Source organism: Myxococcota bacterium (assembly GCA_039030075.1).
GTDB lineage: Bacteria > Myxococcota_A > UBA9160 > UBA9160 > SMWR01 > JAHEJV01.
In genome coordinates, this window is sequence record JBCCEW010000015.1 from 1 (window position 1) to 56,775 (window position 56,775).

Annotated in this window: 49 protein-coding genes and 1 tRNA gene (1 of these 50 only partly in view); 22 read left to right on the forward strand and 28 right to left on the reverse strand. The window is 70.5% G+C overall.

What is annotated here, in order from left to right; translation table 11 throughout:
• The 5 genes from AAF430_16035 to AAF430_16055 all read left to right on the forward strand — a co-directional run.
• Window positions 1-1,352 (forward strand): hypothetical protein (locus tag AAF430_16035; protein MEM7411741.1); only part of this gene is annotated, 1,352 nt, incomplete at its 5' end.
• A gap of 86 nt (window positions 1,353-1,438) precedes the next feature.
• Window positions 1,439-2,341, forward strand: coding sequence for a segregation/condensation protein A (locus AAF430_16040; protein ID MEM7411742.1), 903 nt, complete (start codon window positions 1,439-1,441; stop codon window positions 2,339-2,341).
• 13 nt (window positions 2,342-2,354) lie between these two features.
• On the forward strand, window positions 2,355-3,209 hold the full coding sequence (gene scpB / locus AAF430_16045; GenBank protein ID MEM7411743.1) for an SMC-Scp complex subunit ScpB: 855 nt from the start codon (window positions 2,355-2,357) through the stop codon (window positions 3,207-3,209).
• A gap of 29 nt (window positions 3,210-3,238) precedes the next feature.
• The gene (locus AAF430_16050) at window positions 3,239-4,024 is read left to right on the forward strand and encodes a pseudouridine synthase (GenBank protein ID MEM7411744.1); all 786 of its coding nucleotides are present in this window, start codon (window positions 3,239-3,241) and stop codon (window positions 4,022-4,024) included.
• 62 nt (window positions 4,025-4,086) lie between these two features.
• Window positions 4,087-4,965 (forward strand): hypothetical protein, encoded by an 879-nt coding sequence (locus AAF430_16055; protein MEM7411745.1) that lies wholly within the window; start codon window positions 4,087-4,089, stop codon window positions 4,963-4,965.
• Here AAF430_16055 and AAF430_16060 read toward each other — a convergent pair.
• The 6 genes from AAF430_16060 to AAF430_16085 all read right to left on the reverse strand — a co-directional run bounded on the left by AAF430_16060 (window position 4,962) and on the right by AAF430_16085 (window position 12,458).
• Complete coding sequence (locus AAF430_16060; protein ID MEM7411746.1) at window positions 4,962-7,163, reverse strand: O-antigen ligase family protein; 2,202 nt, start codon at window positions 7,161-7,163, stop codon at window positions 4,962-4,964. The two genes, AAF430_16055 and AAF430_16060, sit on opposite strands and share 4 nt — an antisense overlap.
• A 55-nt stretch (window positions 7,164-7,218) precedes the next feature.
• Window positions 7,219-8,184, reverse strand: a complete 966-nt coding sequence (locus AAF430_16065; GenBank protein MEM7411747.1) for an alpha/beta hydrolase — start codon at window positions 8,182-8,184, stop codon at window positions 7,219-7,221.
• A 58-nt stretch (window positions 8,185-8,242) separates the two neighbouring features.
• Window positions 8,243-9,121, reverse strand: coding sequence for a 5'-3' exonuclease H3TH domain-containing protein (locus AAF430_16070; protein ID MEM7411748.1), 879 nt, complete (start codon window positions 9,119-9,121; stop codon window positions 8,243-8,245).
• A 55-nt stretch (window positions 9,122-9,176) separates the two neighbouring features.
• Window positions 9,177-9,668 carry a CAP domain-containing protein gene (locus tag AAF430_16075; protein ID MEM7411749.1) on the reverse strand — a complete coding sequence of 164 codons (492 nt, stop codon included), beginning with the start codon at window positions 9,666-9,668 and terminating at the stop codon, window positions 9,177-9,179.
• The gene (locus tag AAF430_16080) at window positions 9,668-11,146 is read right to left on the reverse strand and encodes a hypothetical protein (GenBank protein MEM7411750.1); all 1,479 of its coding nucleotides are present in this window, start codon (window positions 11,144-11,146) and stop codon (window positions 9,668-9,670) included. The genes AAF430_16075 and AAF430_16080 overlap by 1 nt, the downstream gene beginning before the upstream one ends.
• A 277-nt stretch (window positions 11,147-11,423) precedes the next feature.
• A complete protein-coding gene (locus AAF430_16085) occupies window positions 11,424-12,458 on the reverse strand; it encodes a DUF368 domain-containing protein (protein MEM7411751.1) in 1,035 nt (344 codons plus the stop codon).
• A gap of 72 nt (window positions 12,459-12,530) precedes the next feature.
• Here AAF430_16085 and AAF430_16090 point away from each other — a divergent pair, with 72 nt between their 5' ends.
• Genes AAF430_16090 through AAF430_16100 form a run of 3 tightly spaced genes read left to right on the forward strand, consistent with a single transcriptional unit; the run spans window position 12,531 to window position 14,956 of the window.
• Window positions 12,531-13,220 (forward strand): SOS response-associated peptidase, encoded by a 690-nt coding sequence (locus AAF430_16090; protein ID MEM7411752.1) that lies wholly within the window; start codon window positions 12,531-12,533, stop codon window positions 13,218-13,220.
• 27 nt (window positions 13,221-13,247) lie between these two features.
• Window positions 13,248-13,505, forward strand: a complete 258-nt coding sequence (locus tag AAF430_16095) for a hypothetical protein (GenBank protein ID MEM7411753.1) — start codon at window positions 13,248-13,250, stop codon at window positions 13,503-13,505.
• Window positions 13,502-14,956: a sodium:solute symporter family protein gene (locus AAF430_16100; protein MEM7411754.1), complete on the forward strand. Its 1,455-nt coding sequence runs from the start codon at window positions 13,502-13,504 to the stop codon at window positions 14,954-14,956. Before AAF430_16095 ends, AAF430_16100 begins: the two co-directional genes overlap by 4 nt.
• Window positions 14,957-14,958: 2 nt before the next feature.
• On the opposite strand, the gene AAF430_16105 is transcribed toward AAF430_16100, so the two are convergent.
• Genes AAF430_16105 through AAF430_16130 form a run of 6 tightly spaced genes read right to left on the reverse strand, consistent with a single transcriptional unit; the run spans window position 14,959 to window position 23,648 of the window.
• Complete coding sequence (locus AAF430_16105) at window positions 14,959-15,960, reverse strand: gluconeogenesis factor YvcK family protein (GenBank protein MEM7411755.1); 1,002 nt, start codon at window positions 15,958-15,960, stop codon at window positions 14,959-14,961.
• A 4-nt stretch (window positions 15,961-15,964) separates the two neighbouring features.
• Window positions 15,965-18,154 carry a hypothetical protein gene (locus AAF430_16110; protein MEM7411756.1) on the reverse strand — a complete coding sequence of 730 codons (2,190 nt, stop codon included), beginning with the start codon at window positions 18,152-18,154 and terminating at the stop codon, window positions 15,965-15,967.
• 24 nt (window positions 18,155-18,178) lie between these two features.
• Complete coding sequence (rfbB, locus tag AAF430_16115) at window positions 18,179-19,261, reverse strand: dTDP-glucose 4,6-dehydratase (protein ID MEM7411757.1); 1,083 nt, start codon at window positions 19,259-19,261, stop codon at window positions 18,179-18,181.
• Window positions 19,262-19,265: 4 nt separating this feature from the next.
• Complete coding sequence (locus AAF430_16120; protein MEM7411758.1) at window positions 19,266-20,192, reverse strand: ATP-binding protein; 927 nt, start codon at window positions 20,190-20,192, stop codon at window positions 19,266-19,268.
• Window positions 20,193-20,212: 20 nt separating this feature from the next.
• On the reverse strand, window positions 20,213-21,691 hold the full coding sequence (locus AAF430_16125) for an AAA family ATPase (protein ID MEM7411759.1): 1,479 nt from the start codon (window positions 21,689-21,691) through the stop codon (window positions 20,213-20,215).
• 52 nt (window positions 21,692-21,743) lie between these two features.
• Entirely contained in the window at window positions 21,744-23,648 is a 1,905-nt protein-coding gene (locus AAF430_16130; protein MEM7411760.1) for a GspE/PulE family protein, read from the reverse strand.
• A gap of 110 nt (window positions 23,649-23,758) precedes the next feature.
• Here AAF430_16130 and AAF430_16135 point away from each other — a divergent pair, with 110 nt between their 5' ends.
• Window positions 23,759-24,397 (forward strand): DNA-3-methyladenine glycosylase 2 family protein, encoded by a 639-nt coding sequence (locus AAF430_16135; protein MEM7411761.1) that lies wholly within the window; start codon window positions 23,759-23,761, stop codon window positions 24,395-24,397.
• An 83-nt stretch (window positions 24,398-24,480) separates the two neighbouring features.
• Window positions 24,481-25,125, forward strand: coding sequence for a PEP-CTERM sorting domain-containing protein (locus tag AAF430_16140; GenBank protein ID MEM7411762.1), 645 nt, complete (start codon window positions 24,481-24,483; stop codon window positions 25,123-25,125).
• A gap of 76 nt (window positions 25,126-25,201) precedes the next feature.
• On the opposite strand, the gene AAF430_16145 is transcribed toward AAF430_16140, so the two are convergent.
• Window positions 25,202-25,277 (reverse strand) — tRNA-Glu (locus tag AAF430_16145).
• A 107-nt stretch (window positions 25,278-25,384) separates the two neighbouring features.
• On the opposite strand from AAF430_16145, the gene AAF430_16150 reads away from it, so the two are divergent.
• Window positions 25,385-26,023 carry a hypothetical protein gene (locus AAF430_16150; GenBank protein MEM7411763.1) on the forward strand — a complete coding sequence of 213 codons (639 nt, stop codon included), beginning with the start codon at window positions 25,385-25,387 and terminating at the stop codon, window positions 26,021-26,023.
• On the opposite strand, the gene AAF430_16155 is transcribed toward AAF430_16150, so the two are convergent.
• Entirely contained in the window at window positions 26,020-26,586 is a 567-nt protein-coding gene (locus AAF430_16155; protein MEM7411764.1) for a hypothetical protein, read from the reverse strand. The genes AAF430_16150 and AAF430_16155 overlap by 4 nt on opposite strands.
• 432 nt (window positions 26,587-27,018) lie before the next feature.
• Here AAF430_16155 and AAF430_16160 point away from each other — a divergent pair, with 432 nt between their 5' ends.
• A complete protein-coding gene (locus AAF430_16160; protein MEM7411765.1) occupies window positions 27,019-34,014 on the forward strand; it encodes a SpvB/TcaC N-terminal domain-containing protein in 6,996 nt (2,331 codons plus the stop codon).
• A gap of 221 nt (window positions 34,015-34,235) precedes the next feature.
• Window positions 34,236-34,361: a hypothetical protein gene (locus AAF430_16165; GenBank protein ID MEM7411766.1), complete on the forward strand. Its 126-nt coding sequence runs from the start codon at window positions 34,236-34,238 to the stop codon at window positions 34,359-34,361.
• Window positions 34,362-34,364: 3 nt separating this feature from the next.
• On the opposite strand, the gene AAF430_16170 is transcribed toward AAF430_16165, so the two are convergent.
• Entirely contained in the window at window positions 34,365-35,066 is a 702-nt protein-coding gene (locus AAF430_16170; protein ID MEM7411767.1) for a GDSL-type esterase/lipase family protein, read from the reverse strand.
• Between the two features lie 148 nt (window positions 35,067-35,214).
• On the opposite strand from AAF430_16170, the gene AAF430_16175 reads away from it, so the two are divergent.
• Entirely contained in the window at window positions 35,215-35,712 is a 498-nt protein-coding gene (locus AAF430_16175) for a hypothetical protein (GenBank protein MEM7411768.1), read from the forward strand.
• Window positions 35,713-35,793: 81 nt separating this feature from the next.
• Entirely contained in the window at window positions 35,794-36,858 is a 1,065-nt protein-coding gene (locus tag AAF430_16180) for an HDOD domain-containing protein (protein ID MEM7411769.1), read from the forward strand.
• On the opposite strand, the gene AAF430_16185 is transcribed toward AAF430_16180, so the two are convergent.
• The 3 genes from AAF430_16185 to AAF430_16195 all read right to left on the reverse strand — a co-directional run bounded on the left by AAF430_16185 (window position 36,855) and on the right by AAF430_16195 (window position 40,631).
• Window positions 36,855-37,859 (reverse strand): GDSL-type esterase/lipase family protein, encoded by a 1,005-nt coding sequence (locus tag AAF430_16185; GenBank protein MEM7411770.1) that lies wholly within the window; start codon window positions 37,857-37,859, stop codon window positions 36,855-36,857. The genes AAF430_16180 and AAF430_16185 overlap by 4 nt on opposite strands.
• Window positions 37,860-37,894: 35 nt before the next feature.
• Entirely contained in the window at window positions 37,895-38,467 is a 573-nt protein-coding gene (locus AAF430_16190; GenBank protein MEM7411771.1) for a PEP-CTERM sorting domain-containing protein, read from the reverse strand.
• 118 nt (window positions 38,468-38,585) lie between these two features.
• Window positions 38,586-40,631, reverse strand: a complete 2,046-nt coding sequence (locus AAF430_16195; GenBank protein ID MEM7411772.1) for a S8 family serine peptidase — start codon at window positions 40,629-40,631, stop codon at window positions 38,586-38,588.
• Window positions 40,632-40,773: 142 nt separating this feature from the next.
• On the opposite strand from AAF430_16195, the gene AAF430_16200 reads away from it, so the two are divergent.
• On the forward strand, window positions 40,774-41,460 hold the full coding sequence (locus tag AAF430_16200; protein ID MEM7411773.1) for a hypothetical protein: 687 nt from the start codon (window positions 40,774-40,776) through the stop codon (window positions 41,458-41,460).
• Between the two features lie 2 nt (window positions 41,461-41,462).
• Here the strand turns inward: AAF430_16200 and AAF430_16205 are convergent, their stop codons facing one another.
• From AAF430_16205 to AAF430_16220, 4 genes are all read right to left on the reverse strand, one after another.
• Window positions 41,463-42,146, reverse strand: coding sequence for a hypothetical protein (locus AAF430_16205; protein ID MEM7411774.1), 684 nt, complete (start codon window positions 42,144-42,146; stop codon window positions 41,463-41,465).
• Between the two features lies 1 nt (window position 42,147).
• Entirely contained in the window at window positions 42,148-42,906 is a 759-nt protein-coding gene (locus tag AAF430_16210) for a cytochrome c (protein MEM7411775.1), read from the reverse strand.
• Window positions 42,907-43,012: 106 nt separating this feature from the next.
• Window positions 43,013-43,528, reverse strand: a complete 516-nt coding sequence (locus AAF430_16215; GenBank protein MEM7411776.1) for a GTP cyclohydrolase I — start codon at window positions 43,526-43,528, stop codon at window positions 43,013-43,015.
• Between the two features lie 51 nt (window positions 43,529-43,579).
• A complete protein-coding gene (locus tag AAF430_16220; protein ID MEM7411777.1) occupies window positions 43,580-44,383 on the reverse strand; it encodes a fatty acid desaturase CarF family protein in 804 nt (267 codons plus the stop codon).
• Window positions 44,384-44,609: 226 nt separating this feature from the next.
• Here AAF430_16220 and AAF430_16225 point away from each other — a divergent pair, with 226 nt between their 5' ends.
• Complete coding sequence (locus AAF430_16225) at window positions 44,610-45,152, forward strand: FHA domain-containing protein (protein MEM7411778.1); 543 nt, start codon at window positions 44,610-44,612, stop codon at window positions 45,150-45,152.
• A gap of 13 nt (window positions 45,153-45,165) precedes the next feature.
• Here the strand turns inward: AAF430_16225 and AAF430_16230 are convergent, their stop codons facing one another.
• The gene (locus AAF430_16230) at window positions 45,166-45,525 is read right to left on the reverse strand and encodes a hypothetical protein (GenBank protein ID MEM7411779.1); all 360 of its coding nucleotides are present in this window, start codon (window positions 45,523-45,525) and stop codon (window positions 45,166-45,168) included.
• Window positions 45,526-45,575: 50 nt separating this feature from the next.
• Window positions 45,576-46,106, reverse strand: coding sequence for a hypothetical protein (locus AAF430_16235; GenBank protein MEM7411780.1), 531 nt, complete (start codon window positions 46,104-46,106; stop codon window positions 45,576-45,578).
• A 186-nt stretch (window positions 46,107-46,292) separates the two neighbouring features.
• Between AAF430_16235 and AAF430_16240 the strand changes: the two genes are divergently transcribed.
• Window positions 46,293-47,087, forward strand: coding sequence for a prohibitin family protein (locus tag AAF430_16240; protein MEM7411781.1), 795 nt, complete (start codon window positions 46,293-46,295; stop codon window positions 47,085-47,087).
• An 88-nt stretch (window positions 47,088-47,175) separates the two neighbouring features.
• Complete coding sequence (lpdA, locus tag AAF430_16245) at window positions 47,176-48,576, forward strand: dihydrolipoyl dehydrogenase (protein MEM7411782.1); 1,401 nt, start codon at window positions 47,176-47,178, stop codon at window positions 48,574-48,576.
• 48 nt (window positions 48,577-48,624) lie between these two features.
• Here lpdA and AAF430_16250 read toward each other — a convergent pair whose 3' ends face one another.
• On the reverse strand, window positions 48,625-48,888 hold the full coding sequence (locus tag AAF430_16250; GenBank protein MEM7411783.1) for a hypothetical protein: 264 nt from the start codon (window positions 48,886-48,888) through the stop codon (window positions 48,625-48,627).
• Between the two features lie 315 nt (window positions 48,889-49,203).
• Window positions 49,204-50,325: a phospholipase gene (locus AAF430_16255; GenBank protein MEM7411784.1), complete on the reverse strand. Its 1,122-nt coding sequence runs from the start codon at window positions 50,323-50,325 to the stop codon at window positions 49,204-49,206.
• Between the two features lie 64 nt (window positions 50,326-50,389).
• Between AAF430_16255 and AAF430_16260 the strand changes: the two genes are divergently transcribed.
• Window positions 50,390-51,112, forward strand: coding sequence for an FKBP-type peptidyl-prolyl cis-trans isomerase (locus AAF430_16260; protein ID MEM7411785.1), 723 nt, complete (start codon window positions 50,390-50,392; stop codon window positions 51,110-51,112).
• A 24-nt stretch (window positions 51,113-51,136) separates the two neighbouring features.
• On the opposite strand, the gene AAF430_16265 is transcribed toward AAF430_16260, so the two are convergent.
• Window positions 51,137-52,594: an AlkA N-terminal domain-containing protein gene (locus AAF430_16265; GenBank protein ID MEM7411786.1), complete on the reverse strand. Its 1,458-nt coding sequence runs from the start codon at window positions 52,592-52,594 to the stop codon at window positions 51,137-51,139.
• A gap of 114 nt (window positions 52,595-52,708) precedes the next feature.
• Window positions 52,709-53,557 (reverse strand): AAA family ATPase, encoded by an 849-nt coding sequence (locus tag AAF430_16270; protein MEM7411787.1) that lies wholly within the window; start codon window positions 53,555-53,557, stop codon window positions 52,709-52,711.
• Between the two features lie 324 nt (window positions 53,558-53,881).
• Between AAF430_16270 and AAF430_16275 the strand changes: the two genes are divergently transcribed.
• The gene (locus AAF430_16275; GenBank protein ID MEM7411788.1) at window positions 53,882-55,282 is read left to right on the forward strand and encodes a sugar transferase; all 1,401 of its coding nucleotides are present in this window, start codon (window positions 53,882-53,884) and stop codon (window positions 55,280-55,282) included.
• A gap of 33 nt (window positions 55,283-55,315) precedes the next feature.
• Window positions 55,316-56,775, forward strand: partial view of an SEL1-like repeat protein gene (locus AAF430_16280; GenBank protein MEM7411789.1) — the 5' portion only. It continues 178 nt past the right edge of the window; 1,460 of the gene's 1,638 nt are visible here — the first part of the coding sequence; its start codon is at window positions 55,316-55,318; its stop codon lies beyond the right edge, outside the window.

A 56,775-nucleotide genomic window follows, 5' to 3' on the forward strand; every position in this document is an offset into this window, starting at 1 on the left:
ACGGTCGAGGCGAAGCATCCCCGGGGATCGGGGCGCTCGCGATGAGCCGGTCGAAACGTCCCGACCCGTTGGCCGCCATGAGCGCGCCGGCGGCCGCGCTGACGCGCGCCGTGCTGGCAGCGGCCGATGCGGAAGGGGTTTCGGTGCTTCTGGTCGGCGGACCCGTGCGCGACCTGCTGCTCGGACGCGAGATCGTCGACGTCGATCTCCTGGTCGACGACGAGGCCCCGGGCCGGGCGGCTGCGTTGGCGGAGCGTGTGGCGGGGGAGGGCTTGAAGAGCACCGTCCACCCGCGCTTCGGAACGGCCACCGTGCGTCAGGACGACGCGCACGTGGACCTCGCGACGGTGCGCAGCGAACGCTACGCGCACCCGGGCGCGCTGCCGACGGTCGAGGCCGGCACCCTCGATGAGGACCTCGCGCGGCGGGATTTCTCGGTGAATGCCTTGGCGATGCCCTTGTCGAAGAAGGCGCGCGCGGCCCACCCGGCCGTGGTCGATCGACTCGGAGGGCTCGCCGACCTGGAGGAGCGCCGGCTCCGGGTGCTGCACGATCGCAGCTTTCACGACGACCCGACCCGCGCGCTGCGCGCCGCCCGCCTGGCACCGCGCCTGGGCTTCAGCCTGGCGCGCGGTTCGCGTCGCGCGCTGCGCGATGCCTTGCGCGACGGCGCCTTCGCCCGGGTGAGCGGAGACCGCTTGCGCCGCGAATGCGTTCGCGTGTTCGAAGATGCATCGCGCGGGCTCGATCCGACCCGCGCCCTTCACGCCCTCGATGACTGGCATGTGCTCGGAGCCCTCGAGCCCGGGCTGCGGCTCGAAGGCGCTGCGCGACTGCCGCTGCGGCGGCTCGGGCGAGCGATTGCCGAGCCGCCCTGGAAGGCGCCGCGATGGCGGCCGTGGATGACGGGCTTCGGCGTCTGGCTCGGGCCGCTGCCGGCCGCACTGCGACGACGCGCCCTGCGGCGGTTCGGGTTGCGCGGCGCGCCGGCGAAGCGGGTGGGCGAGATTCCGCGCCAGGTCGAGCGCTCCCTGCGTGGCCTCGCGAAGGCACGCGGCCGCGGCGCGGTGGACGCGGTGCTCACCGGGCTGGGCGAAGAGGAGCTCTACGCGGTCTACGTAGCCGCCGAATCCGCTCTGCGTCGACGGATCGCGCGCTTCGCCGCCGAAGACCGGTCGCGTCGTTTGCCAGTCACGGGGGCCGACCTGCTCGCGGCGGGGCTCTCGGGCCCGGCGATCGGCCGGGCGCTGGAGCGGATTCGCGTGGCCTGGCTGGACGGCGCCGTGCGTACCCGCGAAGAGGCGCTCGCCCTGGCCCAGGAGGTCGCCAAACGCACGCGGGCAAAGCGTTAACCGCGCTTGCTCCGCCGAGGCCGATCTCCCATACTCGCGGCGCCCCTCCTCCTCTGCTCGTTTTCTCGCCTGCTTTCGGAGCACGCATGACGGCCGCGGGCCCTCCCGACGGGACACGCGACGCGCCGGCAGTCCATCCTGGCGCCGCCGCGACGAGCGAGAGCACTTCTGCATCCGCAGCTGCCGCGGCGACGTGGGGGGCCGACGAGCCCACCTACGCCGTCAAGCTGCCGGTCTTCGAGGGGCCCCTCGACCTCCTGCTCCATCTCATTCGCACCAATGAGGTGGACATCACCGACATTCCGATCGCGACGGTGGCCGAGCAGTATCTCGCGTACGTGGAGCTGATGCGCGAGCTGCAGCTCGACATCGCTGGCGAGTACCTGCTGATGGCGGCCACCCTCGCTTGGATCAAGTCGCGCATGCTGCTGCCGCCGGATCCCGCCGCGATCCAGGACGAGAGCGTCGACCCGCGCGCCGAGCTGGTCGCGCGCCTGCTCGAGTACCAGCGCTTCAAGGAAGTCGCCGGCGAAATGGGCGAGCGACAGCTCCTCGGACGCGACGTCTTCCCCGCCCAGGCGCCGGGGCCCGAGCCGGAGCCCGAGGCCGAGCGCGAGATCGAAGTCGGGATCTTCCAGCTCATGGAGGCGATGAAGCGGGTCCTCGACAAGGCCTCCCATACCGGGGCGGCCCACGAAGTCGAGGCCGAGACCGTCACCGTGCACGAGCGGATGCTCGCGGTGATGGACTCGCTGCGACACCGCGACGCCTGTGAGTTCGAGGAGCTGGTCATCGAGAACGGCGTCCTGGCGGGACGGCCGATCATCGTCACGACGTTCCTCGCGATTCTGGAGCTCACCCGGCTCGAGGCGATCGGTCTCTATCAGGGCATCGACGAGCGCGGGGTCCCGCGCGGCACCATCCACGTGAAACGCAAGCAGCATCCGGACGATCGCGAGTGGGTCGAGCGCGTCTCGGACCTCATGTAGACGAGGAGAGGGCATGGCCAAAAAGAAGGCGGTAGCCGCCGAGGCGCAGGACGCGACGAACCACGCCGCCGAGCAGTCGGAGAACGCCGAACAGCCCGAAACGGTGGAGGCGTCCGCCGAGAAGCAGGGCGGGAAGAGCGGGAAGTCGAGCGTCGACCGCGAGCAGCAGCGGCGCGTGGTCGAGGCGATCATCCTGGCTTCGCCCGAGCCGATCGCGCCGGCGCGGGTGGCCGGGGTCCTGCCTCGCTGCAATCCGTCCCAGGTGCGCGCACTCGTGAAGGAGCTGAACGCCGAGTACGTCGAGCAGCGTCGGGCGTTCGAGATCTGGGAGGTCGCGGGGGGCTACCAGCTGCGCTCGCTCCCCGAGTTCGCTCCCTATCTGAAGCAGATCCAGAAGACGCGCCCGCTGCGCCTGTCGGCGCCGGCGCTCGAGACGCTCGCGGTGGTCGCGTACCGCCAGCCGGTGACGCGCGCCGAGATCGAGCACATCCGTGGTGTCGACGTCGGGGCCGTGCTGCGCAGTCTGCTCGACCGCCAGCTGGTCCGGATCGCCGGGCACCGCGAGGTCCCGGGGCGGCCGATCGTGTACGCCACCTCGCGGCGCTTCCTCGAGGTGTTCGGTCTCGCGAAGCTCGGCGACCTCCCGACCTTGAAGGCGATCGAGTCGCTGGCGGACGCCGAGGAAGAGGACGCGGCCGAGGGCGCCGAGGGCGAGATCACCGTCGAGCTTGCTCCCGACGAAGAGACCGAAGCAGCTGCCGCCGACGCGGAGGCCGAGGCGGAAGCGCCGGCCGACGCGGCTGCGGAGTCGGCCGAGAACGAGGCGTCGGATCCCGAAGACACGGCGGGGCCGGCGACTTCCCACTGAGCGAGTCGCGCCCGCTCGGTGAGGCGCGCTTGCAGCGGATCCTCGCCGCGGCCGGGGTGGCGTCGCGTCGCGCGGCCGAGGAGTGGATTCGCGCGGGACGCGTCACGGTGAACGGACGGGTCGGGACGCTCGGCGAGCGGGCGGATCCCGCCCGCGACGTGGTCTGCGTGGACGGCGAGCGTCTCACGCCAGAGCCCCTCGCGTACTGGATCGTCCACAAGCCGCGCGGCGTCGTGACCACGGTGCGCGATCCCGAGGGTCGCCCGACGATTCTGTCGCTGCTCCCCGAAGCCGCTGGACGCCTGTATCCGGTCGGTCGCCTCGACCGCGACACCGAGGGCCTGGTGTTGCTCACCAACGACGGTCCGCTCACCCACGCTTTACTCCATCCCTCCCACGAGATCGAGCGCGAGTACGTGGTGCGCGCGCGAGGGGCGATGCGCGAAGGGGCACTGCGGCGCCTGGCCGAGGGCATCGTGCTCGACGACGGACCGACGGCACCGGCGGGCGTCGAACGCGTCGAGGTCGAAGAGCGCTTCACGACCTTCCATCTGACGGTCATCGAGGGGCGCAAGCGCCAGATCCGCCGGGCGCTCGAAGCGCTCGGTCATCCGGTGCTCGGGCTGTGCCGCATCCGGATGGGACCGCTGGTTCTGGGGCGGCTCGCCGCCGGGGAAGCCCGGGTGCTGGCCACCCACGACCGCCGCCGGTTGTTGCGCGCGACGGGACTTGCGTCTCCGCGCACGCGCAAATCGGGCTCGAAGAAGGCGCGTGGGAAGGGGAAACCCGGGGCATCGAGAAAGCCTCGCAAATAGCATCTATCTATTTGATTTCATTGGATTTTTACTGTTAGACTGCTTCGCGAGAGGTGGTCTCGATGCGGTTTCGAACCGGTGATGCGCGCACGTTGTCGGCGGCCCTGCGGCAGGGACGCGGTTGGTGTGTGGGGCTCGCGGCGGCGCTCTGCGCGGCGCCGGCGGGTGCTGCGATCACGGGCGTCTGCCCTGACGGGTCGATCTTCATCGTGCAGAGTGCCGACGCCATCCCGTGCTCCCAGGCGAAGCGCGTCGAGCCGAGTGACGTACCGCCGCTGCAGCCCGAGCGGCTCCCGCGCCCCTACGGTTGGGAGCGCTTCCAGCGCGAAGCGGACCCGAACAACCCGTACAACTTGATCGGGGCCGGCCGCGCTCCGAGTGCACCGCCGCCCGCCCCGACGAATGCGCCGGCGCCGGGAGTCCGACCGCCGGCCGTCGCGCCCGCGCCGGTACCGCAGGTCGCGGCGGTCCCGCCCGCGCCTCCCCAGGCGCGGGGCGTCGACCTCGGCTTGCATCCCGACGAGGTTCGCGATCTCGACGCGATCGTGCAGCTGATGCAGGACGTCGCTCCGGCGACGGTCGCGCGCTACGACGACCGCGGCGCCGCGGTGGCTTCGGTGGCGCTGGCGCATTCGCCCGCCTTCGAACAGCGCCTGCGCGCCGCCTTGCCGGGCGTGACCGGCCCCGTGGTGCTCTTCCGCGCGGTCGCCGACACGCCGGCGAGCTTCCACGGCAACCTCACCTTCGTGCAGGGGCACGTGGCCTTCCACCCGGATCCCGCGAACCCCGCCCAGCTCGGACTGCTCGACGGCCGCTTCGGGCCCCTCTCGGGTGGGGCCCGGGTGCTCGGCTACGCGGTCCTGCCGGCACACCTCGACCCGGCTCAGCCCTTCGACATCTACTGGAACGATCGTCGGGTGACGGCGACCCTGCGCCCCTAGGGCGCGCCGGGCGCGTTTTCTTCGCCGCGGATGCGCGCGGCCACTTCGGCACCGCGCCCCTCGAAGGCGACGCCGCGGGCCTCGGCCCTCGCGAGGATGTCGCGCGCTCGGGCGGTCTGGCCCAGGAAGTCGTAGGTGAAGGCCAGGCGCCAGTGCCCCTCCGAGAAGTCGGGCGCGAGCGCGATCGCACGTTCGAGCAGTGCGATCGCTTCCGCCGGGCGCTTGCGGTAGGTGCGCAAGGTGGCGAGGTCGAAGAGCAGCTCCTGACGGTTCGGCGAGCGCTCGAGGGCAGCTACGAGCTCCCGGTCGGCGGCCTCGAGCCAGAGCGTCTCACCGAAGAGTTCGAAGCGCTTCTGCGCCAGCTTCGATTTCACGAGTGCGGGGCGGATGTCGAGGGGATGGCGCTGCTGGTTGTCGATCATGTGGCCGAAGCTCGCGTCGAGGAGGCGGCGGGCCTGCTGGCGGAGGTTCTCGGCCTGGGGACGTCCCTGGGCGAGGCGCGCTTCGAGCTGCGCCGCGCGTTGCTGCAGTTCCTCGGCCTGCGCGTCGTCCGCCGCGCTCGCTGCCCGGCGCAGGCGCTCGGCGCGCTTCTCGTTTGCCTCGACGCGCTGCCAGTTCGTCGCGTAGCGGCCCGTGTTGCGCAGCACCGCCGCGGCGAACTCGGTGCGCGCCGCCGGATGGTGGGGAGAGGGAAGGGCGAGCCCGCGCTCGAAGCGCGCGAGGCCGGGCGCGTCGGCGCGGGTAGTGTCCGGCGCCTCGAGCAGGTGCAACGCATCGATGGTGCGCGCACTCGCGAGCCAGGGCAGGACGCCGGTCGCGACGACCCAGAGCGTCGTGATCGCCGCCAACCCGGCGAACCCCGCCCCGGGAATCGGGCGCGATGCTGTGGGCGCGGGGTCCGGCGGCATCGGGCGCAGATACGCGAGCAGCCCGAAGAGGGCCAGGTAGCTGCTCGGGTTCTCGAAGACGCCCTGGGTGTAGGCGAAGTGGGCGGCGAGATAGCCGAGGGCCAGCACCGCGACTCCCCGCGGACGCGAGCCGGCGCGCAGGTGCGCGATCGTCGTCCAAGCGGCCGTCGCGAACAGCCCGAGGTAGGCGAGGGCGCCGAACACGCCTTGGGTGGTCAGCGTGTTGAGGAGCGTGTTGTGGGCCTGATCGAACCAGGTCTCGGCGTAGGAGGACGAGGTGATCGCGGGGTCGAAGGCGCTGTTGAAGGCGTAGTAGAAGTTCGCCGTTCCCCAGCCGAACCAGGGCGCCTCGCGCCAGGTCTCCAGCGCAATCCGCCAGACGCGAAACCGGGAGGTGGTCGGGAAGTCGTCCAGGTCGGTCAGCAGGGCGAGGCGCCCGACGAAGGGCAGGTCCTCGAGCCACGGGGCGGCGACGCCCGACCAGAGCAGCGCAGACAGGGCTGCGCCGACCGCCAGTACGCCGACGCCGAGGGCGCCGGCGATCCAGGCGCCCCGCGGCCGTGCGGCGAGCGCCAACGTCGCGGCGCACAGACCGCTGGTCGCGAGAAACACCGCCAATCCGCCGAGCCCGCTGCGGCGCTCGGTCACCAGGATCGCGGCGACTCCCAGGGCCAGACAGGCGGCCCCGGCGCCACGGCCCGCGCGCGTCTTCGACAGGAGCCAGGCACAGCCGCCGAGGAAGACGACGAAGAGTCCGAGGCCCGAGACGTAGAGCGCGTTGCCGAGGGTGGCTTCGACGTGGCTGCCGGGGTCTTCGGTGCCCGGCGCCAGCAATAGGCGTTGGACGACGGCCCACGCCGCGACGCCGGCACCCAGCACGCCCCACGCCCCGCCCACGCGTTGCCAGCGTTCGGGTGTGCGCACGAGATGCGCGAGGGCGAAGTAGAGGGCGCCGAGATGGAGCAGCGTGAAGCTCCCGAGCATGCGCGTCGGGGTATCCCAGAACGAGCGCCAGGCGTCGACACCGGTGGCCGTCGAGACCAGGGCCGAGGTGACGAAGGCCAGCACGGCGGCATCGAGCCCGGTGAAGCGGATCCTCGTGCCGTTGCGCCACGCCTGGGCCGCCCACAGGGCGACGAGCACCGCGGCGAGCGCTCGTAGGAAGTGCACCTTCGGCGTGACGTACGGGTAGAGGACCTGCGCCGAGTACAGCCAGGGCACGAGGCCGAGCCCTGCGGCGACGGCCAGCGCAGCACGCGGCAGCCGCGCTTCGACAGCGTCGGTCGTCAATCCCGCAGGTCCCGCGTGCTCGGCACGGTTTCGCGCGTGGTCCCCTGGGTCGGTCTCACGCGACGCAGCGCGCGAGGAACGCATCGATCACCTGGGTGGCTTCGAGGCCCTCGGGGACGGGGAAACCGTCGAAGCCGTGGGGGGCACCGGGGAAGACCTGGAGTTCGGCCGGACGTCCGGCCGCGACCCAGCGCGGGTACAGGAACAGGGTGTGGTCGAGCAACGGGTCGAGGGTGCCCACGGTGAAGAGCACCGGCGGCGCCTCGGAGAGATCGGCGTAGAGCGGGGACACGTCGGGGTCGCGCAGGAGCGCCGGGTCGGGCACGAAGCAGCGCGTGAACCAATCGATGTTGGTTGAGTTGAGCAGCACCTTGCGGTCGTCGAAGGCCGCATGGCTCGGCACCCCAGAGAGGTCGTAGAGCCCGTACACCAGGTTGGCTCCGCAGAAATGGAAGCCGTGCTTGCGCGGCATGCGCAAGGCGGTGACGGCCGAGAGGTGTCCGCCGGCAGACTCGCCGCCCACCAGGATCTTTGCCGGGTCGGCGCCGAACTCGGCCTTCGCGTTCTCCGCAAGCCAGAGCGCCGCGGCTTCGCAGTCGTCGGGGGCCGCCGGGTACGGGTGTTCGGGGGCGAGGCGGTAGTCGACACTCACGATGGCCAGGCCGAGCTCGTCCGCGCGTCGCTCGTTGGCAACGTCCATCATCGCGGCCTCGCCGATCACCCAGCCCCCGCCGTGGATGTGGAGCATGGCGCCCCGCACTTCGCCCGCCGGGCGAAAGATGCGGACGGGCAGGGGCCCGGCCGGGCCGGGGAGGGTGCGTTCTTCGACGCGGTCCGAGGTCTGGGCCGCCGACATCATCGGGTTGTCGCTGAAGTCCTCGCGTGCCTTCTGCGCCGCTTCCACGGTCGGCTCCTGGGCGCCGGCGATCTCGATGTTCTTCTCCATGAAGTCGACGATCCCGAGCAGCGCCTCGCTGGTGCGCGACGTGTCGAAGTGCTTCGGGTCGAACGGGTGGCTCATCGGGGTCTCCCGGTTGGGTCCTGTAGCGACGGGGTCGTGCTCGGACTGCGAGCGTGGTTCAGGCGCGGCGTTGCTGGAGACGCTGGGCTCGGGCGATCCAAGCCTCGGCTTCCAGATACTCGGCGATCTCTTCGAAACTGTCGGTGGGCCCGCGCCACTCCCAGTCGTCGACGCTGCCGACGGCGGGGCCGTCGGTGACGAGGGTGGCGAGCTTGCGGAAGAGCAGGGCGTCGTCGCGCTGCTCGGCCAGGGTCGCGGCGAGCTTCGCCGCGCCGCGCACCTTGAAGGGCCAATCCGCCGGGTCGGCGGGAATCTTCTCGAGGTGCTGGAAGTGGGCGAGAACGGTCGCCGCCGACTTCGCCCCCCAGCCCGGCAGGCCCGGGAAGCCGTCGGCGGTATCTCCGACCAGGGCGAGGTAGTCGGGAATCGACGCCGGATCGACCCCGAACTTCGCGCGCACGCCGTCGGCGTCGCGCTCCTCCTGCTTGCGCCGGTCGAACTGCACCACGCGCGTCCCGCGCACGCTCTGGCCGAGGTCCTTGTCCGGGGTGCAGATCCAGACCCGCTCTACCCGCGCGTCGGCGTCGGCCACGGCCGCTGCGGCCGCGAGCCCGTCGTCGGCCTCGTACTCGACGAGGGGCCAGACCTGGAAACCCGCCGCGCGCAGGGCGTCCTCGAGCAGCGAGAACTGGCTGTGGAGCTCTTCTTCGAGGCCTTCGCCCGTCTTGTAGCCGTCGTAGAGGTCGTTGCGAAACGACTCCACGACGTGGTCGGTGGCGATGCCCACGTGGGTCGCACCCTCCTCGAGGAGCCCGAGCATCGAACCCAGCACGCCGCGGGCCGCACCGATCTCCTGGCCGTCGCGATTGGTACGGGAGGGGAGGGCGAAGTAGTGGCGGAAGAGCTCGTAGGTGCCGTCGACGGCGTGGACGTGCATGACGTCGGGGAGCCTCGCCGAAGCGGGCGTCCCGCGTCAAGCGGGTCCGTCGGCGTCAGCGCGGGTAGGTCACGTACACCTGGGTGTAGATGAGAGAGCCGTTGGGGGCGCGGGCGATCCCGATTCCGGTGGCGTTGAAGGCCGGGCTGTAGAGGTTGTTGCGGTGGATCTCGGAGGCGATCCAGGCGTGGAGGATCTCCCGGTTCGGTTCACCGCGATCGGTGACGCCGATGTTCTCGGCAGCCAGGGCGAAACCGCGCGCGGCGCCGCGTTCGATACGGTGGAGGGGGTTCTCGCCTTCCGGGTTCTCGTGGGCGAAGAAGCCCCGCTTCGCCATGTCGCGGCTGTGGGCTCTTGCCACGGCGTCGAGGTCGGCCCGGCGTTCCAGGGGAATCAGGTGGCGTCCCTGGCGCACCTGGTTCACGCCGTCGTGGAGTCCGGCTTCGAGCTGGGTGAATCCGTCGGCGCTGGCGCCGAAGGGGGAAAGCCACAGCGCGATCCACATGCCGATCAGGAAGCCGAGGCCCTGGGCGGGCGTGCGCGGCATCAGTTGGTCCTCTGGCGGCGCGGCGATTCGAGGTCGAGCACCGTCGCGTCGAGCACCTGGCGGCGCGTCAGGCGGCCGCCTTCGTAGTGGGACACGACATCCATGCGGCCATCGCCGTTCGCGTCTTCCTCGACGCGGGTGACCTGCTCGTCGGCGTCGTAGTGGGTGACGAGATCGGTGCGGCCGTCCCCATCGTCGTCGCGTTCTTCGCGGGCCAGCTTGCCGCCCTCGTAGAACGCGATGTGGTCGCGGAAACCGTCGCCGTCCTTGTCCCGTTCCAGCCGGGTGATGGTACCGCGTTGGTAGCTGCTCCAGCTGTCGACGTGACCGTCACCGCTCTCGTCCACGCGACGGCCGACCACCTGGCCGTTGCGGAAGGCCGTCCAGGCGTCTAGGCGACCGTCGTGGTCGGTGTCCTCTTCGATCCGGATCACCTCGTGCGAGCTCGGGTCGTACACGACGGTCTTGTCCGGGCGCGCGTCGAAGTTGTCGTCGAAGCGCTCGCGCACGATGGCGCCGTTCTCCCGCTCGATCCAGTGGTCGGTCCGACCGTCGCCGTCACGGTCGACGTGTCCACTGACGGTCTGGGGCTCGGCAGAGACCCGCGGAGTCGGGGGACCGGCCGCGCGCGGCGTGGTGGCGGGGATCGGTGCGCGGCTCGTGATCTGGGGCGCGGGTGCCTGGACCGCTCCTCGCGGAGGTGCTTGGACCGCTCCTCGGTTCCGCAGGCGCGCGAGCTCGTCGGCGATCGAACCGCCTCCCGTCGCAGGAGCCACTGCGCGCGGCGGAAGCGACTGGCTGGGGGCTGCGCCGGGCGCGGGTGCCCCGCGTTCGGCGAGCTGACGCTCCATCTCCTGGAGCTGGGCGGTTTCGTAGTCGACCGCCGGCGGGCCGTGGGTCGGTCGCGGCTGGTCGCCGTTGCGGGGCAGGGCGGGGCCAGGTTCGGGTTCGCCGCGGACCTTCTCGTACCCATACTTGAAAGGAGCGGCCATCACGGCGAAGGGCAGCCCGACGTACTTGAGCCAGAGCGGCTCTTCGTTGACCTGCACGTGGCGCGTCTCTTCGGTCTCGGCGCCGCCGATCATGGTGATGCCACCGCCCGGCGCCGCACCGCTACCGCTGCGGCGGGTCTGGCCGGGCGCCGTCGCGTACTCGGGCGGCGGGACGGCGACGCCGGGCGCCACCGCGCCCTGGGGCACGTGCGCGCCGGCCGCCGAGGGCGGCGTGGCCGGGAGGTGGGGGTTGTGGGGGTTCGCGCCAGCCTGGGGCTGGCCGTAGCCCGCTTCGCGCGGGTGGTAGTTCCCGGGATGGGGCGGGGCCGACTGGCCGGGATAGATGATGCTGGCTCCGGCACCGGTGTTCACGACCGGCGTGCGATCGACGTCGCCTTCGCGGTTCAGCGCCGCCCAGCAGCCGAGCTGGGTGCTCGCGAAGACCACCGCCGTTCCCACGATCCAAGTCCGAGATACGCGCCGCATACGGGTTCCTCCAGGAGACGAACTCCCGCCGTACAGCAGTGCAAGAACCGTGCGAACCCTTGGCAAAAAGCGCGGAGGGCGGATTCCCGCTGCGCGGCGGCGGACCTCGCCCGTCGCTTGCGCTCCGGCTGCCGGTCACCCGGGCCGCAACTGATCGGCAACCGACGCACCGGGTCTTCCACCTCGCGGAACCAGCGTTCCGCGCGACGGCCCGGCTCCAGGGAGCGGGCCTCTGGAGAGTTGCTTCTGGGCAAGGGCGGTGGGGCGGAACAGCAGGCTAGGACGCCGGTTCCGGGGCGTCGTCGTCGCTGCCGATCCGACCGATCGCCCAGGTGGCAGCCAGGCCGAGCCCGATCAGGGCGGCGCTTCCGCCGAGGTGGCTCGCGGTGGGCGTGAAGCGGGCCACGGGCCAGTCTTCGGGGTCGAGATCGGCGACGTTGGCCTCGGTGATCAGGCGTCCGTCGATCACGTCACCGACACCCGGCGGTGTCGAAGCTTGGAAGGGCCACAGGCCGACGATCGCGCCCAGCAGCAAGCCGAGCAGTGCGCCGAGGGTCGCCTTCTCGAAGCGTGCCAGCAGCCACTTCAGCAGGTTGCTCACGCCGACCACGCCGAGGACGACCCCCAGGCCCAGCGGAACGACCACGCCCATGGCCTCGAGGACCAGACCGAAATCGGCGCCGGCCCCGGTGGCGCTGTCGCCGAGGACTCCGCGTTTCAGCTGATCGATGGTGCCGAGGATGCTCTCGTACTGGCCGAGCAGAAGCAGCAGGTAGCCGCCGGAGACGCCCGGCAGGATCATCGCCGATGCGGCCGCGAGCCCGGACAAGAACACGAGCAGCGTGCTCTGGCTGCCACCGCCCGACGCTTCGCCTCCGAAGGCCATCACGCACATCAGCGCGAACGACACGGCCGCCGCGACGTAGACCGGCGGTGTCGCCGGGCGGGCCAGACGCCAGAGCAACGGCACGCCGCCGAGGGTCAGGCCGATGAACAGGCTGTACATGATCCAGCGGTGGTGCACGACGAGATCGCGGATCGTTCCGGCGAGCAGCAGGATGCCGAGCGCCGCCGAAACCACGATCGCGCCCAACAGCACCAGCGACCGCGGCCGGAAATGCAGGGTGGTGACTTCTGCGATGGCCTGGATGAAACCGGGGTAGACACCCGCGGCGAGCAGCATCGTGCCGCCGCTGATCCCGGGCACGAGATTGGCGAGGCCCATCAGGGTGCCGCCGATCACGCCGCGCGCAGCGGCGGTGGCAAGCGGGGCTTCCGCGCGGTCGGCTTCGGGCGCTGCATCCAGAGACAAGAGACGCTCCTTCGGGCGGCGCGATACTCTAGCAGTACGCCTGCGGTGCCGTGGTCGCCGGGAGGGCAACCCATGTGTGGCCGCTTTGCGCTGACGTCGACGCCCGAGGCCCTGGCCGAGCGCTTCGGTCTGTCCGTATTGCCCGTCTGGGCGCCTCGCTACAACGTCGCGCCCGAGCAGACGCTGTGCGCGATTCGTCAGGGCGACGCACGGCCCGAAGCCGTGTCCCTGCGCTGGGGATGGGTACCGGCCTGGGCCCGCGATGCGAACGCCACCCCGCGCCCGATCAACGCGCGTTTCGAGACCGTGGCCGAGAAGCCGTCGTTCCGCGACGCCTACGCCGCGCGCCGCTGTCTGGTTCCGATCGATGGCTGGTACGAGTGGGAGAAGATCGGTGGCGGGCGCCAACCCTACTGGCACGCGGTTCCCGGTGAGTCGCTGCTCGTGGTGGCTGCGCTCTGGGAGCACTGGGAAGGGGTCGACGGGGAGGAGCGCGAGAGCGGTGTCCTGTTGACGGTGCCCTCCGTCGGTGCGGCGGCGGAGCATCACCCGCGCATGCCGCTCGTGCTGGCCCCGGGTTCCGTCGCGCCCTGGCTCGAGGGCGACGAGGCGACACCGAGCCTGGCGGCCCTCTTCGATGCGAGCCTCGCCACCCGCCTCACCACCGAACCCGTCCACCCGCGGGTCGGATCGGTCGCGAACGACGATCCGTCTTGTCTCGAACGCGTGGCTCCGCCGCCCCGACAAGTCTCGCTGTTTTGAGCAGGCGGGACGGCTAGCATGCCGGCCATGGCGTCGGGTGAGCAGGGGGCATGGCGGCGACCGCTGCGGCGGTTGCTGCTGACCGGCGTCGTCCTGCTCTACATCCTCTCCATCCCCTGGTATCGGGAGAGCGGGGCCGAGCCGGCGATCTGGTTCGGCTTGCCGGACTGGGTGGCCGTCGCGATCGGCTGCTACGTGGGCGCCGCGATCTTGAACGCCAGCGCCTGGATGCTGTCCGACCTGCGCGACCCGGGGGAGGGCGAGACCGAGGAGTCGTCCGCTTGAGCTTCGGAGCGCTCGGCCTGGTCGCGCTCGGGGGCTACCTGGTGCTGCTGCTCGGGATTGCCGAGCTGGCGCGTCGCTCCCGTCGCGAGCACAGCGCTGCCGATCACTTCCTGGCGGGCCGCGAACTCGGCGTGCTGGTGCTCTTCCTGACCCTCTACGCGACGGGCTACAGCGGCAACTCGCTGCTCGGGTACCCGGGCGAAGCCTATCGACGCGGCTTCTCCTGGATCATGGCCACCGGCTTCATGATGTCGATCGCGGTCGTGTTCCAGGTGTTCGCGCCGAAGTTCCGCCCGATCGCGGCCCGCGAACACTTCGTCTCGCCCGGCGACTGGGTGCGCTACCGCTTCGGCGGCGAGCGCTGGGGACGCGAGCTACGGATCGCCGTCGCGGTGCTGATGACGATCGCCCTCGCCAACTTCCTCTTCGCCCAGTTGAAAGCGCTCGGGTTGATGGCGGAGCAGGTGACGGAAGGCCTCGTTTCCTACGAGGTGGGCGTCTGCGTGCTCGCCGGCGTGATCCTCGCCTACGAGACGGTCGGTGGCATGCGCGCCGTCGCGTGGACCGACGCCGGCCAGTCCATTCTCATGATGGTGGGCCTCACGGCACTCGTCGTATGGCTCGTCGGCGATGTCGGTGGGCTCGAAGCGCTGACCCGGAGCATCCTCGAGATCCGCCCGGCGGCCGCCGTGGTGCCCGACGCGGTCGAGTGCGCCAACTGGGCGAGCAGCATCGCGTTGCTCGGCCTGGCGAGCGCCGTCTATCCCCAGGTGATCCAGCGCGTCTACGCGGCGCGCAGCGGCGCGGCGCTCAAACGCTCGTTCGCACTGATGACCTTCATGCCGCTGACCACCACGACGGTGGTCACCCTGATCGGCGTCGCCGCGATCCCGCGCTTCGCCGAGCTCGGCGGGGTCGAAGCCGACCGGGTGATGCCGCTCCTGCTGGGCGGGTGGGCCGAGCTCGGGGCGCTGGCGTCGGTGGCGGCGATCCTGGTCTTTCTCGGCGCCCTGGCGGCGATCATGTCGACGGCCGACTCGGTGCTGCTGAGTCTCGGCTCGGTCGTCGCCGAGGACCTGCTCGGAGAGCAGCACGGCGCGCGCGACACGGCGGTGCTCGGCAAGCGCATCGCTGCGGTCACGATGGTGGCGATGGCTGCGCTCGCCCTGGTGGCCCGCGACGTCACTCTCTGGGGTCTGATCGAGCTGAAGATGGAGCTCTTGATCCAATGCGTGCCGGCCTTCCTGATCGGCGTGCAGTGGACCCGCTTGCGCGGCGGGCCCCTCTTGCTCGGCCTCCTCGTGGGCAGCGCGATCGCCGTGGGGATCGGGCTCGGTCTGGGCGTGAAGCGCATCGGCGGCGTCCACGTCGGCGTGATCGGCCTGGGCGTGAACGCGGTGATCGCTTGCGCGGGCTCCTGGTGGGCGCGCGACGAGCGGGCTGCGACCTAGGCTCACACGTCGTTGGAGCTGCGCGCGTCCCAGGCGTCGAGGGCGGCGACGATCGCTTCGGCGGTGGTCGTCGGATCGTGCCGAACGAGCGGCGGGGGAGAGACGAGCGGGGCGATCCGCACGTCGCGCACACCGAGGGCTTCGAGGCCCGCCACGTCGACGTCGACGGGCCGCGCGTCCTCCGCTTCGTAGCGGCGCATGCGCTCCTCGGAGATCTCGCCTCCATGGGCGAGGACGATGTCGGGGACGCGTCCCGCGTAGCGCGCGATCTCTTCCACGTGCCGCACCGCGCTATAGCCCGGGGTCTCGTTCTGACGTGTCATCAGGTTGAGCACGTAGACGAGGGGCGCTTCGGCCTGATCGATCGCCTCGCGAATGCCCTCGACCAGCAGGTTGGGGAGCGTCGAGGTGAACAGGCTGCCCGGCGCGAGCACGATCGCGTCGCTGCGCGTTAGTACGCGCAGCGCATCCGGGTTGGCGGCGGCCTTCGGGTGGAGCCGCACCCGCTCGATGGGCACGGCCTGATCGGCGGCGACGCCGTCGATGGTGCCTTCGCCCTCGAGGGTGGAGCCGTCGGCGAGCTCGGCGATCAGATGGGCGTGGTCCCAGGTGACCGGGAGGACGCGTCCGTGGATCTGGAGCAGGCGTCCGATCGCGTCGACCGCTTCCTTCTCGGAGCCGAGCATGCGGCCCAGGGCCAGCAGGAAGAGATTGCCGAAGCTGCGGCCCGAGAGCGGTTCCTCCTCGAAGCGGAACGCGAAGAGCTCGCGCAGGAGCTTCGATTCGTCCGAGAGGGCGATCAGGCAGCGGCGCAGGTCTCCCGGCGGCAGCACGCCGAACTCGTCGCGCAGGCGACCCGAGTCGCCACCCGAATCCATCATCGTGACGATCGAGTTGATCTCGAGCTCGGGGTGGTGGCGCAACCCGCTCAGGACGTGGAACGAGCCGGTCCCCCCGCCGATCACCGCGATGGCGCGCGCCGGGCGGCGCGCGGACGTGGCCATGGCGCTAGCGGCTCGCCCAGTCGGCGAGCGGCTCGAGCAGGGCGGCGTCCGGCAGCTCGTCGCGCCAGGCCCTGCAGAGCCAGGCGATCGGCGCGGTGAGCGCCGGCAGGGCGTCGGTTCCCGGGGTCATGCGCGCCACCGCTTCGCGCAGCCAGGCGAGCAGGGCGTCGAGATCGGCGTGCTCGTTCTCGGCGAGCGCGCGGCGCAGGGCCGGGACGATCTCGCGCTCGAACTCGAGCTTGCGATCCAGGTCGATGATGTCGGGGAGCTGCAGCGCCGCATCCCCGAGTGAGAGATCGAGTCGGGCCAGCAGCTCGTTGTAGATCTGGCGTCCGAGGTCGTCGGCCTCGGCCCGGACCTCGGCGAGCAGCGCGCGTCCCTTCGCCTTCGGTCCGTCGCCCTGGGGCAGCAGCTGGATGTACGCCTTGAGCTTCGGCTCGGTGCCCGACGGCCGGACCGTCACGACGAAGCCCTCGGTCTCGATCTGGATCACGTTGCGGGGCAGCTTGTCCGATTCGCTGAGGAACGGACCGAACTCCTCCTCGTCCCAGAAGTCGAGCACGCGCCGCACCGCGAAGCCACACACCGAAGTGGGCTTGTTCTCGCGGAGCGCCGCCATGATGCGGTCCTTCTTGAGGATGCCTTCGGCGCCGAGCATCACGATCGAGCGGCTCACGTTGTCGTAGGAGCCGAGGTGCTCGAGGATGCCGATGTAGTAGTCCAGCAGGTTCTTGCCCTGGGTGCGCAGGCGCTGGTGCAGCGCGGCGAGGTACATGCACGCCGGCGACGCGTCCTTGTCGCGGATGCCGGGCAGCATGATCACGCCGTGGCTCTCCTCGGCGGCGAGCACGAGTCGGTCCGTCGACATCGACACACCGTTGTAGGACTCGCCGCGCTCGAGGCGCTTCAGGACGTCGGCCACGTATTTGAAGCCCACGAGCAGGTCGTCGACGATCGCCGAGTCGCCGGCTTCCGAGACGATGCGACCGAGGATCTTCGTGGTGACCGCGGTCTCGATCACGAGGCCCTTCCGCTGTGGACCCTCCGGGTCGAGCATCAGGAAGTAGCCGAGCACGGCTGCGATCTGATTGCCGTCGAAGTGGAACCAACTGCCGTCGTCGAGGCGGATCTCGAGTCCTACGCGGTCGGCGTCCGGGTCGGTCGAGAGCACGATCTCGGAGCCGTTCGCGTCGGCGAACTCGCGGGCGGGCTGGGTCGCCTGGAACACCTCGGGGTTCGGCGCCCGGAACGGGATCGCCGGGAAGGCGCCGTCGGCATGCTCGCCCTCGGGAACGATCACCGGGAAGCCCAGGTGCTCGAGCACGCGGCCGACCGTGTTCATCCCGCAGCCGTTGAGCGGCGTGTACGTGATCGTGTGGTCGGGCGACGGCGTGAGGTAGCCGTCGTAGAGGTTGGCGTAGAGGTCGAGGTAGGTGGCGTGGGCCGCGGCGGGCACCGCGCGGACCTTCCCCTTCGCCAGGGCCTCGTCGAAGGGGATCTCGCGGATGTCGGTGGCCTCGGCCATCACGTCGATCAGGCGCTGATCGTCCGGGGCGATCGGCTGGCTGCCGAAGGCGTCGTAGGTCTTGATCCCGTTGTCGTCGGGCGGATTGTGAGAGGCCGACATGTTGATGCCGCCCTTCGCCTCCAGCTCGGCGATCAGGAAGGAGAGCTCGGGCGTGGTGAGAGTGGCGGCGTCGTTCTCCGGGTCCTCGAACCAGGCCGTGATGCCGTTGCCGGCGTAGATCGAGCAGGCCAGCCGGCCGAGGGAGCGCGAGGATACGCCGAAGAGCGGGTGCTTCTCGCCGAGGAATCCGTAGGTGCCGGCCAGGTCACGGAACACGCGCACGTCGTTGGCCACGACGACGGTGAGGTCGTCGCGATCGCCGAGCGTGTTGCGCAGGTAGTCGCAGTGGCCCTGGACCGTCATGGCGACGGTCGTCTCGTTGATGCGGTTGGGGCCGTAGCCCACGCGTCCGCGTCGACCGCCCGTGCCGAAGGGCAGGACCTGCCAGAAGGCATCGAAGAGCAGGTCGATGTGGTCGTCGCCGAGGTGCTGCTCGAGGATCTCGGGGTGGGCGTAGGGCATGCGGCCCGACAGCCAGTCGCGCAGGTTCGCGGCGGCCGTGGCCCCGTTGGCGCCGAAGCGCTCTTCGAGCAAGGCACAAGTGGAATCGAGGGCGTCGTTCGCCATGGTCTCCGCCGAAGGTGGGAAGGGTTAGGAGCCGAGGCCCAGGCGCTCGCGGCGGTAGCTGCCCGACTGGACGGCTTCGCACCAGTCGGCGTTGGCGAGGTACCACTGCACGGTGGCGGCGAGGCCACTGGCGAGGTCGTGGGCGGGGCGCCAGCCGAGCTCTTCCTGGGCCCGGGTGGAATCGATCGCGTAGCGCCGGTCGTGGCCCGGGCGATCGGTGACGAACTGCTTCAGGTCCGTGTACGCGCCGAGACCCGCGGCCTGCATCGCCGGGTTCTCGGCGGCGGGGTGGGCCTTCTCGAGCTCGGCGCAGATCGTGTCGATGATCTCCATGTTCGGGCGTTCCCCGAAGCCGCCGATGTTGTACTTGCGGCCGGGCTTCCCGCGCTGGAGCGCGAGCAGGATGCCGGCGCAGTGGTCCTCGACGTAGAGCCAGTCGCGCACGTTCATGCCGTCGCCGTAGATGGGCAGCGGCTTCGCCTCGAGCGCGTTGATCACCATCAGCGGGATCAGCTTCTCCGGGAACTGATAGGGCCCGTAGTTGTTCGAGCAGTTGGTGATCAGCGCGGGGAGGCCGTAGGTCTCGTGGTAGGCGCGCACCAGGTGGTCGGCGCCCGCCTTCGAAGCCGAGTAGGGCGAGTTGGGCTCGTAGGGCGTGGTCTCGTGGAACGCGCCGGTGTCGCCGAGCGTCCCGTAGACCTCGTCGGTCGAGACGTGGAGGAAGCGGAAGGCGTCCCGCTCGTTCTCGGGCCGCTCGGACACCAGGTGGCGGGAAGCCTCGAGGAGCTCGAAGGTGCCGACCACGTTGGTGTGGATGAACTCGGCGGGCCCATCGATCGAGCGGTCGACGTGGGTCTCCGCGGCGAAGTTCAGGATCGCGGTGGGCGGGTAGTCGCGGAAGAGCTTCGCCACGTCGTCGCGGTTGGCGATGTCGCCCTGGACGAAGGCGAAGCGCTCGTTGGCCTCGACTTCGCGCAGGTTCTCGGGATTGCCGGCATAGGTGAGCTTGTCGAAGACGACGATACGCGCGTCGCTCTTCGCGAGTGCCAGACGCACGAAGTTGCAGCCGATGAAGCCGGCGCCGCCGGTAACGATCCAGGTATCCATGGCGTTATACGTAGGTTCCCGAAGGGGCCACCAGGCGACTGCTCGCCTTCTTGAAGCGCTCGACTTCGTCGCGGAAGTCGCCCGTGGTGACCGGTGTGACGTTCTCGCCGGCAGCTTCGCAACGCGCTTTGCGTCGCAGCACGGCGTGGAGGATGTGGACCCAATCGCCCGGTGCGGGCGGGCTCGAGCCGGCGACCACCGTCTCCCAGTCGATCTCCTGGAAGAGCGGTCGGCCGGCGCGCTTCTCGGCATCGCCGGCGTGGATCTGAAGTGTGGCCACGATGTCACCGGGCACGTTCGGCGTCACTTCGACGATGCGCTCGAGACGACCGGGCTGGGTGAAGGCGTGACGCAGGGTGTCCGGGTGGGCCGTCGCGCCCACGACGAGCACGTCGTCTGCGGCGATGGCGCGGTCGATCATGTCGAGCAGGAAGTCCATCACGGGACCGACCGGAAGATCGGGCCGGCGCGCTCCGATCTCTTCCGCCTGCAGGAACTCGAGTTCGTTGAAGAGGACGGTGACCGGCGGCATCTCGTCGAGCACGGCCGACCAGGCGGCGACCAGCTCGCCGACCTTCCCCCCGCGGTGGATCACCTCGAGCACGAGCTTCGGGATCGCGATCTCGAGGAAGGACGTGTTCGTGAGACTCGACAGCGCGCGCACCAGCAGCTGCTTGCCGACGCTGCGCTGTCCGATCAGCAGCACCCCGGTGGGCGGGTGGGTTCCCCAGCGGCCGTACACCTCGGGATCGGTGGCGGCGCAGGCGTAGGTCTGGATTTCGTCTTTCGCGTCGGCCAGGCCACCGATGCGTCCCAGCTCGTACTGGGGCATGGGCTCCAGCCGCGCGGATTGGGACATCGGCTCGAACTTGCGCGCAAAGCTGCCCCAGATGTTCTGGGCTCGTTCTCGAAGGATCGCGGGGTCTTCCATGGGGCCGGATTCTACCGCGTCTACCGGGTCGAGAAGAGGTCGGCGAGCTTGCCGTCGACGGAGGCGTTGCGCGCGCGGCTCCGGGCCCAATCGCGCAGCTCCTTGATGCGTTCTTCGTAGGTGTCGTAGAGGGGCACGGTCTCGTCGATGGCGTTGCGAAGATCGTTGTCCGAGAGCTCGCGCGACTCGGCGAAGGCGGCGTAGAGGCCGGCGGCCACCACCTGCTCGAGTTCGGCACCCGTGAGGCGCTCGGCGGCCAGCGCGAGTTCCTCCATGTCGTAGTGGAGCGGGTCGCGTCCGCGCTTGCGCAGGTGGATGCCCAGGATCTCGGAGCGCTCGTTCGCCGTCGGCAGGTCGACGAAGAAGAGCTCGTCGAAGCGACCGCGGCGCAGAAGCTCCGGCGGAAGGCCGGCGACGTCGTTCGCCGTGGCGACGACGAAGACGGGCTCCTGTTTCTCCGAGAGCCAGGTCAGGAACCAACCGAAGACCCGCGACGCCACGGGATCGCTCTCGGCGGCGGCGAAGCCCTTCTCGATCTCGTCGATCCACAGCACGGCCGGCGCGAGGGAGCCGGCGACTTCTACGGCTTCACGGAGGGCGAGCTCGGGGCTGCGATCGCCGCCGAAGGCCGCCGCAAGGTCGAGACGCAGAAGCGGGAACTGCCACTCGCGTGCGACCGCCCGAGCCGAAAGGGACTTTCCGCAGCCCTGTACGCCGAGCAGCAGCAAGCCCCGCGGCGGGGGCAGGCGGAACTTTCGCGCTTCGTCGGTGAAGGCGCGGCGTCGCTCGGCGAGCCAGCGCTTGAGTTCGGTGAGGCCACCGACGTCGGTGAGCCCGGTGTCGTCGTCGAGGAAACCGAGGGCCGGCGTGCGGTGCAGGGCGCGGCGCTTGTCGCGCACGATCTCGTCCACGGCTTCCGCGTCGAACTGGCCGGCGCTGCGCAGCGCCTTGCGAAGCACGCGCACCGCTTCGCCCGAGGAGAGACCGAGGGCGCCGCGGACGGCCTGGCCCATCGTCTCGGCATCGGGCGTGATCTGGCTCTGTTCGAGTACCCGCGAGAACAGGTGTTGCAGCTCGGGTCCGGTGGGCAGCGGCAGCTGCACGCGGCCGGCGTCGCGTTCGATCTCGACGGGTAACGGGACGATCGGGCCGGTCAACACGATCGTCTGCTTGCGCGTCCCCAGGAGAGGCAGGAGGTCGCGCAGGCGGCGCAGCCCGACCGCGTCGTCGAGCCAGCGGTGGGCGTCGAGCATCACGAAGAGGGCGGGTTCCTCGCAGCCGGCGATCGCCTCGATGCCGGCGTCGAAACCGCCCTGGCCCTGGCCATTCGTCGAGAGGCCGTTCGCGACGGTCCAGGAGACGCAACGGCGCTCGCTCGCCTGGGCGGCGCGCTCGAGCAGGTTCAGCGCCCGCTCTTCCTCGAAGGTCTCGAGGGCGACCAGGCGCCATCCGGCACGCACCAGGGTGCGCATCTCGTCGACGATTTGATTTCCGCTCATGCGTGTCGTGGGTTCTCGCAGGGGTGGGCGGTGAAACGGGAGACCGTCGGGCTCATTCCGTGTCGACCGTCACGCGCGCCACCTCTTCGTAGGTGGTCAGTCCGTCGGCGAGCTTGCGGAGTGCCACCTCGCGGAGGTTGTTCATGCCCTCGATGCGGGCCGCGCGATCGATCTCGTTCGCGTCCTTGCCTTCGTTGATCAGGCCACGCACGCGACGCCCGACGTCGAGCATCTCGAAGACGCCTGTCCGGCCGTAGAGGCCCGTGTGGCGGCACTCGACGCAGCCTTCGCCCCAGCGCACGACCAGGCGCTCACGGCGCTCCACGGGCACCTTGATCCCCAGGGCAGCGACCTGGTCGGGGTTGAGCGTGCCTTCCACCGCGCAGCGATCGCAGATGCGCCGGATCAGGCGCTGAGCGACGACGCCGCGCAGGACGCTCGACAGCAGGAAGGGTTCGACCCCGAGCTCGATCAGGCGCGTGACGGCGCCGGCGGCGTTCCGCGTGTGGAGGGTCGAGAAGACGAGGTGGCCGGTGAGCGCGGCCTGCACGGCCATCGCGGCGGTGTCGGCGTCACGGATCTCGCCCACCATGATGATGTCCGGGTCCTGACGGAGGATCGTGCGCAGGGCGTTCGAGAAGCTGATGTCGATCTGTGAGTTGACCTGCACCTGACAGAAGCGCGGGTCGACCATCTCGATCGGATCTTCCACGGTGGTGATGTTGATCTCGGGGCCCGAGAGGTAACGGAGAGTCGAGTAGAGACTCGTCGTCTTACCAGAGCCCGTGGGGCCGGTGACCAGGATCAGGCCGTTCGGGCAGGTGATCCATTTCTCGAAGCGTTCCCGCTCCTCGGCGTCGAAGCCGAGGTCCTGGAGGTCGGTCATCAGGATGCTCGGGTCGAAGACCCGGATCACGATCTTCTCGCCGAAGGCGGTGGCCATGCTCGAGACGCGGAGCTCGACCTCGCGCTCGGCGCGCGACGTCTTGATGCGGCCGTCCTGGGAGCGGCGCCGCTCGGCGATGTTCATGCCGGCGAGCACCTTTACGCGCGAGGTGACGGCCCCGTGCACGGGCAGGGGCAGGTTCTCGATGTCGTGGAGGATGCCGTCGATGCGGAAGCGGATCACCGCGTCTTCGGCACGCGGCTCGAGGTGGATGTCCGAGGCGCGCTGCTCGAACGCGTAGTTCAGCAGGTAGTCGACGGCCGCGATGACGTGCTCGTCGTTCTGGGTGGCGGCCAGCTCGGCGTTGCTGCGCAGCTCGACCAGCTGGACGAGGGCGCCCCCGGCACCGCCGGATCCCAGGTGCTGCTCGGCCTGGTTCACCTTCGAGCGGAAGCCGTAGACGCGATCGATGATCGCGATGATGTCGGCCTTCGACGAGACGACGTAGCGGAGCGGTGCCTGGATCAGCTGTTCGAGTGAGTCGCGCAGGGTGGTGTCGAAGGGGTCGGTGACCGCGAGGACGATCGCGTCCTTCTCGCGGGCGATCGGGATCACGACATGACGCCGTGCGAACGGACGCGAGAGGGTCTTCGCGACGAGATCGTTGTCGACCTTCAGGGGGTCGATCTTCCAGTACGGGGTCTGGGCCGCCTTGGCGAGCACCTGGGCGATGGCGTCTTCGTCGAGGCGTCCCTGCTTCGGGTCGGGGTGGGGCAGGCGGGCTGCGTCGATGATCTCGGAGGGCGAGACGTCGTAGCGTGCGGCCGCCTGGGAGCGGACCGAACCGACCTTCTCCTTGAGCACGCCGCTGCGCAGGGTGGTGGCGCGCGACTCGATCTCGCGGGCCTGGGGTTCTTCGACGAGCCCGTGCTGCACCAACAGCTCGAGGGTTTCGTCGAGGCCGAGGGCCGGGCGCATGGCGCCGCGCTGGACCGAGGCGCTGCTGGCCTGAGCCGGAGCGGCGGCCGGGGGGGGCTGCGGCGTTTCGTTCCGAGGGCGCTCTTGGGACATGAGCGGCGTATCGGCATTTTGGCCAGTGCGCAGGAGGCCCTGGGCCACCGGGATGCGTTCCAGTCTGACGCGAAAGCTCGCGGGAGGGCGAAAGCGCCTAGACTGCGGCCGTGCCGACCGAGCCCCTCGACGACGCCGGGCGCGCCCGCGCGCGCCGCGCCCTGATGCGCCGCGACCCGAAGCTCGGTGCCGTGATGCGCGAGGTGGGCGCGTGCGCCATGGAAGTGCGGGGCGACCCCTACCGGGCGCTGGTGCGCTCGGTGATCTTCCAGCAGCTGGCGGGCGCCGCGGCCCGCGCGATCGACGGGCGTGTGCGCAAACCCTACCGCGGGCGCTACCCCGCGCCGGCGCGGCTGCTCGAGGCCCCCGATCGTCAGCTGCGCGAGGCAGGCCTCTCGCGCCAGAAGATCGCCGCCGTTCGCGCGGTGGCCAGCGCCTTCGCCGACGGCACGCTCAGCAACCGGCGCCTGCGGCGCATGGACGACGACGACGTGGTGGCGGCGGTGACCCAGGTGCGGGGCATCGGCGAGTGGACCGCCCACATGCTGCTGATGTTCTCGCTCGGCCGCCCCGACGTGCTGCCCGTCGGTGACTACGGCGTCCGCAAGGGCGCGATGGAGCTCTACGGCCTCTCCGAGCTGCCCAAGCCGAAGGAGCTCACCGCCCTCGCCGAGCCCTGGCGCCCCTACCGCTCGGTGGCGTCCTGGTACCTCTGGCGGGTGGCCGACACGATCACGCCGGGGAGCTGAGGCCGGGTTCGCGACACTGGTCAGTGGGGTGCCGCGTCCCGTATGCTGGCGCGCGTCCGCTGGGAAGGGGTCTTGGAGGCCCCATGCCGTCGCCCAGACCTGCGACCCGAACGCCGATCCGACGTGACCCGCGCCCGTGGATGCTCTGCCTGCTCGCCAGCCTGACCCTGGCGGGCGCCCCGGCGAGCGCTGCCCCGATCACGCTCTCGTGGTCGGGCGTGATCGACGTGGTGAACGACCCGAACGGTGTGCTCGACCCGGCCGTGACCCTGGGTGCCGCGTTCACGGCCGAGCTGGTCTTCGACCCGGACACCGCGGTCGTGTCGGACACGCGCACGACGTCCACCGTCTACGCCACGAGTCCCGCGCCCGAGTTCAGCGTCTCGATCGGCGGGACGACGTTCACCCGGACGTGGGACGGGATCGTGATCGGGAACGACGACTCGGGGCAGAACGACTTCTGGGGCAGCTTGATCGAAATCGACCCGTTCCCAGCCACGTATCTCACCATCGAGTACCAGGACGCAACGTCGACGACGCTCTCGGACACGGACTTCTTCGTCCCGTCCGACTCCGACTTCTCCGGCTGGACCGAAGTGGCCATCGGCATCTTCTACCGAGGCGCGGACGACGCGGAGGCGTTCGGCACCGTCTTCGCCGTCCCCGAGCCCGGCACCGCCGCACTCCTCCTGCTCGGCCTGGCTTTGCTACCGCGGAGGCGGCGGTAGCCGAGTCGCTTCGAGCGGGGCGGCCGCAGGCCGCGCCGCGACCACCGACGAGCGTTGGGGAGCCGGAGCGAAGCGATGGCGTCCCCAACGGGAGTCGAACCCGTGTCGCCGCCTTGAAAGGGCGGTGTCCTAGGCCTCTAGACGATGGGGACGCGCGGGCCGCAGCATAGCGAGCTTCCCGCGGGTCACCCAATGGATGCCGCGCCGGCTCGGAGCCCGCCTGGACGCCACACGACCGGCTGGGAGACACTCGTTGGGTATGCCGATCTCCTGCTCGATCCGAGCCCGCCTCCACGGTTGCAGCGTGGCGCTATCGGCGTTTCTCGTCGTTGCGATCGTGGGCTGCGCGGGCCTCCTGCCTCCGCGCATCGACTGGTCGGATCCGGACGCGGTCGCCGCCGGCACCCGCTCCGAGCGCGACGACGACACGGGGGTGACCCGCTGGCTCGGTCCGGCCTACGACGCGGGCGACTACCGCTACCTGCTGCGCGCGGTCCAGCCGGCCGCCGGTGCCGACGCGGACCTGGCGGTCGAGCTCTACGTGGCGGCCCACTACCGCGGCTACCAATGGCGCGCCTACACCCAGGCCTTCGATGCCGAGGGACACGCGCTTCCCTTCGCCTGGCTGAACCGCGCCCAGGTCGATTGCACGGCCTACACCGGCGACCTCCAGGGCGGCTGCGCGGTGGTCGAGCGCTTCACCGCGGCCCTCGATCTGGAGCGTCTGCGCACGGCAGGCGAGGGGGGCTACGCCGTGACCGTCCACTCGAACGCCGGGCATGCCTCGACTCTGGTGCTTCCGGCGGCGTACGTCCGCGGCTTCCTGCGGCGGGCGGACGGCGGTGCGCTCGGCCGCGCACCGAACGACGTGGCCGCACCGAGGCCCGCGGCGCCCTAGCCGTCAGCGTCCGCGGCCTCGGGGCGCGGGTCCAGCCGGAAGAACCAGATCGCCTCCGGGTCGGCGGCTGCGTCGGCGAGCGGGGCCTGGAAGAAGCGCTCGGCCATCGCCTCGGACCGGATGCACAGCGCTTCGAGGCGGTCGGGGTCGGTTTCGCGCACCGCCTGGCGGACGAAGCGCTTCCCCGCGAGGCGGATCACCACTCGGCCATCGCGCAGCGCGTCCTCGTGCCAGTGCTTCAAGCGCCACACCAGGCCGAGGAACCAGCGGTAGCGCGGATCGACCCGCCGCCAGATGAACCCGAGATCGCAGGGGACGTAGAGCACGCCCTCGTGCACCAGGATGCCCGTGGTCCGCGAGACGCGTGTGGACTCGAGCTCGAGTTCGGCGAGCACGGTTCGCTCGGCGAAGTCCCAGTCGACGTCGGGATCCGTGACGCGCGGTCCTGCTTCGAGCGGCCCGCCCGGGAGCGGGCCGAGAGGGCCGTCGTGAAAACGGCGCACCGCGTGGACGCCGCCCCAGCCGGCGAGTCCGAGCAGGGCAAGGGTGTGGATTCCAGGCATGGCGGGTCTCCGGGGCGCGTACCGGAAGAGGGAGAGCAATCCGCGTGCCGCCGCGGAGCCGCCGTGCCGCCATCCCACGGCTCCGACCGCAGCCAGCGCGCTGCGGAGGTGCCGCGATCCGGTTGCAGGGGGTTGGGTGGCAGCGGGGTCGGTTGCAGCGGCTTGGGTGGCAGGGGTGCGGTCGGGCCGCTGGAGAAGACGCGGTCCATCGTTTCTCGACGCGCGGCTTCGCACTTCGGTCGGAATCGGCGCGGTTTGGGAATCGACCCGGGGGCGCATCGCCGGCACCTCTCGTCCCCGACGCGCACCCCGCGGTCGGTCCCGGTGGCAGCTCCCGGTATGGCTTCGATCCAATGCCCGCTTCGCTCGACTTCTCTCCGGCTCGCGACAGGGCTGCTGCTCGCGGTCGTCTGTGCGGGGAGCGCAGTCGCGATGCCTGCGCCCGGCGACGCCGGGCCGGTCGACTCGACGGTCGACGCCAACACCGGGGCCGCTCGCGTGCAGATCCCGATCGAGGTGCCGCCGGGAACGGCCGGGCATCAGCCCAGCCTGAGCCTCGTGTACTCGAGTCACGCCGGGGACGGTCTCCTGGGGGTCGGCTGGCGGCTGTTGCTCGGCGCACCGGCCGAGATCCGCTGCGCGATCCGCTTCGGGCGGCCCGACTACGCGAACTGCCCGCAGTACGAGATCGACGGCGAGCTCTTGCAGGGGCCCGACGCCGACGGCCACTACCACACCTTCGTCGAGTCGTTCCAGCGCTTCCGCATCGTGAACGACGCGGGCGTCGCCGATCGCGCCTGGGAGGTCACTGGCCTCGACGGCACCCGATTCCTCTACGGCCTCGACGCGAACGCGCGGGTCCACGACACGACCCATCCGGCCCAACCGATCGCGGCCTGGCACCTGTCCGAGATCCGCGACGTGCACGGCAACGCCATCGTCTTCCGCTACGACCGCAGCGAACTCGGCATGGCGGTTCCGCAGCGCGTGTCGTACGCGAACGGGCAGCGACGCGTGGAGTTCTTCTACGACGAGGCGCGCACCGACCCCCAGCATCACTTCGTGGGCGGCATCGAGATGCGCTTCAGCCGTCGCATGACGGACGTGCAGGTCTCGAGCCTCGTCGGGGGCGCCTACGCCCTGCATCACCGGCTGAAGCTCGGTTACGCGCCCAAAGGGGAGTACGCCACGAACCGCACCCGCCTCGCGTCGGTGCAGCGCTTCGGGAGTAGCTGCCCGATGCACCCCGCCAGCCTGGAAGGGTGCTCCGCGCTGCCGGCCCAGGAGTTCGACTACACGGACCCTTCGGACCCCGAGTTCGCGCAGGCCGCGAACTGGCAATGGGACGACCCGAGCGCGGCGCCGCTGGTGCCCCCGCCGCCCAGCCACATCTACGGGAACGTCGGGTTCGTCGGCGACAACGTGCTGGCCGACGTCAACGGTGACGGCCTGCCCGATCGGATCGAGGCCTGGTGCATCGGCGATGCCTGGCCCTGCGACGACTCCCTCGACGTTCCGCACAACGGCACCGGGCACGGCTCGAAGCGCGCGGTCTACCTCCACACCGGCGACGGCTGGCAGACGACGCCCGACCCGGTCTGGACGGCGGCGTTGCAGGCGCTGCGCTACGACGCACCCACCCTGACCGTGCGTCTCGCGCACGGTGGCTACGGGATCGGCGGTGCGCCGTACTGCGAAGCCACGCCGGGGAGCCTGCAGGCCGGTGTCTCCCTCAGCCAGCGCGGACGCTACGCGGACGATCTCGACACGGCCGCGCTGGCCGTGACCCCGCCGGCGAGTGCGACGAACGGCTACGGCGGTGCCCACACGATCGCCACCGACACGATCTTCCGCGTCGTGGACGTGAACGGGGATGGCTTCGCCGATCTGGTGGCGTCGAGTCGGGTGGGAGGCGTCTGGAAGAAGTGGGATGCCGCCTGCGCGGCCTATCTGCCGCCGGCCCAGCACGCCTACGTCGACGCGCGCGCCCAGGTCGTGTTCCTGAACAACGGGCGCGATGGCTGGGCTCGCGAGCCGTCGCTCGAGAGTGGCCTACCGGCCTTCGACGCGATGGAGATCAGCGACAGCGAGAGCGGCGACTACGACTGCCAGACGCGCTCCTGGTACGGGCTCGACGTGATGAACGCGGACCCGCCGAACGTCCCGGGCTACCAGGTCTTTCCCTGGGCCGTGTGTCGCCAGTGGGTGCAGTTCCCGTTTGCCTTCGTGGAACTCACAGGAGACGGGCGCGTCGACCTGCTCGCCCTCGAACCCAGCGACCCACGCCATCTGCCGTCGTGGTACGACGACCCGGCGCTCTACGACTACAACCTGAATCCGGTCGTCACGCGGGCGTGGGTGCAGGAGCTCCAGCCCGACGGGGCGTACGCCTGGCGGCGGGCGCCCGAGTTCGACCTGCGCGACCCGGAGACCGGGACGGCCCTCCACCACGTGCACATGCAGCACCATCCCACGCTGGACTGGCGCTTCAGCACGCCGCCGGGTCCCCACGATTCGAACGCGACCTCGATGCTGGCCTGGGACGAGGGGTTCCGGTTCATCGACGTGAACCTGGACGGTCTCACCGACGTCGTCTGGGCGGATCCGGTCGCGGCCGCCGGCTTCGCGCTGCCCGACCACCCGAGTGAGTCGGTGGGAGCGCTGTTGAACACCGGCTCGGGATGGTGCGGCGTAACGCCCACCGCGCCCTGCGCCGATGCGACCCGCTTCCTCCCCCCGTTCTGGATCTCGGGCTCGGCGACGCCGGTCGAGGGCATCCCCGGCAACGCCTTCTTCGAGACCGATGGGTTTCCGTTGCACGACGTGAACGGCGACGGTCGGCCCGATGGCTACGACGCGCCCGGGACGGCCCTGGATCCCTACCTCTACTCGCCGAACGGAAGTGCGGCGTCGGTCTGGCAGGTGGACGAGACCGGGCGTTTCGACGTCCAGGGGGCGGACAAGGCCGGGGAACGGGACCTGAACGGGGACGCGGCCGTCGAGTCGGCGATCGGCTGGCGATCCCAGAGTTTCCTTCCCGACCTGCTGCGCGAGATGCGCAACGGCCGCGGCGGCGTCATGCGCTTCGCCTACACGACCCCGGGCGCCCAGCGCGACGCGGCTCTGGAATCGGCTGCCGAGCTCGACGCCCTGGGCCCGGAGGCGAAGGAGCCGCCGCCGCCCGGCGACGCCCGCCGGGTGCGCTTCGAGGCCCGGCCCGTCGTCGCCGAGGTGACGGTGACGGGCCCGAATCGGGCGCCGGCGACGACCCGGTACCAGTACGCCCGTCCCCTGTGGTGCCCGAAGCACCGCTCCGGGTTGGGGTTCCGGCTGGTCCGGCGCATTCGCGCAGACGGCGCCGAGGTCGATGCCTACTTCCACCAGGACCACGGCCGGGCAGGGCGCCTCTCCCGACAGATCGTGCGCGAGGGAGGCGCAGTACTCCATGTACACGAGGAGACCTGGGAGCTGGCGAGCGCGGCGATCCCGGGCGCCTACACGGGCGAAGGTCCGGGCGCGACGGGGGCTGCCGAGGCGTCCCGGGTGGGGCGGCTCGTGGAGCAGTCGAGCGGCTTCGAATACGGGACGGCACCCGGGCAGGACCCGGGCGCGGTCGAGCACGTCGTCCTGACCTACGACGACGCGCACGGCTTCAACTTCGCCGCGACCCGGTCGACCCGCTCGGTGACGGACGCGGTGGTGTCGACGCGGACGCCGCAGGCCCTGACGTCGACCCAGGCCGACCATTGGCTCCATGGTCTGGTGCAGCGTCAGGTCGAGACGGACCCGTCCGGCACACGGATCTACGGCGACGTGTCGTTCGGCTACACGCCCGAAGGGCGCGTCGCGACCGAGATCCGGGTGCAGGCCCGGCGCGACGGAGCGCTGCCGACGCCTCCCTTCGCCGCCAACGGGTTCGTGCAGCACTACGCGTACGACGCGGTGGGCAACCTCGTCTCGGAGACCGACGCGAACGGCCACACGATGCGCTTCTGCTACGACGGCCTGGCGCCTGCGGGGAGTGATTGCCCGCACGGCGTGGGCGCGGGGACCGTGCGCACCCGCACGCGGGACGCCGCGGGCGAATGGACGCTCTACGACCCTGATCCGGTCTTCGGCGTTTCCACCGGGATGCAGTCTCCCTACCGCGACGAACCTGCGACGCGAGCGATCCTCGACGACTTCGGTCGGGTAGTGGCCGAGTTCGCCACGCCCGACGGCGAGCCCGAGCAGCTGTTGGCGACCACCCACTTCGACGACTTCGCGATGCCGCCGACGTCCGAGCGCACGGTTCTCGTCGACGGGGCGGGCCTCGGGGACCCGATCGTCCGCTTCCAGGTCTCGGACGGCTTTGGTGGCACGTGGAAGTCCGTCGAGGAGGTTCCTGCCCAGGGCGGGTTGGCCCGCTACGTCTGCACGGCGACCTACGTCGATCCGGCGGTCCGGTCCTCGCGCCAGCTGGCGCCGCGGTCGAGTGGGCCCGACTGCGCGGGCATCAGCGGAGCGACCGAGGCGCCGGCGACCGTCACCGTGCACGACGCGGTCGGGCGGACGCTGCGCACCGAGACGCCCGATGGCGTGGCGCTGGCGCGCTTCGACGCAACCCTCGACTCGGTCGTCGCGCCCGATGGGGCGGTCGTGACGGCGACCGTGGACCGGGTGCTGACGAAGAACCCGAAAGGCGATGTCGAGGTGCGCCTGGTCGACGGCGAACGGGTCGCCGCGGTCCACGAGTGTCACAACCCCCCGGATCCGACCCTGGTGAGCCTCGGCGGCGTGGACTGCAGCACCCCCGACCGGACGCTCTACGGCTACGAGGCCGGTTCGCCCAAGGTGGTCTACGACCCACTCGCCGGGCCCGGCTACGACGATCCGCGTCACCGACTCGTCTACCACTACGACACGCTCGGTCGGGCCGTCGAAGTAGAGCACCCGGACGCCGGGACGTCCTTCAGCGAGTTCGACGGGAAGGGGAACCCGCTCTGGACGCGCAATGCACGACAGCAGACGCGCGCGTACCAGTACGACGTCCTGGATCGCCCGACCCTCATCACGACACCGGCCGGCGAAGCGGACGTGACCATCGCCTACCGCGCCGGGGAGCGTCAGTCGGGCATCGAGTCGACGTCGAGCTACAACAAGACGCTCTTCTTCGACGGGTTCGGGCGGCCGCGTCAGCGCATCCTTTTTCAGGACGGAGGCTGGCTCACGACCGACTACGAGTACGACCTCACCGGTCGTGTCACCTGGTCGAAGCACGGGGGCGTGCCCTCGGGTACCCACTTCGTCTACGACAAGGCGTACCTCACGCGCGTGTGTCGCGAACGCTGTGACAGTGCCGATGCGGTCCCCTATCTCGACACCGTGACCTATGACGACCTGGGTCGGCGGCGGTCGGTGGCGATGCCGGGCGGCACCCGGAGCTTCGCGTACGTCGAGGACCTGCTTCCTCCGCCTCTGCCTGCGGCACAGACGCGCCGGCTGGTGTCCGACCGCTTCACGAGCCAACACACGCCGTACACGGTCGAGCTCGCCTATCTGGGGTACGACGGCCTCGGCAACGTGACGAGCCTGGCCGTCTCGAGCGAGAACGGCGAGCTCGATGTGGCGAGCGAGTACGCCTACGACCACCGGAATCGCCTGAGCGCGTGGACCCGGAACGGGACGAGCCTGGCCTACGCGTACGATGCCCTGGGCAACCTGGTGACCCACGCGGGTGAGACCCAGGTGTTCGGGGTGCTGCCGGATCCACCCCACGCCGTTTCGTTCCGGCCGGCAGAGACCGGGCCCGGCGCGGCAGCCTACGACTACGACGCCTCGGGCAACGTGAGCGCGATCTCGCAGCCCGGGAAGGATCGTCACTATCGCTTCGATTCCGCGAACCGGCTGGTGTGCGTGGGAACGGCCGTCGGGCTCTGCAATGTCCTGTCGGTGCACTACGACCGGTCGGGGAATCGGTTGAAGGAGGTGGCGGGCGACGTCACCCGGCGCTTCGTCGACGGCCAACTCGTCCAGGAGGAACGGCCGGGCTACGAACGCGAGATCCGCGTCGAGGTGATGGCCTTCGGGGAGCGCGTGGCGTTCACCGACTGGCGCGGCGACCCGCCCGAGGCCTGGGTGGTCCAGGGACAGCGCGTTCCGCCGTGGCTGCCCTGGCTCCCGCTCGCAGTGCTCGGCGGCTGGGCGCTCTGGCTCGGCGTGCGCGGGGGACTGGTTCTCGGGGTGGTGCGGCGGCCTGGCTACGCGACGGTGGCGGGGCTCGTCGCCGCTCAGCTGGCGCTCCCGCTGCCCGTGTGGTCTGGCGGTGGCAGCGCACAGCTCCCGACCGATCGCTGGGTGATCTCGGACCGCATCGGAAGCGGGGTCGTGGTCATCGACGAGAACGGCGATCGGGTTCGGCACCTGCGCTTCGCACCCTATGGCCGGCTCGATGCGGAGGTGGACCTCGGTGCATCGGGGCGTCGCCACTACGCCGGCCATCCGCAGCAGGCCGAGACCGGCCTCACCTACATGCGCGCGCGCTGGCAGGATCCCCAGTCGGGAGGCTTCCTCTCGGTCGACCCGGTGTTCCGGGTGGGCGACCCGAAACGCATGAACGGATACACCTACGCCGAGGGAAACCCGCTGTCGCGGGTGGATCCGACCGGGCTCGAGGTGGCGCCGCGTTCGCGCCCGAAGCACTGGAACACCAGCCGCGGCTACGTCGGTCGCGGCGGGAGCCTGTTGGTGAGCGTCGGGGGCGGGAATGCCGGCGGCGGCTTCGGGCTGTTCGTGAAGAGCTGGGGGACCCAGCCCGCCGAGTACGCGGGCGGTGGCTACGACGGTCCCGACCGCTCGGATGGGGCAGGCCGGGGCCCGGCTCCGATCGAGGCGCTGGGGAGCTTCCTCGGGGGCCTCGTGAGCTTCCTGATCGGCGACAACTTCGGCGCCGCTTGGCGGCGCTCGGCGGTCGACCTGGTGAACGGGCGGTTCGGCCAGAGCACGCTCGGCCGTTGGCTGCCTCGCACGCTGGATTCGATCATCGGATACGTCCGGGGCCTGGAACCCGGCGACAGGTACTGGGCGCGGGAGGGGATGAACGGATGGCATGCGGGTACGAACGCGGCTCTCACCGGGTCTTTGGGACTCGTCGGTGCTCCGCTTCTACTCGCGGGAGGGGTGCTCCACGAGACGCCGCTGGATTTCAAATCGTTCGCGGCAGAGACACGACAGGGGATGGTCAACCATGCGCTTGACTCGGTCTCCGACATCGCGGCGAACATCGTCGGCATCTCTTTGGGGTTGGCGGTTCCGAGCACCTCCGTCGCGATAGACTTGGCGACGAGTATCGGGCACAAGATTCCCGGACCCGGGGAGATCGACCCCGCCTTTGGCGGAGCAGGCCACTACGCGGGCAATCCCGCGCACGCATGGGAGTGGTATCAGTGATCCGACGCGAGGGAGTCTGCCTCTTGGTGTGCCTGTTCGTGACCGCGTGTGCGACCACTCGGCCGTTGCCGCCGGTTGGCGAATACGTCGGCGAGGGTGGCGAGCGAGTACGGATTCTGGCTGGTGAGCGAATCGAGTTCGATGTCTCGATCCAGGGCACACCGATTCAGAGGTCTTTCGACTACGACGTGGACTTGGCGGGCCGCATCTACCCCCACCCCATGACCTCCGTCGAAGCGGTCGACGGCGTGGGACGCGTCGAGTGGCTCTGGAAGGACGACGAGATCGTCGCGTGGGACGAGGAGCGGCGAACCCTCAAGCGCTACCGCCGCGCACCTGCCGACTAGCCCTTACACCCCGTCCGACAGCCCGATCGCCGGCAGGATCACCTTCAGGAAGAGGTTCGCAATCTTGCGGTGACCCGCGTTGTTCGGGTGGAAGCCGTCGACGCTGCTGACGCACTGGCTGGCCACCGGCGAAGCGGCCATGGGAACGAGCAGCACCTCGTAGCGGCTCACCTGGCGCTGGATCGCGGCGTTGAAGGCGTCGACACGGGCCTTCGTCACGAACGCGTTGGGCTCCTCGCGGAAGCGGGGAATCATCGTGAGATCCGGGAGGTCGCCCACCACGATCGTGGCTTCCGTCTCCTCGGTGAGTAGTTCGAGGATGGCCTCGAGGTGGGTCTCGAAGGTGTCCGGGTCTTCCCCGGCGATCACGTCGTTGGTGCCGGTCCAGAGCGTGACGAGATCCGGGCGCAGCCCGCTGCGCAGAGCGAGGGTCAGGACGTCTCGGATGCCGCGGGCATCCGCCGCCGGAATGCCGAGGTTGAGCAGGCGGACGTCTTCGACCTGGCGATCCAGGGCGTCCCGGATCTGCCAGACGTAGCCCTGCTTCAGCGGGACGGCGCCGATGCCCACCGAATCGCTCGCGCCGAAGGCGGCGTAGATGATCTCGGACGGCACGCGTGACGCGCAGCCGCCGCCGAGCAGCAGGACCAGAGTCAGGGCGAGGCCGAGGAGCCTCCGGTTTGCGCTCTGGGCAGCTCGTCGCATCGTGTTTCCTCCCGGGCGGTCGGCAGCGCCGCGCGCGAACCGAATCCAGCCCAGCCAGAATCTCACGCGGACGCAGCCCTCACCAGGGGCGAATTCCCCGCTGCGGCCTCGGGGGGGCGCGTATGGTGGGCCGAGGAGGTCGGGTCTCATGGCGCAGTGGTGGCGGCAGGTGTGGGCAGGGAAGCGTTTCTACGCGGGGGCGATCGTGCTCGCGCTGGCAGGGCTCGGCTGCGCCTCGACCCCCCCGATGACGGCCGACGCGCTGGACGACGCGATTCTGGCGCTCGGCGAGAACGTGGAAGGCTCGCCGGGGTCGCTGCGCTTCGAGTACGCCGGCATTCCGATCGCGTGTTTCTCGAGCGCGACCCACGATCGCATGCGTCTGGTGGCGCCGGTGCGCCGCGTGGAAGAACTCACCCCCGACCAGGTGGGCGCCATGTTGACCGCGAACTACCACTCGGCGCTCGATGCGCGCTACGCGGTGAGCCAGGGCGTCGTCTACGCGGCGTTCCTGCATCCCCTCGGCAGCCTGACGGAAGCCGAGCTGCAGTCGGCCCTCGACCAGGTGGCGAACCTGGTGCTGACGTTCGGCACCGGATATTCGAGCGGGGCCCTGCTCTATGGTCCCCAGGGCGAGGCACTCTAGGGCCGACATACGCCTTTTCGCGGATGAACGTCCGACGGTCAGCGGCCGATGCACCCGGGACGGGTTCTTCGGGAGACGCGTATGACCGCCCGCCGGGGCAAGACGAAGCTGGAAGAGGGCTACGGCCGCGGAGAGGCCTCGATCGCCGCGGGTGACGACGTTCTGATCGAGCAGAGTGCGCTCGAGAAACGCCTCCTCGAGACCTTCGGAGCGCCCGACTACCAGCCGCCCACGCTGCCGGCGGTGGCCACCCAGCTGATGAGCGTGTCCCAGCGGGCAGACGTCGAGATCGACGAGATCGTCGACTTGCTCCAGCAGGACGCCATGCTCGCCGGGAAGCTCATGGAGCTGGTGGCGTCACCGCTCTACGCCGGCGCGGCGAAGATCACGTCCCTGCGCGATGCCGTGATGCGGGTGGGCATGCAGAACGTGCGCGACCTCGTCATGCAGGTGGCGCTCAACCTGCGTGTCTTTCGCGTCCCGGCCTACAGCGAGACGATGGAGCGCTTGCGGCGCCACAGCGTCCTGACTGCGCACCTGTCGCGGATCGTGTCCCGCTACACGCCGATCGAGAGCGAGTACGCCTTCCTCTGTGGACTGCTGCACGACGTCGGCGTGGCCGGTGTGCTGATCGCGCTGGCCGAGGGCACCGTGCGGGTGCCGGCGAAGACCAAGGCGCGCGTGACGAAGGCCGGGAAGCCCGATCCGCCGGATCTCGCCGCAGTCTGGCCCGAGGTCGACGCGGTCCACGGGGTGGCGGCGTCGCAGATGAGTCGTCTCTGGGGCCTGCCGCCCGAGCTCGCCATCGCGATCGGGAGCCATCACCAGGTGCTCGTCGAGGGCTACGCCCATCCGCTCGCTGCCACGATCTGCGTCGCCGACGCCGAGGCCCAGGCGCTCGGTTTCGGGATCGTTTCGTCCACTTCCGCGGAGAGCGAGACGGAAGACGTCGGAATCGATGCGGACGATGCCGCGATTCGGGCTGCGTGCATGCAGAGTCACCACACCGCCGACCACAGCACGCCCGCGACCCTTGGCCATGCGTGTGACGCGCTCGGCCTCGACGATCCTCAGCTCGAGCTGATCCGCAAGGACGCGCGCGAGTTCGTCGAGAACTGGGAAGAGGGCGGCGCCGCCGACGCCTAGGGCGCCGCGCGCCCGGTGTACTCGATCCAGCCCGTTTCGGCGAGGGTCTGCGCGACGGTCTCGGCCATCAGGGCGTAGCCCCGTGCGTTGGGGTGTTCGTCGTCCGCGAGGAAGTAGGGCCCCTTCTCGGCGAGCGTCTGGAAGGCCGCGAAGTTGTCGGCCAGCGGCACGCCGCGTCGGGTGGCGACGTCACGGATCACGGCGTTGATCGCGGTCTCGCGCGGGCGCCGCGGGACGAGGTAGTCGTCGGGGGTGAGCGGCAGGGCCTCGCGCATGAAGATCACGTAGTAGTACTCGTCGGCTTCGTTGGCCGCGTTCGTCGGCACCGGGGCCTGGGGGTAGTTCAAGAGCACGACGGGAAGGCCGCGTTCCTGGATCTCTGCGACGAGGCCGTCGAGGGCCCAGCGGTTGACTTCCTGGTAGAGGCGGAAGTCGAAGAGCTCCATCTCCTTCGTGGCGCTGTAGCCGGCGCTCGGACCGCGGAGGGGCAGGCGCAGGATCAGGTTGCGCAGGACGCGATAGCTCCGCAGCCCGTTGAGCACCGCATTCGCACGTAGCGCCAGGCCTCGGATGCCCGGGACGTCGCGGCCCGTCGCCGCCCGGTACTCGAGGATGTCGGCGTCGTTCACGTTGAAGCCCGCGAGCAGCAGCACGAGCTCGGGCTGGGTGCGATCGAGGACGGCGTCGAGATCCCGGTGGATCATCAGGGGCGACAGTCCGGGCAGGGCGGTGCGCTGGATCCGCCAGCGCGCCCCATGCGCGTCACGCAGGCGATCCGAGAGCTGGGCGGGGTAGCTCTCCGCCGGGTCGACGTGGATCCCGAAGCTGAAGGAATCGCCGAGCGCCACGACGCGCAGGCCCTGGGCGACGCCATCCGGTGTCGGGGTGACGACCTCGTCGCGCTGAAGGGCCCAATGGGCGAGCGCAAGCCCGCCTTCGAGAAGCAGCACGAAGACGGCGAGGGATCCCACCGCCAACGCGAGCTTCTTCGCACCCTCCACGCCGCGAGCCTACCACGGCATCGCGGGCCGCAGCGCTATGTGCGTCGCGTGCTCCGGCGCAACCAGCCGAGGCCGAGTCCGCCCAGCGTGAGCAGCGCCGCCGTGCTCGGCTCGGGCGTCACCACGAAATCGAGGGTGTAGTCGACGGCGCCGGCGGTCTCCTGGATCCAGAACGCATAGGTGCCGGCCGCGAGGGCGTCGACGCCCAGCAACGCCGCAGTCAACAGGTCGCCACTGAACGCGTTGAAGATCACGAAGCCCGCCAGGTCTCCGCTCGTCTGGCCGGAGAGCGTGGCGCCGACGTTGTACCCGAGAAAGGAGCCGAAGGACGGCCCGGATCGGGAGACGACGTCGACGGCGTCGAGCACCAACCCGGTCGGCACGACGACGGTGATGAACTCGGCGTCCGTGCCGTTGGTGGCGCCGGATCCCGGGCCACCGCTGTTGGCCGTGAGCAGATTCGAACCCGCATCGAGGTTGAAGAGCGTCGGCGCCGCGATGTTGGACGAGATGTCCGGCGGCTCGAGCAGCGAGGCGGCCTGGGCGGTGGCGATGGGAAGGGAGGCCGCGAGCAGCAGCCCGACGGCGGAGAGCAAAGACTTGCGCATGGGTCATCCTCGAGGGCGAGGGAGAACGCACGCATCTTCGCCCAGCGAGGCCCGGCCCGTCCAGTGGCTTCTTCAGCCGTGGGATCGTCAGGGGGGGGAGGTGCTGGACAGGCCCTGTCTACCAGCGCCGGGATCGCCCGAGACGCCGCCCCCGCCGGGTTCGGAAGGCCCGATCGGCCGAAACCAGTCCATGTCCGCTGTCGAAGTCGTAGCCCGGGTCGGCCATGTCGATGGCCGTGCGCTCGAGGCGGCGTTCGAGGGCGCGCGGCGAGAGCGACCAGCAGGGGCCCAGCCGGGCTCCGGCGGCGAGTGCATCGGGGATGGCGTCGGGCGCACGGAGCACCGTCCTACTGCGCCGCCAGCCGTAGGGGTGACCCACCGGCTCGCAGAGCCAGGCCCCGAAGAGCGTGCCGTCGCGTTTGCGCAGGGCGGCGCCCCCGCGCACCGCGCCCTGGAGCAGAGCGGCCACCCCCGCCACGTGGGGTGCCGCGGCGGAGGTTCCGAAGAAGTTCGGGAAGTCGTCGTCGTCGACCTCGCTGTCGCCGAACAGGACCGTGTTGTTCACCCCGTCCGGTCCGACGAGGTCCGGAGTCTCGCGGACGAGCGGCTCGGGCAACGCGTTCCCCTCGGAGTCTCTCCGCAGGGCGACACCGCCTGCCGAGGAGAACGGTTCGAGCAGCGGCGGCGAGACACCGAACGCCGGGGTCTCGAAGTAGGCCGCCGCACCGATCGCGAGTGCGCCGGCCGCGTTGGCGTGGCCGTAACTCGTGCCGCTCTGGGTGTCGTGCTCGTCGATCGTGAGCGCGCCCTGCACGACCAGCTTCACGAGGTCGACGTCGGGGCCGTCGAAGCCCGGCCCGAGGAAGCGCTCGATGCCGAGGAAGAGCACGAGGGGCGCATCGGTGGGGTTGCGCACCAGCGCCGCTTCCACCGCGTCGCCGCCCACGTTGAACGCCGTCGAACGGGCGACGACGTCGTCGGGTTGGAAGCGCTCGAAGACGACCGGGTCTTCCGTGTCGTAGATCAAGAGGTCGTAGTCGCTGAGCGCGCCCTGGGCCGGATCGGCCGTCGATGCCGACGCGAAGGGTTCGTTCCATTGCAGGATCACGATCGCTTCGCTGTTCGCCGCGACGGTGATCTGGAGGAATACGTCGACGTCCGGCCCCGGATCGAAGTCGTGCCGACGCGTGGGGCCGATCGGCTCGAAGAAGCCGGTCTGGCCGCTGTCCCGGAAGGGGCCCTCGTAGGAACGGCGGCCCGAGTTGCCCGCGGCCGAGACGTAGCGGACGCCCCAGTCGTTCACGGTGTCGACGGCCCGGGCGATCACCCCGTCCTGGAAGAAGGGCTCGTCTGCGTAGACGACGTCGTCGACGATGACGTCGGCGACGAACTCGGAGGCCAGCGCTTCGATGCCGTTGGCAAAGTCGGCCTGTCCGCGAAAGGCCGTGTGAAAACCGAGGCGGGCACCGGGCGCGACGTCGTGGACCACCTGCGCGAGGGCGCGGCCTTCGTCGATGCAACCCGCCGTGGCCAGGTCGGCCAGCACCGTGGTCTCGGCCGGGAGGTCTCCCGTCTCGATGTCCGTGTCGCGTCCGCCACCCACGCAATCGAAGGAGTCGGCGAGCAGACCGACGCTCACGCCGCGGCCGATGGTGCTCGCCGGCAGGCGATCGACGCCCATCGCCGCCAGGCCCTCGCTCGTGACGGATCCGGAGCCGGTGCGTCGCGGGCGCTCGCGGCGCGGATGGCGCCACGGATCCTTGCGTCGAAAGAACGAGCGGTTCGAGAACGCGCGGGTCGGACGCGCGGCCGCGAGATGCACGCAGTGCTCCAAGCCGGCGACGGCGTCCCGCGTGAGCTGACCCGACACCCGATTCCCCGCGACCTGCAGCCCGACGACTCCGAGCGTCGCGAGCTCTTCCGCAAGGGCCGCGGGATCTCCGGTCGAGATCGCCTCGATCCACGGGGCCGCGGCCATGTCCATGTCTTCGCCCTCGGCCCAGCGCAGGAGGTCGGGATGGACCGGGCTTCGTGACGCCTTCGCGTCCCAGGTCGCGCGCCAGCCGGCGGCGGCGGGAGACGCGTGGGGATCGGTGCTTTCGGCGAGGGAAGACGTGCTGGCGAGCGCGAGGCTGGCGAGCAGGAGCGAGACGAGCGGGCGCATGGAGCAGGCCTCGAGGGCGTTTCCCCGATTGTGTCATGCCCGGCGCCCGCGTCCAGCGCCCGGGTGTATCCTGGCCCGCCGGTTCGGGCCCGGTTTCGGCCGCGGTCGATCCGGGCCGAGGTGGGGCGAGGAGTCCAAGACGATGCGGAAGCAGACAGCGCTGGCGATCGCGGGGATCGCGTTCGGCCTGCTGGTGGCCTGGGCCGTCTGGCAGGGCACCGGGGACGGCGCACGCGCCCAGCGCGAAGCCGAAGCGCAGGCCGCGGCCGAGCGTGCGGCGGGGCGGGTCGCCGAAGAGGAAGCCGCGCGGGCCGAGCGCGAAGCCGAGGCCGAGCGCTTCGCGCGCACGCTGAGCGAGCGCACCGAGCGCGAGCGCCGCATCGCAGAAGAAAAGCGACGCCGCGCCGAGGAAGAGGCACTGCGCGGATCCACCGGGCGCAGCGCGGGTGGCTCCGGGCCCCTCGAAGAGGCGGGAGTGGACGAAGGCCGCCTCGACGACGAAGCGCTGGACGAAGAGGAAGAAGAGACCACTCCCGCGACCTTCGAGGAGAACCTCGAACGAGCCGCGGACAACGCCGAAGATCTCGGGTTGCCCACCGAGGGAGGGACCCGCGCGGCGGCGCTCCAGTTCATCGCGTGGTGCCGGTCTGGCGGCTGCGACGGAGTCCCCGAGCGGGTGATCCAAATGAAGATGGACTCGGCCTTGACGGCCCTGGCCTCCGCGCCCGATGAGGTCCTCGCTCGAATTCTGCCGGGAGACCTGCAGAAATACGCCGATTGCGACGTCTGCCGGACGAGCCCGGTCCCGCTCCCGACCTTCCGCCAGTAGCGCTAGCGCGGCGGGTCCGTCGGCACCGCGGGCGCCATCCAGGCGATCGCTCCGATGAGGCCGCCGTAGTAGAGCCAGTTCGGCAGCATGCGCAGGGCGAACCCGACGTCCGAGCCCGTCGCGAGCAGGAAGGCGTCGACGCCCGCCCACAGGCCGTAGTAGAGCATCACGAACAGACTGACCGAGCGCAGCCAGTAGACCGCCTGGCAGTTCTTGTGCCAGGTCAGCAAGCACGCGGCGAGCACGAAGAACGCGACTTCGTACACGAAGAAGAGAGTGCGCGAGCCCGCCATCGACTCGGGCAACACCGCGAGCACGCCCTGGGAGAAGGCCGGCACGAGCAGCGTCCAGCCGAGCGCCGCGGCGACCGTCTTTCCGGTCGGCGCGATGCCGCCGACGAGGGTGCCCGCGCAGACGAGCAGCAGATAGCGGAAGTCGCCGGCGAGCACGAAGAAGAGCGGCACCCAGGACGACCAGGGCGCTTCGAGGGTGCCCACGCCGTACACGTGGGCCGACGTCCACCAGGCGTCGACGAAACTCAGAACGCCCAGCCCGTAGAGGGTGCGGCGCAGGCTCGGGTGCAAGTCGTCGCGTCGCCAGACGAACCACAGTCCGATGGCCAATGCGAGCCACAAGAGCCACGGATGCTGGATGGCGCCGTTGTAGAAGTTCTCGAATCGGCCCATCTCAGGAGGCTCCCGGAGGTGCGGACGCCGAGCCCGCGGTCGCATCGACCTCGGCCATGTGGCGCAGGTAGGCGAGGATGGCATCGATCGTGGCGTCGCGGTCGGGAAGGTCGCGGTTCAATGCGGGCATGCGCGCGGTGGCCACGATCTGGCTCGGGTCCGAGATCCAGGTGCGCAGCCAGTTCTCGTCGCGGAGTCCGACCGGCGCGTCGGTGGCGTTCAGCTCGGGGCCGATGCCGCCGCCTTCCCCGTTGACCTGGTGACAGCGGCTGCAGTGGATGCGGAACGCGCGGAAGCCCGCCGTCACCGCGGCGTCGTCGCTGCGCGGCGCCATGCGCGGGAAGCGCTCGGCGGCGCGGACCCGCTCCACGCCGACGAGCTGATAGGGCCAGCCGTAGTCGCCCTCCTGGAGCACGGTCGGGTCGTCGAGGTTTTCCCAGATCAAGTAGTAGGGGCCGAGCTCGATCGTCTGCCAGCGGCCGGACTCCTTCTTGCGGATCGTGAAGCCGGGCTGGTCGGCGCGCGCGAAGGCGAGCCAGGCGCGGTGGTCGAGAACGCGCTGCACCGGGACCGTCGGCTGGTAGCCGTCGCGGCAGGTGAAGAGCAGCTCGTCGTCCTGGCGCCACCCGGGGCCGTAGACGGCGTCGAGCGCGTCGGCGAAGGGCACCGCCCGGAACGCCACTTCGCGGCCTTCGTAGGGCTCGAAGACGTTCAGCTCCCGGGCGGTCAGCGACTGCTCCGGACGTGCGTGCTCGCGCACGACGTCGCCATGACTGGCGAAGCGGAGGCTGGCGTCGGTCGTCGGTGGCGGAGGAGCCGCGCAGGACCAGAGCCCGGCGCACGCCACCAGCCCCGCGAGAGCGCGGCTAGTCCTCGGCCAGGCAACCAAGGGCGAACTCGGTCTCGGTCACCGATGTCGGGCTCGAGGGGCCGCGGCTGCACATGCACAGGTGACGTCCGCGCGCGCGCACGCGCACGCCACGGGCGTGGCCGTGCTCCATCATCACCTGCGCCACTTCCCGCACCAGGTCTTCCTGGATCTGGAAACGGCGGGCGAGGGCATCGACCAGGCGGGGCAGCTTGCCGAGCCCCAGGATGCGATCGCCGGGGATGTACTCGACGTCGACCTCGCCGAAGAAGGGCAGGAAGTGGTGAGCACAGAGCGAGTAGAAGCCGATGTCCGCCACCTCGACGCGGCCCGGCCGCTCGTCGGGCTCGAGCATGCGCGTGGTCTTCAGGATCGTGGCCGGATCGATCTCATAGCCCGCCAGGAGCTCCCGGAACGCCTTTGCGATGCGGGCGTCCGCGACGTCCTCGGCGAACCAGCGCAGAGCGCGCGGATCGTCGGTGACTTCCTTGGCGAGCCATTCCACCAGTTTCATGCGGATTCCTTCTGAGCTTGCTCGAGGGTGTGCGGCGGCGAGCGGCGCAGTCTAGCCGTCTTTCGCGAGGGTCCGCGGCCGGGTCTCTCGCGACACGGGCGGCGTCGGCTCGCTGCCGCGGTCTTCCCGCGGCGGTACCCCGGTGACCCACTGGATCGCCCGCTCCAGGCCGCGCCACGCGCCGCGGTCGAGGAGCGGGTTCAGCCAGCCGCCGGTGATGCAGTAGCGACCGATATGGGGGGGACGGTGGTGCTGGAGATGGTGGCCCGGCGAGAGCAGGAGACCTCGCCGCTGCAGGCCGCGCACGAGGCGCGGTGCGCGCGGGGTATGGGCCCACTGGTGGGCCTGGTTGGCGAAGGCGGCGCTCACCACCGCAGCCAAGCCCAGCGCGTAGAGCGCCGGGGCCTGGAGCAGGGCATCGCGGATTCCGGGCAGAGCCGCGAGCCCCAATGCCGCGGCGGCCGCGAGGGCGCCCTGGCCGTGAATCTCGATCGCGTCGTGGTCGAGGATGGACGCAGGCCGGTCGTGGTGTTCGCGAAACCAGCGGATCAGTCCGGCGCCCACGATCGGGGTCTCCGGGCTTCCCCAGGTGTCACAGGCCCAGTGGACGAGGCCACTGATCGCGTCGCCCAGCGCCACCCCGGCCAGGACACCCAGGGCCAGGATCGGGAGACTCGCCGCCTCGTTCGTCACGAGGGCGCCTACCAGCCAGGTCGTGTGGAGCGTGGCGAAGAGGAGCTCCGCGGCGATCCCGGCGGCGTAGAGGCGGCGGGTGCGACGTCCGCTCACCGCGCCGCGGCGGCGGGCGTTGGGATCTTCCAGGGAAGCGGAGAAGGTCGGTTGCGCGGTGGGCATCATCGCCAGGGCCAGCGCGGATTCTAGCCGGCTGCCGGACCGTGGCCGCCGCGGCTGCCTGCGTGCTGCCGGCTGGCTGCGGCCCGGCCGTTCTCCGGGTTTCACTTCCCGGTTCCCTGGCTTTCCGGCCGGGACGCGGTCGGGTTGCCGGTGACCCCGAGAAGCGTCGCTCAAGCTCGGTCCGCCGGGCACCGACGCGAGATCAGGAGGGAGCGAAGGAGCCGCCATGTCGGAGATCGATCTCGAACGCGGAACCGGTGTGCCCCTGAAGGGCCTCCGCGCGCCGGCCCGCGAGCTCTCGAAAGAGGAGTTCGAGGACCAGCATGGGAGCGCGTTTCTCTTGTTGATGGCCGCGGAACTCGCCATTCCGCGCGGCCCAGCGACGACCGAGGTGCAGCTGCTCGATGACGACCGTCGGCCCGGCGACTCCACCGCGAGCCTCTCGCTCCTGATCTATCCGCTGCACAAGAGCAATCGCTCCCCGGGACATCTGATCACGATCGGGCGCGCCGCGAACAACGACGTGATCGTTCCCGACCTCAGCATCTCGCGGTTCCATGCGTTCGTGAAAGAGGAAGACGGCCAGTGGCCGTTGCGCGACGCAGGCTCTACCAACGGGACGACGGTCAACGGACGCAATGCTCCGCAGCAGGGTCACGGCGAAGCCATGGATTTGAAGGCCGGGGACAGTGTGCGGCTCGGCCAGGTCGAGCTCACCTTCCTCGACCTGCCGGCCTTGCTGGCCTACGTGGCGAAGCTCGATCGCTAGTGCGACCGCGCGGTCAGCCGCGCGCCACCATCGCGACGCCCCAGACGACGAGCGCACAGCCCAACAGCGTCAGCAGGAAACCCGCGCCGCCCAGGAAGAACCAGCGGTGGACCGAGCGGCGCTCGCCGGGAAGCAGGCGCCCATGCAACGAGACCGGGCGCAGCCACCAGCGGGCCGGCAGACACTCGCGTGCGCGGAGCACCGCGGCCAGCCGCCAGTGGTAGACGACGCCCGTCGGCACACCGAGCAGCAGGCCCGCGCCGATGCAGACCGCTCCGGCCTGCATCCAGCCGAGTGCGCTCACGGCGGGACCGAGCCAGCCGAGCAGCGCGAGCAGTGCGACGGCGCCGAAGACGCCCAGGGTTTCGACCACGTGCCTCCTTCGACGCGGGTCGGGAGCGACTTGAACCGCTGACGAGAGGCCTAGAGCCTGTCGATGTCGAGGGGGCGGCCGCGCTCGTCCCAGGCCTGCCACGGCGCGGGAGCGCGGTGGAGCAGGGCCATCTGCAGGAAGAGCCAGCTCATGCCGACGAGTGCCGACGCCTGGCCCACCGCCGGGCCCCCGACGCTCCCGAAATGGCCGGTGCCGGCGAAGAGCGCGACCACACAGGCGAGACCGCCGGCCGCCAGGGCGGCGCCGCGGCGCAGACGGGCCTTCGGAGCCGCCAGGGCCCGGGGCCAGGGGGTGCCGTGCTCGGTGAACACCCGCGACACGTCGCTCGGATCGTGGGCCTCGCGCCGCGAGCGGCGCGCCTCGCGCATCAGCTCTTCGCCACCGCAGTTCGCGCAGAGCTTCACCCGGCGCGCGTGGCGCAAGGCGCAGTACGCGAAGCCGGGCGCGCCCATCAGGCACCAGGCGGCGAGCTCGGCCCGGTCCGATCCCGGCACCCAGGTGTCGGGGACGGCGATGTGGCCGCAGCTCGTGCACAGCATGCGTGCGGATGCTCTCGGCATGGTGGTTCTGACCTCCCGGCCCCCCCGGAGTTCAGAAAGGAGTGGCTCCGGAACGCCGGTTGTGTCAGTCCGGGGGTGCCCTGGGGGGAGGCCGGGTTGCTGGTCTTCCGACGGCTCCATAGTCTTGCCAGCAACTCGGATGCAGCCGGGGCGCCCAAACGCCTGCGGCACAAGGGGGAGATTGGCGTGCAACACCACGTTCGGCGCTGGGCATGGGTGAGCGGACTGCTGTTGGTGGTCGCAACCACCGGCTGCGTCGTGATCGAGGATGGCGAGGTCGGGGTCCAGAAGTCGTTCGGCTCGATCGACGACGAACCGGTCGGGCAGGGCATCGCCTTCCAGATTCCGGTGGCGAGAATCGTCGAGACCTGGAACGTGAAGCTCCAGGAGATCAAGGAGACCGCGCAGGTCCCGTCCTCGGAGGGACTGATCGTCGGACTCGACGCCTCGCTGCTCTTCCAGGTGTCGCCGGACGCAGCGCCCGAGATCCGCAAGACGATCGGCCGGAACTACGTCGACCGCCTGATCGTCCCGTACTTCCGCAACGGCCTGCGCGACGTGGTCAGCGGCTACGAGGTCAAGAACATCTACGCCGAGGAGGGTCGTCGCGAGATCGCCGGCAAGCTCGGCGAGTTCCTGCGCGTGAACCTCGAGTCCCGCGGCATCAAGGTCGTCGACGTCCTGCTGCGCGACGTCAAGCTGCCCCAGCGTTTCCGCGAGAGCATCGAAGCGAAGCTCACCGCCGAACAGAAGGTCCAGCAGAAGACCTTCGAACTCGACCAGGCCCGCAAGGACGCCGAGATCGAGATCGCCCGGGCCGAGGGCGCCGCGAAGGCCCAGGAGATCGTGCGTTCGACGCTCTCGGATTCGTATCTCCAGTACCTCTGGATCAAGACCCTGAACGAGAACCCGAACGTCATCTACGTGGCGACCGAGGCCAACATGCCGATCTTCCGGTCGGTGGGAAGTCGCGGCCGCTGAGCGCCGCGGAAAGGCTTCGGCCGCCCGTAGGCCCGGCCGATGAGCCCAGAGAAGCGCGGGCGACCGCAATCCGGAGGAATCCAGTCCCATGACCACCCAGCCCTTCGACTGCCTCGTGATCGGGGGCGGTCCCGGCGGCTACCACGCGGCGATCCGCGCGCGGCAACTGGGGATGCGCGCCGCTGTCGTGGAGCGCGAGCATCTGGGCGGGATCTGTCTCAACTGGGGCTGCATTCCGACGAAGGCGCTGCTGCGTGCCGCCGAGATCCGCCACTGGCTGTCCGAGGCCTCGGAGTTCGGGATCGAGGTCGGCGAGCTTCGGGTCGACCTGCCGAAGGTGGTCGCGCGATCGCGCAAGGTGGCGAAGCGCCTGAACGCCGGGGTGAAGCACCTGCTCCGCAAGAACGGCGTCGAGGTCTTCGAAGGCCACGCTCGTCTGCAGGGGCCGGGACGCGTCTCGGTCACCCAGCAGGACGGCAGCCTCGAACTGCAGGCGGCCCACATCATCCTCGCGCCGGGCGCCCGGGCGCGGTCGCTGCCGGGGATGGAGCCCGATGGCGATCGCATCTGGACCTACCGCGAAGCGATGGTGCCGACAGCGATGCCGCGATCTCTGTTGATCGTCGGCTCGGGCGCGATCGGCATCGAGTTCGCGAGCTTCTACCGCGACCTCGGCGTCGAGGTCACGGTGGTCGAGATCCTGCCGCGGATCCTGCCCGCGGAAGACGCGGAGGTGTCGGCGTTCGCGCGCAAGGCGTTCGAGCGGCAGGGGATCCAGATCCACACCGAGGCGCGCGTGGCGCACGTCGAGAAGGCCGGTGACGGAGTGCTCGCGCGGGTCGAGACCGAGGGCGGCGAGGCGAAGACCCTCGAAGCCGAGCGCTTGATCGTGGCGGTCGGGATCACCGGGAACGTCGAGGATCTCGGCCTGGACACCACGCGGGTGGTCGTCGACCGCGGTCACATCCAGGTCGACGAGTGGTGTCGGACGGCCGAGCCGGGCATCTACGCGATCGGTGACGTGGCGGGCGCTCCCTACCTCGCCCACAAGGCGAACCACGAGGGCATCCTCTGCGTCGAGAAGATCGCAGGCCAGCCGAGCGCTCATCCGATCGACCGCAGCCAGATCCCGGGCTGCACGTACTCGCGACCCCAGGTCGCGAGCGTCGGCATGACCGAAGAGGAAGCTCGCGCCGACGGACGCGCGCTCAAGGTCGGTCGCTTCCCCTTGCAGGGGAATGGCAAGGCGCTCGCGGTGGGGGATACCCAGGGTTTCGTGAAGACCGTCTTCGACGAGAAGACGGGTGAGCTGCTCGGGGCCCACCTGATCGGTCCCGAGGTCACCGAGATGATCCAGGGCTTCGTCGTGGCGCGCACGCTCGAGACCACCGAAGCCGAGCTGATGCAGACGATCTTCCCTCACCCGACGATCAGCGAGGCGATGCACGAGTCGGTGCTGGACGCCTTCGATCGCGCGATCCACATCTAGCCTCGGACCGCGGGGCGCAGGCCGCGCCGCGAACGAGCGAAGCCAGGATCAGGGGTCGGGCGAGACCGAGACGATGATCTCGGTGGGGCTCAGCGCTCCCGGGCGCGCTCGGATCGCGAGCTCGCGTCCGTCCTTCTCGGCGAGGACCCCGTCGTCGGGGCGCTCGGTGATCTGCCAGTCGGCCTGGGTCAGGGCCTCGCGGTAGAAGCGCAGGATGTCGATCGGGAGGTCGTCGCTCTGGAAGGTGGCGAGCAGGTTCTGGCCGGGGATCTCGAGCGCGGCGTTCGGGACGGCGCCGGGGTAGGTCGGCACGTCGCCCGGGAATCCGCTGGGGACCGAGCCGACGGTCGCGATACCGGGTAGCGGGCGAGGGGTATCGCGTGGCGAAGGCGTCGGTACGGCCGTTGCGACGTCGGGGAGCGAGGGCGGGGGCTCCGCCGTTTCCGGCGCGCCACAGGCCCAGACGCTCGCCAGGCTCAGGCCCATCAGGGCCCGCCAGGTCGCGGCGCGGCGGCTCCGAGGGCGGGTCGCTCGTGACTGGGACCGGGTCTCGGGCATGCACTCTCTCCGACCGGGTGCGCCGAGGGATGGAGGGCGCACCCGGATGTGGCCTCGCGCCCCAGAAAGCTATCCGCTCGGCGGCGCGTTCGCCTCGGCGCTTTCCGGCAGGGCGAGGGTCGGGTCGAACCAGCGGAGCAGCGCGTCGTTCTCGTCGCGGGGGTAGGTATGGGAGAGGTCCGGGATCTCGCGGTAGGTGAGGTCGGCGCCGGCCTTGCGTAGCTCCTCGGCGGCGCCCTGAGCCAGGGACACGGGGAACATCCAGTCGAGGGCGCCGTGCACCAGGTAGATGCGCCGTCCCGCGGCCTGCTCCATGCCGCCGTTCGCGAACAGGTTCGGGTGCAGCACGCCGGCGATCGGAGCGATGGCGGTGTAGGGCGCGTCGGCGCGCAGGCCGGTGAGCAGGCTGAAGGTTCCTCCATCCGACAGGCCCGTGAGCAGGATGCGGCCGCGATCGATCGGCCAGCGTTCGCTCACCCAGTCGATCATGCCTTGGAGCGGGCCGCTGTCGACGTCCGGCCCCATCAGCGACCAGGTGGTGCCCCGCGACGTCGGCGACAAGAGCGCGAACCCGCGGCTGCGCGCCTCGCGCAGCCAGGTCCACAAGAAGCTGCGGCCGTGACCGCTGCCGCCGTGGAGCGCGACGACGAGGGGCAGGGGCGTCTTGCCGTCGTGCCATTCGGGCACGTAGAAGTGAAAGCCGCCGCGTTCGTCGGGACCGTTGTGGGCCTGGTGAAGCCCCACACGGGATTCCGAACGCGGAAAGCCGCGCTCGTGCTCGCGGTCCCAGTAGGCGCCCTCGAGGAAGTAGCGCGATACCGGAACGAGGAGGGGGGCGAGGGGGTAGAGCACCGCCTGGGCGTCGGCATGATCGCGCATGGCGCGCAGCACGGCGGCGATGCCCTCGGTGGGGGAGGGCGGCGCCAACAGACCGCCGAGGGCACGCGACGCGAGCTCGGCCCCTTCGAGGAACTGCGCGTGGAGGTCGGCGATTTCGCCGGCGGGATCGATTTCCAGGAAGCGCGCGGTGGCGTCGCCGAGGGGTGTCGCCAACGGTTCGAGGGCTGCGCGGATCTGGGGAAGTGCTGGCGGGTGCAGGTGACGCATCGCCTGTTCGATGGCGTGCAGCGTTTGCAGGAGCGGCGGTCCGAGTCGGTCCAGCGCTTCCCGAAAGGCGTCGCCCTGCTCCAAGCCGTTCTCCCCGGGGCGCTCGGGTATACTGCGCGCCGTTTCGTTGCAAAGGAGCATAGTTCGCATGTCGCGCCACTTCTGCCTCGTGGGCTTCGCTGGACTCGCCGCCCTGACGCTGGCCTGCGCGAGTCCGCCGCCCCCCGCACCCGGTCCGGACGCGTGGAGCGAGGAGGAGCGCAATTTCTACGCGATGGGCGTGAGCATCGGCGTCCCGCTTCAGGACTACACGCTCTCGCCCGAGGAGCTCGCCCGATTCGTCGAGGGCCTGGAAGCGGCGGTCCAGGAGCAGCCACTGGCGCTCGAGGCCGACCCGGCGCGGATCGCGTCGCTCCAGCAGACCCTGGCCGCGCGAGATCTGGCGGCGGCCGAGCGCGAGCGCGAGAAGAGCGCGCCCTTCGTCGCCGCGGCGGCGCAGGAGCCGGGCGCCGTCACGCGCGAGTCGGGCACTGTGGTGATCTCCCTCGAGCCGGGCGAAGGGGAGAAGCCCACCCTCGATCACTACGTGCGCTTGCACTACCACGCGACCCTGCGCGACGGATCGATCTGGCGCAGTACGCGGGGCGGCGAACCCGAGCACCTGATCGTAGGCACCACCGTGCGGTGTTGGCAGGAAGTTCTGCAGGAAATGGGGGCCGGGGGTCGCGCGGTGGTCGTGTGTCCCGAGCAGACGGCGTTCGGGATGCAGGGCGTGAAGCGCCGGATCCGGGGGGGCGCCGCGCTGCGCTTCGAGATCGACCTCGTTGAAGTCGGGGAGCGCGCGAACGTGCTCACCGACGATCAGCTCTAGCCCGCCCGGAAGCGAGCCGCGGGCTCAACCGGCGCGCCGCTGCGGCGCGGCGGCCGGGGTCTGCCACAAGAGCATCGCCGCGTAGCCTCGCCAGGGTCGCCACGCCTCGGCGCGTTCGGCCAACGCCTTCGGCGACGTGTCGAGGGCCTTGCAGAGGCCGAGGTCGCCGGCCGGAAAGGCGTCGGGTTCGCGCAGGGCGCGGAGCAGGACCAGCTCGGCGGTCCAGGGGCCGATCCCCGGGAGCGCCAGCAGCTGTTCGCGGGTGTGCTCCGGGTCGGCGCCCGGGCCCAGGTCGAGCTGCCCCGCGACGACGGCGCGGGCCACTTCCCGCACCGCGTCGGCGCGCCTCCGCGGCATCCCGATCTCTTCGATCGGCGCGTCGACCAGCGCCTCGGCACACGGGAAGGCGATCGCGACGGCTCCGTCTTCCGAGTCGGCGAGCGGCGGCTCCAGCCGCTCTCCGAACCGCGCGGCCAGGCGTCCGCAGAGCGTCGAGGCGCCGGCGACGGTGATCTGCTGCCCGAGCAGGATGCGCAGCGTCGTTTCGAAGGGATCCCAGGCGCCGGGCACCCGCGGACCGGGCAGGCCGGCCAGGCGCTGGGCCAGGAGCGGGTCGCGTCCGAGATGCTCGGTGATCTCTGCCGGGTCCGCGGCGAGATCGAAGACGTCGCGCGTGCGGTCGGCGATGGTCATCCAGTGGGCCGCATCGCCGGCGTGGAGCTGCACGATCAGGTGCTCGGGGTCGGCCGCGGGCCGGACCTCGATCCGCGCGCGCGCGTCGCCGATCCGGAGCACGCGCTGCAACGCGCCCCGATGGACGCGTTCGACCCCGGGGATCGCGCGTACCGAGAGGTAATCGAGCAGCGCGTGCGCATCGAAGGGTGCGCGTGCACGGAGCCGGATCGTGCCGCTCTCCGAGGGCGTTCCGCGTCCGCGCAGTTCGCGCGGCGGGCGCTCGAAGGCCTGGCGAATCGACTCGTTGAAGCGGCGCACGCTCTTGAAGCCCGCCGCAAAGGCCACCTGGGGCACGGGCCAATCGGTGTCCCGCAGCAGCTGCGCCGCGAAGTGGCTGCGTCGGGTCTGGGCGATCGCGACGGGCGATGCACCGAGGTGTTCGACGAACAGTCGCCGCAGGTGGCGCTCGCCCACGCCCAGGCGGTCGGCCAGGCCGCCCACGCCCTCGCGGTCGAGCAGGCCGTCGGCGATCAGGCGCAGACCGCGCCGCACGGTGGCCGAGGTGCCTTGCCAGGCGGGCGTCCCCGGGGCTGCTTCCGGCCGGCAGCGTCGACAGGGACGAAATCCCGCGGCTTCCGCGGCAGCGGCGCAGGGGAGGAAGAGGCAGTTGTCGCGGCGCGGCGTCCGCGCGGGACAGATGGGCCGGCAGTAGATCCCGGTCGAGCGGACCGCCGTGAAGAAGCGGCCGTCGAAACGCGGATCGCGGGCCTGGAGGGCCCGATAGCAGACGTCCGGCGCGAGCGGCATGACGCCGTTGTAGCGCGGATCGCATGCCGCGATCGGCCGTTTTCGGACCTGGTCGCGGGAAGCGGCGGCCGGGACTCGAGGGCAGCCGCGGAGTGCGCTGCGGCCGCGAGGGGGCTAGCGATCCGCCCGCGGCGCGCGCGGCGAGGGCGGCGAGACGTTGGCGCTCAGCTCCTTCGCCTTGGCCTCGACCAGCGAAACGCTCACGGGGCGTTCCTGGGCGGAGTAGCCCGCCAGGAGCACGCGATCGGCCAACAGGTTGATCAGTCGCGGACAGCCACCCGAGGCGGCGAAGAAGTTGCCACTGCAACCGGGGGCGAAGACGTTGCCGAACTGTCCACCGGCCACCTTGATGCGGTGGTCGAGGTACTGCTCGATCTCGTCTTCGCGGATCGGCTCCACGTGGTGCTCGAGGGCGATGCGCTGACGCAGTGGCGCCATGACCGGCTGGGCCAGGATGTCGCGCAGCTCGGGCTGACCGGTGAGGACGATCTGGAGCAGCTTCTCGGTGTTGGTCTCTAGGTTCGAGAGGAGCCGGACCTGCTCGAGCAGGCCGTCGGCCAGGTTCTGGGCTTCGTCGATGATCAGCACCGTGTTCAGCCCCTGCTCGAGGCGGCGCAGCAGGAACTGATTGAGGGCGATCAGGTAGTCGGCCTTCGTCTCGAAATGGCCGGTGAGCCGGTACTCGGCGGCGATCAGCTTGAACAGGTCGAGACCCGAGAGCTCGGCCGTGTTCATCACCAGCGCCGTCTCGATGTTCGACGGGATCTGGTCGAGGGCGGCGCGCAGGAGCGTGGTCTTGCCGGCCCCGACTTCGCCCGTCAGCAGCAGGAAGCCCTTCCGACGGGTGATCCCGTAGTAGAGCGTCGCAAAGCCCTCCTCGTGGGTTTCCGAGGGCCACAGGAAGCGAGGGTCGGGAGTCAGCGAGAACGCAGGCTCCGCGAGGCCGTAGAACGACTCGTACATCGATGCGCCTTAACGGCAGATTGGGGCTGCGAGGAAAGCCGGAGTGTCCAAACTACCGTATCCCCATGGGGATACGAGCGTCCACAGCCCAAAATTCGCCAAATGCTGTTTGAAAAACGCCGACTTCCCCTTCTTCTTCGCTACGTCCCGGGGGGTATAATGCCGTTAAGTCGCGTCGAAGCAGGGTTCGTCCCTGCGTGAGTGTCCCTCTCCGCGTTTCCCGTAACCAAGTGCGCTCGACGTGCCACTACACGGGGTGACGGCGGGGAAGGTGCGCAGCGGTTGCTGATCCTGCTCCGAACGCTCTGAAGGCTGCCATTCGACGTGTTGAGAGCCCACGCGAAGCTCATTAGTTCGCTCCTGCTGACGATCGACGTCGGCTTCTCCGCGTTGGTGTTTCTGGCGACGGTTTCGCTCCTGGAGGTCACGCATCCCGGCGCCGGGGCCGATACCCGGGCCCTGCTCGTCCCCGGTCTGGTCGCCTGCCTGGCCTGGCCCCTGATCCTCGACCAGTTCGAGCTCTACGGGTCCCAGCGCCGCCGCGACATCATCCAGGTGCTCGAGAGCCTGGTCCTGGCCGGCGCGCTTTCCACGGTGCTCGTCGCGACGGCGGTGGCCCTCTCTGCCACGCCGGTCGCCTGGACCTTCCCGCTCGCCTTCGGCACCGGTCAGTTCCTCGTGCTCGGCACGATTCGCGTGATCGGAATGGCGCTGGTGCGCGCCTTCCGCGCCCGCGGTCACAACACCCGCTACGTCCTCGTGGTGGGTTCGGGGAAGCGCGCCCATTCGGTGCTCCAGGTGCTCGAGCGCCACCGCGAATGGGGTCTCTCGGTGGTGGGCTTCCTCGACGACGGGGATGTGCCGCACGATCCGCGGATTCCCCAGGATCGCATCCGCAAGCTGATCCACCTGCCGCAGATCCTGAAGCAGCAGGTGATCGACGAAGTGATCGTGGCCTGCCCGCGCTCGATGCTGGGCGACATCGGCCCGGTGGTCAGCACCTGCGCCAGCGCCGGCGTGCCGATGACCGTGCTTTCGGATCTCTTCGGCGACTACCTGCCGCCGCCGCGGGTCACCCGCTTCGGCTCGCTCGCCGCCCTGAGCTTCGCGCCCGTCCATCACAGCCGCTCGCTGCTCGCGCTGAAGCGCGTGATCGACGTCGTCGGTTCGGGAGCCGCCCTCATCGTGTCGGCGCCGATCATCGGCTTGGCCGCGATCGCCATCAAGGCGACCTCGCCGGGGCCGGTGATCTTCCGTCAGGTGCGCTGTGGCCAGTACGGCCGGCCGTTCTCGATGTGCAAGCTCCGCACGATGTACGTCGACGCCGAGGAGCGTCTGGCCGAGCTGATGAAGAAGAACGAGATGAAGGGACCCGTCTTCAAGATGCGCGACGATCCGCGGATCACGAAGGTGGGCCGCATCCTGCGTCGCCTGAGTCTCGACGAGCTGCCCCAGTTCTGGAACGTGCTGCGCGGCGACATGAGCCTGGTGGGCCCGCGGCCGCCGCTGCCCCACGAGGTCCTCGAGTACGAGACCTTCGACCGGCGCCGACTCTCGATGCGCCCCGGTATCACCTGTCTGTGGCAGGTGGGCGGCCGCAACAACATCGACTTCGAGGGCTGGGTGAAACTCGACCTCGAGTACATCGACACCTGGTCGATCACCAACGACATCAAGATCCTGCTCCGCACGATCCCCGCGATCGTGCGCGGCACGGGGATGTAGCCCGGCGCCAGGCCTGCGATAGGCTCCCCGCCCATGAGCAGTGAAGGGGAGCGCGGTCGCATCGCGGCCGTCTGGTGGATAGCGCTGGTGGTGGTCGGCGCCCTCGGTTGCAGCGAGGTCGACCGGACCCGCTGGAGTGCGCGTTTCGGTGATGCCGAGGCCCAGCTCTCGCTGGGCAAGGCCTACGCGCGCGGCGCCGGGGTCGACGCGGACGGCGCCGAGGCCGTGCGTTGGCTCGGCGAAGCGGCGGCCCAGGGTTCGCCCGAGGCCGCGGCCGAGCTGGCCGAGCTCTACTCGGCCGGCACCCTGATCGCGGCGGATCCGACCGAGGCGCTGCGCTGGTACGAGCAGGCAGCCGAATCGGCGGGTCCCGAGGAACACTTTGCGCTCGGCAACCGCTTGATGGCGGGCGAGGGCGTGATCGCCGACCCGCGTCGGGCGATCGAGTGGTGGACGCGCGCGGCCGATGCCGGGTTTCTCGATGCCCAGGTGGTCCTGGGTGCGGCCTATCTCGAAGGGACCGGCGTGCTGCGCGACTTCGGCAGGGCGGCGAAGTACTTCGAGGGCGCGGCGAAGGCTGGCAATCCCGCGGCCCAGAATCGTCTCGGCCTCCTCTACACCAACGACTACGGGCCGGCGCGCGATTACGCCGTCGCCTACCGCTGGTTCGAAGCGGCGGCTGCCCAGGGACACGCGGAAGGCCAGCTCAATCTTGCGACGATGCACCTGAACGGCCTCGGGGACGGAGCCAACCGGGAAGACGGGATCCGTTGGCTCCGCTCGGCGGCCGACACGGGAAGCCCGGTGGCCCAGCTCCGGCTGGCGACCTCCCTCGAGAAGGGCGACGGACTCGACGCCAATCTCGTGGATGCGCAGCGCTGGTACACCGCCGCCGCTGAGAACGGCCAGGGCAAGGCGGCGTTCCGGCTGGCCGAGGGGATCGAGGAAGGCACCTTCCCGAGCGCCGGCGACGGGGACGCGAAGACCTGGCTCGAGAAGGCGGCCGAGCTGGGGCATCCGCCCGCGCAGGTCGAGCTCGGCAAACGCCTCCTCGAAGGCACCGGGATGGAAGAGGACCACGCGGAGGCGTTCCGCTGGACCTACGAGGCGGCGACGGGTGGCAATCCGGAGGCGCAGAACCGACTGGGTGCGATGTACGACCGCGGCTACGGAGTCGACCGCAGCAGCGAAGAGGCGGTGCGCTGGTTCAAGCTCGCCGCCGAGCGCGGCTATCTCGACGCGCACACCAACCTGGCACTGGCATACCTGGGCGGCGATGGCGTCGAGCGGGACGTCGCCCGCGGTGTCCAGTTGCTCGAGGCGGCCGCCGAGCGAGGACAGCGCGATGCCGCATTCCTGTTGGCGAAGCGTTACCGGCTCGGCGACGGCGTCGAGCGCGATCCCGATGCCGCGGTCCGCTGGATGCGGAAAGCCGCCCAGCGCGGCTTGCCCCGGGCGCAGGCCGATCTGGGTTCGTGGTACGCGACGGGGAA

Excerpts from the sequence above, each read along its gene's own strand:
- AAF430_16195 (MEM7411772.1), bottom strand. The coding sequence starts at position 40,631 with ATGCGCCCGCTCGTCTCGCTCCTGCTCGCCAGCCTCGCGCTCGCCAGC.
- AAF430_16125 (MEM7411759.1), bottom strand. The coding sequence starts at position 21,691 with ATGAGCGGAAATCAAATCGTCGACGAGATGCGCACCCTGGTGCGTGCC.
- AAF430_16070 (MEM7411748.1), bottom strand. The coding sequence starts at position 9,121 with ATGCACGTCCACGCCGTCGACGGCACCTACGAGCTCTTCCGCCACTAC.
- AAF430_16190 (MEM7411771.1), bottom strand. The coding sequence starts at position 38,467 with ATGCGCAAGTCTTTGCTCTCCGCCGTCGGGCTGCTGCTCGCGGCCTCC.
- AAF430_16040 (MEM7411742.1), top strand. The coding sequence starts at position 1,439 with ATGACGGCCGCGGGCCCTCCCGACGGGACACGCGACGCGCCGGCAGTC.
- AAF430_16075 (MEM7411749.1), bottom strand. The coding sequence starts at position 9,668 with ATGCCGCGCACGCCCGCCCAGGGCCTCGGCTTCCTGATCGGCATGTGG.
- AAF430_16205 (MEM7411774.1), bottom strand. The coding sequence starts at position 42,146 with ATGGGCCGATTCGAGAACTTCTACAACGGCGCCATCCAGCATCCGTGG.
- AAF430_16105 (MEM7411755.1), bottom strand. The coding sequence starts at position 15,960 with ATGGCCACGTCCGCGCGCCGCCCGGCGCGCGCCATCGCGGTGATCGGC.
- AAF430_16095 (MEM7411753.1), top strand. The coding sequence starts at position 13,248 with ATGGCGTCGGGTGAGCAGGGGGCATGGCGGCGACCGCTGCGGCGGTTG.
- AAF430_16160 (MEM7411765.1), top strand. The coding sequence starts at position 27,019 with ATGCCTGCGCCCGGCGACGCCGGGCCGGTCGACTCGACGGTCGACGCC.
- AAF430_16140 (MEM7411762.1), top strand. The coding sequence starts at position 24,481 with ATGCCGTCGCCCAGACCTGCGACCCGAACGCCGATCCGACGTGACCCG.
- AAF430_16200 (MEM7411773.1), top strand. The coding sequence starts at position 40,774 with ATGCGGAAGCAGACAGCGCTGGCGATCGCGGGGATCGCGTTCGGCCTG.
- AAF430_16180 (MEM7411769.1), top strand. The coding sequence starts at position 35,794 with ATGACCGCCCGCCGGGGCAAGACGAAGCTGGAAGAGGGCTACGGCCGC.
- AAF430_16215 (MEM7411776.1), bottom strand. The coding sequence starts at position 43,528 with ATGAAACTGGTGGAATGGCTCGCCAAGGAAGTCACCGACGATCCGCGC.
- AAF430_16270 (MEM7411787.1), bottom strand. The coding sequence starts at position 53,557 with ATGTACGAGTCGTTCTACGGCCTCGCGGAGCCTGCGTTCTCGCTGACT.
- AAF430_16235 (MEM7411780.1), bottom strand. The coding sequence starts at position 46,106 with ATGCCGAGAGCATCCGCACGCATGCTGTGCACGAGCTGCGGCCACATC.
- AAF430_16260 (MEM7411785.1), top strand. The coding sequence starts at position 50,390 with ATGTCGCGCCACTTCTGCCTCGTGGGCTTCGCTGGACTCGCCGCCCTG.
- lpdA (MEM7411782.1), top strand. The coding sequence starts at position 47,176 with ATGACCACCCAGCCCTTCGACTGCCTCGTGATCGGGGGCGGTCCCGGC.
- AAF430_16165 (MEM7411766.1), top strand. The coding sequence starts at position 34,236 with ATGACCTCCGTCGAAGCGGTCGACGGCGTGGGACGCGTCGAGTGGCTC.
- AAF430_16175 (MEM7411768.1), top strand. The coding sequence starts at position 35,215 with ATGGCGCAGTGGTGGCGGCAGGTGTGGGCAGGGAAGCGTTTCTACGCG.
- AAF430_16080 (MEM7411750.1), bottom strand. The coding sequence starts at position 11,146 with ATGCGGCGCGTATCTCGGACTTGGATCGTGGGAACGGCGGTGGTCTTC.
- AAF430_16055 (MEM7411745.1), top strand. The coding sequence starts at position 4,087 with ATGCGGTTTCGAACCGGTGATGCGCGCACGTTGTCGGCGGCCCTGCGG.
- AAF430_16065 (MEM7411747.1), bottom strand. The coding sequence starts at position 8,184 with ATGAGCCACCCGTTCGACCCGAAGCACTTCGACACGTCGCGCACCAGC.
- AAF430_16150 (MEM7411763.1), top strand. The coding sequence starts at position 25,385 with ATGCCGATCTCCTGCTCGATCCGAGCCCGCCTCCACGGTTGCAGCGTG.
- scpB (MEM7411743.1), top strand. The coding sequence starts at position 2,355 with ATGGCCAAAAAGAAGGCGGTAGCCGCCGAGGCGCAGGACGCGACGAAC.
- AAF430_16090 (MEM7411752.1), top strand. The coding sequence starts at position 12,531 with ATGTGTGGCCGCTTTGCGCTGACGTCGACGCCCGAGGCCCTGGCCGAG.
- AAF430_16220 (MEM7411777.1), bottom strand. The coding sequence starts at position 44,383 with ATGCCCACCGCGCAACCGACCTTCTCCGCTTCCCTGGAAGATCCCAAC.
- AAF430_16265 (MEM7411786.1), bottom strand. The coding sequence starts at position 52,594 with ATGCCGCTCGCGCCGGACGTCTGCTATCGGGCCCTCCAGGCCCGCGAT.
- AAF430_16155 (MEM7411764.1), bottom strand. The coding sequence starts at position 26,586 with ATGCCTGGAATCCACACCCTTGCCCTGCTCGGACTCGCCGGCTGGGGC.
- AAF430_16120 (MEM7411758.1), bottom strand. The coding sequence starts at position 20,192 with ATGGAAGACCCCGCGATCCTTCGAGAACGAGCCCAGAACATCTGGGGC.
- AAF430_16170 (MEM7411767.1), bottom strand. The coding sequence starts at position 35,066 with ATGCGACGAGCTGCCCAGAGCGCAAACCGGAGGCTCCTCGGCCTCGCC.
- AAF430_16110 (MEM7411756.1), bottom strand. The coding sequence starts at position 18,154 with ATGGCGAACGACGCCCTCGATTCCACTTGTGCCTTGCTCGAAGAGCGC.
- AAF430_16225 (MEM7411778.1), top strand. The coding sequence starts at position 44,610 with ATGTCGGAGATCGATCTCGAACGCGGAACCGGTGTGCCCCTGAAGGGC.
- AAF430_16130 (MEM7411760.1), bottom strand. The coding sequence starts at position 23,648 with ATGTCCCAAGAGCGCCCTCGGAACGAAACGCCGCAGCCCCCCCCGGCC.
- rfbB (MEM7411757.1), bottom strand. The coding sequence starts at position 19,261 with ATGGATACCTGGATCGTTACCGGCGGCGCCGGCTTCATCGGCTGCAAC.